The 56200-nt window shown below is 65.0% G+C and carries 59 protein-coding genes, 1 pseudogene and 1 riboswitch (2 of these 61 running past the window's edge); of the genes and pseudogenes, 36 read left to right on the top strand and 24 right to left on the bottom strand.

Annotated features, from left to right (window positions below):
- The 7 genes from ribE to K5554_RS12405 form a co-directional block, all read right to left on the bottom strand.
- Positions 1 to 644: the 5' portion of a riboflavin synthase gene (gene ribE, locus K5554_RS12435; protein ID WP_221038778.1), read on the bottom strand. It extends 7 nt beyond the left edge of the window; the window shows 644 of its 651 coding nt (coding positions 1-644); the start codon lies at positions 642 to 644; the stop codon falls past the left edge of the window.
- A complete protein-coding gene (ribD, locus tag K5554_RS12430) occupies positions 629 to 1768 on the bottom strand; it encodes a bifunctional diaminohydroxyphosphoribosylaminopyrimidine deaminase/5-amino-6-(5-phosphoribosylamino)uracil reductase RibD (protein ID WP_221038777.1) in 1140 nt (379 codons plus the stop codon). The genes ribE and ribD overlap by 16 nt, the downstream gene beginning before the upstream one ends.
- A gap of 77 nt (positions 1769 to 1845) precedes the next feature.
- A riboswitch (FMN riboswitch) is annotated at positions 1846 to 1993 on the bottom strand.
- A gap of 109 nt (positions 1994 to 2102) precedes the next feature.
- On the bottom strand, positions 2103 to 3119 hold the full coding sequence (locus K5554_RS12425; protein ID WP_221038776.1) for an ABC transporter ATP-binding protein: 1017 nt from the start codon (positions 3117 to 3119) through the stop codon (positions 2103 to 2105).
- A 13-nt stretch (positions 3120 to 3132) separates the two neighbouring features.
- Entirely contained in the window at positions 3133 to 4005 is an 873-nt protein-coding gene (locus K5554_RS12420; RefSeq protein WP_221038775.1) for an ABC transporter permease, read from the bottom strand.
- A gap of 3 nt (positions 4006 to 4008) precedes the next feature.
- A complete protein-coding gene (locus K5554_RS12415; protein ID WP_221038774.1) occupies positions 4009 to 4935 on the bottom strand; it encodes an ABC transporter permease in 927 nt (308 codons plus the stop codon).
- Positions 4936 to 5000: 65 nt separating this feature from the next.
- A complete protein-coding gene (locus K5554_RS12410; protein WP_221038773.1) occupies positions 5001 to 6557 on the bottom strand; it encodes an ABC transporter substrate-binding protein in 1557 nt (518 codons plus the stop codon).
- Between the two features lie 36 nt (positions 6558 to 6593).
- Positions 6594 to 7598 carry an ABC transporter ATP-binding protein gene (locus K5554_RS12405; protein WP_221038772.1) on the bottom strand — a complete coding sequence of 335 codons (1005 nt, stop codon included), beginning with the start codon at positions 7596 to 7598 and terminating at the stop codon, positions 6594 to 6596.
- 144 nt (positions 7599 to 7742) lie between these two features.
- Here K5554_RS12405 and K5554_RS12400 point away from each other — a divergent pair, with 144 nt between their 5' ends.
- Together K5554_RS12400 and K5554_RS12395 are read left to right on the top strand one after the other, a co-directional pair.
- On the top strand, positions 7743 to 7997 hold the full coding sequence (locus K5554_RS12400) for a ribbon-helix-helix protein, CopG family (protein ID WP_221038771.1): 255 nt from the start codon (positions 7743 to 7745) through the stop codon (positions 7995 to 7997).
- On the top strand, positions 7964 to 8365 hold the full coding sequence (locus tag K5554_RS12395; RefSeq protein WP_221038770.1) for a type II toxin-antitoxin system VapC family toxin: 402 nt from the start codon (positions 7964 to 7966) through the stop codon (positions 8363 to 8365). Before K5554_RS12400 ends, K5554_RS12395 begins: the two co-directional genes overlap by 34 nt.
- A gap of 162 nt (positions 8366 to 8527) precedes the next feature.
- On the opposite strand, the gene K5554_RS12390 is transcribed toward K5554_RS12395, so the two are convergent.
- The 5 genes from K5554_RS12390 to K5554_RS12370 form a co-directional block, all read right to left on the bottom strand.
- Positions 8528 to 9646, bottom strand: coding sequence for an aminotransferase class I/II-fold pyridoxal phosphate-dependent enzyme (locus tag K5554_RS12390; protein ID WP_221038769.1), 1119 nt, complete (start codon positions 9644 to 9646; stop codon positions 8528 to 8530).
- 259 nt (positions 9647 to 9905) lie between these two features.
- Entirely contained in the window at positions 9906 to 11072 is a 1167-nt protein-coding gene (locus tag K5554_RS12385; RefSeq protein ID WP_221038768.1) for an amidohydrolase, read from the bottom strand.
- A 3-nt stretch (positions 11073 to 11075) separates the two neighbouring features.
- A complete protein-coding gene (locus K5554_RS12380; protein ID WP_221038767.1) occupies positions 11076 to 12305 on the bottom strand; it encodes a Zn-dependent hydrolase in 1230 nt (409 codons plus the stop codon).
- 53 nt (positions 12306 to 12358) lie between these two features.
- Positions 12359 to 13549 carry a hypothetical protein gene (locus K5554_RS12375; protein ID WP_221038766.1) on the bottom strand — a complete coding sequence of 397 codons (1191 nt, stop codon included), beginning with the start codon at positions 13547 to 13549 and terminating at the stop codon, positions 12359 to 12361.
- Positions 13550 to 13839: 290 nt separating this feature from the next.
- Complete coding sequence (locus K5554_RS12370) at positions 13840 to 15249, bottom strand: MATE family efflux transporter (RefSeq protein WP_221038765.1); 1410 nt, start codon at positions 15247 to 15249, stop codon at positions 13840 to 13842.
- 189 nt (positions 15250 to 15438) lie between these two features.
- On the opposite strand from K5554_RS12370, the pseudogene K5554_RS14475 reads away from it, so the two are divergent.
- Both K5554_RS14475 and K5554_RS14470 read left to right on the top strand, forming a co-directional pair.
- Positions 15439 to 15918: pseudogene (locus K5554_RS14475) on the top strand (N-acetylmuramoyl-L-alanine amidase); the annotation flags it as partial.
- Positions 15916 to 16176: an S-layer homology domain-containing protein gene (locus tag K5554_RS14470; RefSeq protein WP_255565625.1), complete on the top strand. Its 261-nt coding sequence runs from the start codon at positions 15916 to 15918 to the stop codon at positions 16174 to 16176. The pseudogene K5554_RS14475 and the gene K5554_RS14470, both read left to right, overlap by 3 nt.
- Here K5554_RS14470 and K5554_RS12360 read toward each other — a convergent pair.
- From K5554_RS12360 to K5554_RS12320, 9 genes are all read right to left on the bottom strand, one after another.
- Positions 16114 to 16854: a ZIP family metal transporter gene (locus K5554_RS12360; protein ID WP_221038763.1), complete on the bottom strand. Its 741-nt coding sequence runs from the start codon at positions 16852 to 16854 to the stop codon at positions 16114 to 16116. The genes K5554_RS14470 and K5554_RS12360 overlap by 63 nt on opposite strands.
- 30 nt (positions 16855 to 16884) lie before the next feature.
- Positions 16885 to 18294 (bottom strand): aldehyde dehydrogenase family protein, encoded by a 1410-nt coding sequence (locus K5554_RS12355; RefSeq protein WP_221038762.1) that lies wholly within the window; start codon positions 18292 to 18294, stop codon positions 16885 to 16887.
- Positions 18295 to 18393: 99 nt separating this feature from the next.
- The gene (locus K5554_RS12350) at positions 18394 to 20217 is read right to left on the bottom strand and encodes a diol dehydratase reactivase subunit alpha (RefSeq protein WP_221038761.1); all 1824 of its coding nucleotides are present in this window, start codon (positions 20215 to 20217) and stop codon (positions 18394 to 18396) included.
- Positions 20218 to 20266: 49 nt separating this feature from the next.
- The gene (locus tag K5554_RS12345; RefSeq protein WP_221038760.1) at positions 20267 to 20800 is read right to left on the bottom strand and encodes a diol dehydratase small subunit; all 534 of its coding nucleotides are present in this window, start codon (positions 20798 to 20800) and stop codon (positions 20267 to 20269) included.
- A gap of 12 nt (positions 20801 to 20812) precedes the next feature.
- Entirely contained in the window at positions 20813 to 21475 is a 663-nt protein-coding gene (locus tag K5554_RS12340; RefSeq protein ID WP_221038759.1) for a propanediol/glycerol family dehydratase medium subunit, read from the bottom strand.
- A gap of 15 nt (positions 21476 to 21490) precedes the next feature.
- Complete coding sequence (locus tag K5554_RS12335) at positions 21491 to 23155, bottom strand: propanediol/glycerol family dehydratase large subunit (RefSeq protein WP_221038758.1); 1665 nt, start codon at positions 23153 to 23155, stop codon at positions 21491 to 21493.
- A gap of 40 nt (positions 23156 to 23195) precedes the next feature.
- A complete protein-coding gene (pduB, locus tag K5554_RS12330) occupies positions 23196 to 23993 on the bottom strand; it encodes a propanediol utilization microcompartment protein PduB (protein ID WP_221038757.1) in 798 nt (265 codons plus the stop codon).
- A 27-nt stretch (positions 23994 to 24020) separates the two neighbouring features.
- Complete coding sequence (gene eutM, locus K5554_RS12325; RefSeq protein WP_221038756.1) at positions 24021 to 24296, bottom strand: ethanolamine utilization microcompartment protein EutM; 276 nt, start codon at positions 24294 to 24296, stop codon at positions 24021 to 24023.
- 15 nt (positions 24297 to 24311) lie between these two features.
- Entirely contained in the window at positions 24312 to 25205 is an 894-nt protein-coding gene (locus K5554_RS12320) for a hypothetical protein (RefSeq protein WP_221038755.1), read from the bottom strand.
- A 223-nt stretch (positions 25206 to 25428) separates the two neighbouring features.
- Between K5554_RS12320 and nrdR the strand changes: the two genes are divergently transcribed.
- Both nrdR and K5554_RS12310 read left to right on the top strand, forming a co-directional pair.
- The gene (gene nrdR, locus K5554_RS12315) at positions 25429 to 25899 is read left to right on the top strand and encodes a transcriptional regulator NrdR (RefSeq protein WP_221038754.1); all 471 of its coding nucleotides are present in this window, start codon (positions 25429 to 25431) and stop codon (positions 25897 to 25899) included.
- Between the two features lie 82 nt (positions 25900 to 25981).
- Positions 25982 to 26725 carry a zinc dependent phospholipase C family protein gene (locus K5554_RS12310; protein ID WP_221038753.1) on the top strand — a complete coding sequence of 248 codons (744 nt, stop codon included), beginning with the start codon at positions 25982 to 25984 and terminating at the stop codon, positions 26723 to 26725.
- A gap of 119 nt (positions 26726 to 26844) precedes the next feature.
- Here K5554_RS12310 and K5554_RS12305 read toward each other — a convergent pair whose 3' ends face one another.
- The gene (locus K5554_RS12305; protein ID WP_221038752.1) at positions 26845 to 28005 is read right to left on the bottom strand and encodes an iron-containing alcohol dehydrogenase; all 1161 of its coding nucleotides are present in this window, start codon (positions 28003 to 28005) and stop codon (positions 26845 to 26847) included.
- Between the two features lie 163 nt (positions 28006 to 28168).
- Entirely contained in the window at positions 28169 to 28408 is a 240-nt protein-coding gene (locus K5554_RS12300) for a DUF1657 domain-containing protein (RefSeq protein WP_221038751.1), read from the bottom strand.
- Positions 28409 to 28541: 133 nt separating this feature from the next.
- Here K5554_RS12300 and K5554_RS12295 point away from each other — a divergent pair, with 133 nt between their 5' ends.
- A complete protein-coding gene (locus K5554_RS12295) occupies positions 28542 to 28727 on the top strand; it encodes a hypothetical protein (RefSeq protein WP_221038750.1) in 186 nt (61 codons plus the stop codon).
- 29 nt (positions 28728 to 28756) lie between these two features.
- Here K5554_RS12295 and K5554_RS12290 read toward each other — a convergent pair whose 3' ends face one another.
- Positions 28757 to 28981: a NifU family protein gene (locus tag K5554_RS12290; protein ID WP_221038749.1), complete on the bottom strand. Its 225-nt coding sequence runs from the start codon at positions 28979 to 28981 to the stop codon at positions 28757 to 28759.
- 132 nt (positions 28982 to 29113) lie between these two features.
- On the opposite strand from K5554_RS12290, the gene spoIIP reads away from it, so the two are divergent.
- The 29 genes from spoIIP to era form a co-directional block, all read left to right on the top strand.
- A complete protein-coding gene (spoIIP, locus tag K5554_RS12285) occupies positions 29114 to 30337 on the top strand; it encodes a stage II sporulation protein P (RefSeq protein ID WP_221038748.1) in 1224 nt (407 codons plus the stop codon).
- Between the two features lie 101 nt (positions 30338 to 30438).
- Positions 30439 to 30909, top strand: coding sequence for a chemotaxis protein CheX (locus tag K5554_RS12280; protein WP_221038747.1), 471 nt, complete (start codon positions 30439 to 30441; stop codon positions 30907 to 30909).
- 100 nt (positions 30910 to 31009) lie between these two features.
- Positions 31010 to 32815, top strand: coding sequence for a translation elongation factor 4 (gene lepA / locus K5554_RS12275; protein WP_221038746.1), 1806 nt, complete (start codon positions 31010 to 31012; stop codon positions 32813 to 32815).
- The gene (gene hemW / locus K5554_RS12270) at positions 32815 to 33963 is read left to right on the top strand and encodes a radical SAM family heme chaperone HemW (RefSeq protein ID WP_255565403.1); all 1149 of its coding nucleotides are present in this window, start codon (positions 32815 to 32817) and stop codon (positions 33961 to 33963) included. The genes lepA and hemW overlap by 1 nt, the downstream gene beginning before the upstream one ends.
- Before the next feature lie 221 nt (positions 33964 to 34184).
- Complete coding sequence (hrcA, locus tag K5554_RS12265) at positions 34185 to 35255, top strand: heat-inducible transcriptional repressor HrcA (RefSeq protein WP_221038744.1); 1071 nt, start codon at positions 34185 to 34187, stop codon at positions 35253 to 35255.
- Positions 35256 to 35314: 59 nt separating this feature from the next.
- The gene (locus tag K5554_RS12260; RefSeq protein ID WP_221038743.1) at positions 35315 to 36895 is read left to right on the top strand and encodes a TCP-1/cpn60 chaperonin family protein; all 1581 of its coding nucleotides are present in this window, start codon (positions 35315 to 35317) and stop codon (positions 36893 to 36895) included.
- A 17-nt stretch (positions 36896 to 36912) separates the two neighbouring features.
- Positions 36913 to 37566, top strand: a complete 654-nt coding sequence (locus tag K5554_RS12255; RefSeq protein ID WP_221038742.1) for a nucleotide exchange factor GrpE — start codon at positions 36913 to 36915, stop codon at positions 37564 to 37566.
- On the top strand, positions 37559 to 39406 hold the full coding sequence (dnaK, locus tag K5554_RS12250) for a molecular chaperone DnaK (RefSeq protein WP_221038741.1): 1848 nt from the start codon (positions 37559 to 37561) through the stop codon (positions 39404 to 39406). The genes K5554_RS12255 and dnaK overlap by 8 nt, the downstream gene beginning before the upstream one ends.
- 29 nt (positions 39407 to 39435) lie before the next feature.
- The gene (gene dnaJ / locus K5554_RS12245; protein ID WP_221038740.1) at positions 39436 to 40587 is read left to right on the top strand and encodes a molecular chaperone DnaJ; all 1152 of its coding nucleotides are present in this window, start codon (positions 39436 to 39438) and stop codon (positions 40585 to 40587) included.
- Positions 40588 to 40606: 19 nt separating this feature from the next.
- The gene (gene prmA, locus K5554_RS12240) at positions 40607 to 41548 is read left to right on the top strand and encodes a 50S ribosomal protein L11 methyltransferase (RefSeq protein ID WP_221038739.1); all 942 of its coding nucleotides are present in this window, start codon (positions 40607 to 40609) and stop codon (positions 41546 to 41548) included.
- A 1-nt stretch (position 41549) separates the two neighbouring features.
- Positions 41550 to 42296: a 16S rRNA (uracil(1498)-N(3))-methyltransferase gene (locus K5554_RS12235; RefSeq protein WP_221038738.1), complete on the top strand. Its 747-nt coding sequence runs from the start codon at positions 41550 to 41552 to the stop codon at positions 42294 to 42296.
- Positions 42297 to 42327: 31 nt separating this feature from the next.
- Complete coding sequence (mtaB, locus tag K5554_RS12230) at positions 42328 to 43614, top strand: tRNA (N(6)-L-threonylcarbamoyladenosine(37)-C(2))-methylthiotransferase MtaB (RefSeq protein ID WP_221038737.1); 1287 nt, start codon at positions 42328 to 42330, stop codon at positions 43612 to 43614.
- Between the two features lie 118 nt (positions 43615 to 43732).
- Positions 43733 to 44077, top strand: coding sequence for a histidine triad nucleotide-binding protein (locus K5554_RS12225; protein ID WP_221038736.1), 345 nt, complete (start codon positions 43733 to 43735; stop codon positions 44075 to 44077).
- An 82-nt stretch (positions 44078 to 44159) separates the two neighbouring features.
- Positions 44160 to 44336 (top strand): 30S ribosomal protein S21, encoded by a 177-nt coding sequence (rpsU, locus tag K5554_RS12220; protein ID WP_221038735.1) that lies wholly within the window; start codon positions 44160 to 44162, stop codon positions 44334 to 44336.
- A 26-nt stretch (positions 44337 to 44362) separates the two neighbouring features.
- Positions 44363 to 44818, top strand: a complete 456-nt coding sequence (locus K5554_RS12215; RefSeq protein ID WP_221038734.1) for a GatB/YqeY domain-containing protein — start codon at positions 44363 to 44365, stop codon at positions 44816 to 44818.
- Between the two features lie 71 nt (positions 44819 to 44889).
- Complete coding sequence (locus K5554_RS12210; RefSeq protein WP_221038733.1) at positions 44890 to 45375, top strand: NfeD family protein; 486 nt, start codon at positions 44890 to 44892, stop codon at positions 45373 to 45375.
- Between the two features lie 24 nt (positions 45376 to 45399).
- Positions 45400 to 46389: a flotillin-like protein FloA gene (floA, locus tag K5554_RS12205; RefSeq protein WP_370636990.1), complete on the top strand. Its 990-nt coding sequence runs from the start codon at positions 45400 to 45402 to the stop codon at positions 46387 to 46389.
- Positions 46390 to 46394: 5 nt separating this feature from the next.
- Complete coding sequence (locus K5554_RS12200) at positions 46395 to 46781, top strand: hypothetical protein (RefSeq protein WP_221038731.1); 387 nt, start codon at positions 46395 to 46397, stop codon at positions 46779 to 46781.
- A gap of 118 nt (positions 46782 to 46899) precedes the next feature.
- A complete protein-coding gene (yqfC, locus tag K5554_RS12195) occupies positions 46900 to 47172 on the top strand; it encodes a sporulation protein YqfC (protein ID WP_221038730.1) in 273 nt (90 codons plus the stop codon).
- A gap of 15 nt (positions 47173 to 47187) precedes the next feature.
- Positions 47188 to 48423: a sporulation protein YqfD gene (gene yqfD / locus K5554_RS12190; protein WP_221038729.1), complete on the top strand. Its 1236-nt coding sequence runs from the start codon at positions 47188 to 47190 to the stop codon at positions 48421 to 48423.
- Entirely contained in the window at positions 48380 to 49369 is a 990-nt protein-coding gene (locus tag K5554_RS12185) for a PhoH family protein (RefSeq protein WP_221038728.1), read from the top strand. Before yqfD ends, K5554_RS12185 begins: the two co-directional genes overlap by 44 nt.
- 2 nt (positions 49370 to 49371) lie before the next feature.
- A complete protein-coding gene (locus tag K5554_RS12180; RefSeq protein ID WP_221038727.1) occupies positions 49372 to 51513 on the top strand; it encodes an HD family phosphohydrolase in 2142 nt (713 codons plus the stop codon).
- On the top strand, positions 51491 to 51958 hold the full coding sequence (gene ybeY / locus K5554_RS12175; protein ID WP_221038726.1) for an rRNA maturation RNase YbeY: 468 nt from the start codon (positions 51491 to 51493) through the stop codon (positions 51956 to 51958). Before K5554_RS12180 ends, ybeY begins: the two co-directional genes overlap by 23 nt.
- Positions 51959 to 51964: 6 nt before the next feature.
- A complete protein-coding gene (locus tag K5554_RS12170) occupies positions 51965 to 52330 on the top strand; it encodes a diacylglycerol kinase (protein WP_221038725.1) in 366 nt (121 codons plus the stop codon).
- Between the two features lie 69 nt (positions 52331 to 52399).
- Complete coding sequence (locus K5554_RS12165; protein ID WP_221038724.1) at positions 52400 to 53029, top strand: DUF502 domain-containing protein; 630 nt, start codon at positions 52400 to 52402, stop codon at positions 53027 to 53029.
- Positions 53013 to 54089, top strand: a complete 1077-nt coding sequence (locus K5554_RS12160; protein WP_221038723.1) for a DUF881 domain-containing protein — start codon at positions 53013 to 53015, stop codon at positions 54087 to 54089. Before K5554_RS12165 ends, K5554_RS12160 begins: the two co-directional genes overlap by 17 nt.
- A gap of 121 nt (positions 54090 to 54210) precedes the next feature.
- Positions 54211 to 55254, top strand: coding sequence for a DUF3048 domain-containing protein (locus tag K5554_RS12155; RefSeq protein ID WP_221038722.1), 1044 nt, complete (start codon positions 54211 to 54213; stop codon positions 55252 to 55254).
- A gap of 11 nt (positions 55255 to 55265) precedes the next feature.
- Positions 55266 to 55673 carry a cytidine deaminase gene (gene cdd / locus K5554_RS12150; RefSeq protein ID WP_221038721.1) on the top strand — a complete coding sequence of 136 codons (408 nt, stop codon included), beginning with the start codon at positions 55266 to 55268 and terminating at the stop codon, positions 55671 to 55673.
- Positions 55670 to 56200, top strand: the 5' portion of a protein-coding gene (era, locus tag K5554_RS12145; protein WP_221038720.1) for a GTPase Era. It continues 369 nt past the right edge of the window; only the first 531 of its 900 coding nucleotides appear in the window; its start codon is at positions 55670 to 55672; its stop codon lies off the right edge, out of view. The genes cdd and era overlap by 4 nt, the downstream gene beginning before the upstream one ends.

The raw sequence follows: 56200 nt of genomic DNA, 5'->3' as shown, positions 1-56200 counted from the left end.
AGAAAGCCATGTTGACCGAGAAAATCCAGGGTGATTCCTCCGGGGCTGCCGGGAGCAGGCCGCTTCAGGTACCGGAGCACATATTTCCCGATCAGGTCGGCCTCCAAGTTGACCTTGTCGCCGGGCCGGCGATGCTGCAGCACGGTATTTTCCAGAGTATGGGGAATGATCGAGACCCAAAATCCCTTTGGCTCGAGGTCACCAACGGTCAGGCTGATCCCGTCTACAGCCACCGACCCTTTCTCAACCAGGAGTGAGGTCACCTCTTCGGGAGCGTGGATGGTAAAGATGATGGCATTACCCTCTGTGCGCCGGGCCGACACCTGCCCTACGCCGTCGATATGGCCGGTCAGCAGATGACCGCCCAAACGGTCGCCCATTGCCAGTGCCCGCTCCATGTTGACGTAGTCTCCCCTTGTTAGGGAGCGAAGATTTGTCTTTCTTAATGTCTCAGGCATCACATCAAAGATCAACCGGTCGCCTTCGCATTGCACGACGGTCAAACATACACCGTTGATGGCCACGCTGTCCCCCAACTTAACTTGCTGGGCGATTCCCGGTTCCTCGATCACAAGCTGGTTTCGCCGGCCGAGCAACCGAAGCTCCTTAACCTTACCCATGGTTTCAACTAATCCAGTGAACATGTTCCTTCTCCTTCACCTGATTTGGGGTAGGCTTCAATAAGCAGATCTTCGCCGATGAAGCGGGTCCCATGAATTCTGGCCAACCAGGCCGTGTTCATCAGACTGCGGCCCCGGCCTCCCACCGGGGTGGGGGCAGAAGCGCCCCCTACCAGCTTCGGGGCTATCAGGCAATAGATCTTGTCAATCAACCCCGCCTGCAAGGCGGCGTGGTTGACTGTGCTGCCGCCTTCCAGGAGAATATGAGTTAATTTACGCTCTGCCAGTCTCGTCAAGAGAACCTGCAGGTCAATGCGGCCGTCCTTCGCCGGTACCGGCAGCAGTTCAACACCCGGGATTTGTTGCAGAGGGGAAGACCGATCCACAGCGGACTCCAGGCAGGCAATCCAGGTAGGCGCCTTCGAACCGCTGTGGAGGAGCTTTGCTGTCGGCGGAGTGCGCAAGTGACTGTCGAGAATGATCCGAATCGGGTCCTTCTTATCTGGTTTGGTAAGACGGGTGGTTAAAAATGGATCGTCGGCGAGCACCGTCCCGATACCGACCATGATTGCGTCTACTTGGTCGCGAAGTTCGTGAACCCACCGGCGGGCTCGAGCTCCTGATACCCAGCGGCTGTCACCACTGGCGCAGGCGATCTTGCCGTCCAGCGTCATGGCCCACTTGGCTGTTACAAAAGGTCTCCGCTTAGTAATGTAAGTAATAAATGCTTCGTTCAGATAACGTGCTTCCTGCTCACGGACACCGACAATAACTTCGATGTTTGCTTCTCGCAGGCGTGCGAAGCCTTGGCCCGATACCAGGGGGTTAGGGTCTGTCATGGCGGCTATGACCCGTTTGATTCCAGCAGCAACAATGCGTTCTGTGCAGGGAGGGGTGAGTCCGTGGTGACAGCAGGGCTCTAAGGTAACGTAAAGATCAGCCCCACGGGCTCGGTCCCCTGCCTGCTCCAGGGCGAAAACTTCGGCGTGGGCTTGTCCCGCTTGGGGATGAAATCCTTCACCGACTACCTTGCCGCCCTGAACAACCACGGCACCCACCAGGGGATTGGGGGATGTGCGTCCCCGGGCAGTAGCGGCCAGTTCAAGCGCTCTGTCCATGTATTGCAGCTCAATTCCTTCCTGCTTCACGGTCAAACCTCCCAAAATACAAAACCCCTGAGGAAGAACCCTCAGGGGTAACAAAAGCAAACGGACGACGAATTTCTTGCACCCTTCTTCCATCCAGACTTTACTGTCGGCTCCGGATCTTCCCCGGATCTGCCTTGCGGCTCGCGGGCTTAGGCCGAGAACGGCCATCACCGCCGGTGCGGAATTGAGGATAATATCTCCTCTCACCAGCCCCTGAAGGACCTCTATGAAATTCTTACCCATTGTAGCACATTCTCGTTGAAATGACAAGGCGGAATTTGGCGCTGCCTGCGTTATTGCAGCCGCTGCCAGTGGTCCATCTTCCGCCGGGCGGCTAAAAGGCACGAGTATTTACTCCACATCGCGTTACGCTCCCCTCGAACTCAGCCCAGCAGGCGGCGAAGTGGCCGGGGGTTTTTTCCACCAAAGGGGGAGTCTCTTCGCGGCAAACAGGGAGGGCACAGCGGCACCGCGGCCGGAAGCGGCAGCCGGGCGGCGGGTCCACCGGCGAGGGCACCTCGCCCGGGAGGATGTGCCGGGGGCGGCGCAGCGCCGGGTCTTCCACCGGCACGGCCTCAAATAGGGCTTCCGTATAAGGGTGGTAACGGCGGACGAAAAGCTCTTCCGCCTCCGCCGTTTCTACGACCTGCCCCAGGTACATCACGGCGATCTGGTCGGCCAGAAAGCGCACCACGCGGATGTCATGGGAGATGAAGAGGTAGGTGAGGCTGCGCTCTTCCTGCACCTCAAGGAGGAGGTTGAGCACCTGTGCCCGCACCGAGACGTCCAGGGCGGAGATGGGCTCATCGGCCACGATGAACTCAGGGCTCAGCGCCAGCGCCCGAGCGACCCCCACGCACTGTTTCTGGCCGCCGGCCAGGGTGTGGGGGTACTCGTGCGCCAGCTCCGGCTTAAGCCCCACGGTCTTTAAGAGATCCGCCACCCGCTCCCTCAGTTCCGCTCCACGCGCCAGCCGGTGCACCACCAGCGGTTCCCCCACGATCGCTCCCACCGTTTTGCGCGGGTCAAAGGAGCTCATGGCGTCCTGAAAGATGAGCTGCGCCGAGCGGCGGAACCATACCAGCTCTCGGCGATTCAAGGAGCAGACGTTCTTTCCTTCAAACCACACTTCACCCCGGGTGGGTTCGATGAGCCTTAAAAGCAGCCGGCCGATGGTCGTCTTGCCACAGCCGCTTTCGCCCACCAGGCCCAAGGTTTTCCCCCGGGCGATGGCCAGGTTGACACCGTCCACGGCGTGGACGAAAGAGCGCCGCCGGCCCCTGCCCTCGGTGCGGAGAGGGAAGAGTTTCACCAGATTCTTGGCACGCACAAGTTCCTCTGCTGCGCTCATGGTTCCACCCCCACTAGCGGCGCCCCAGGAGCGGGTCGAACTCTTCCCGGACCCAGTTGCCCACCAGGTTCAGGCACAGGATGGTGAGGGCGATGATGAGCCCTGGAAATACCACCAGCCACCAGGCACTGGTGATGTACTCCCGCCCCTCGCCGATCATCAGGCCCCAGGAGGCCAGGGGCGGTTGAATCCCGTAACCCAGAAAGCTCATGTTCGCTTCCGCCCCGATCATGTGCGCCAGCTCCAGGACGTAGGTGGTGATGAGGGGTGAGATGATGTTCGGCAGGATGTGCCCGAACGTGATGCGCGGCATGCTGCAGCCGATGGCCCGGGCGGCTTCCACCATGGTGCTCTCGCGCAGGGCGAGCACCTGGCTGCGCGCCATCCGGGCGTGCACCATCCAGCCGTTGATGAGGAGCGCGATGGTGAGATTCCGCTGGCCCGGCCCCAGGACCATGACGAAGGTGAGGGCCACCAGGAGCCCGGGGAAGGAAGACTGGATGTCCACCAGCCGCATCAGCAACAGGTCGACCTTCCCGCCGAAGTAGCCGGAGACAAGGCCCAGCACGGTGCCGAGGCAGCCGGCTAAAGCCACCACGGTGAAGGCTACGCTGAGGGACACGCGGCCCCCGTAAGTGAGACGTGACAGGACGTCGCGCCCCTGGGCGTCGGTGCCCAAAAGGTGCGGGAAACCTCCGTCCCGGGGGGGTGCCAAGGAAGGCGGCAACAGCCGTTCCGCCAGCGAACCCTTGGTGGGGTTGTAGGGTGCGATCCAGGGGGCGGCGAAGCTGGCCAGAACGATGATCAAGAGCACAAGCAGGGCCACCAGGGCCACGCGGTTACCGGCGAAGCGCTGCCCCCAGGCGTGCCAGGGCTTTGCTGCCATGCTTTAGCCCCCTTCGCAGCGGATGCGCGGGTCGAACAGGCCGTAGGAGAGGTCGACCCCCAGGTTGATGAGGCAGATAATCGCCGCCACCAGGAACACTTCCACCTGCAGCAGGGGGAAGTCCTGGCGGGCGATGGTCTGCACGATGAGCGTGCCGAATCCGGGCCAGCCGAACACCACCTCAATGGGCGCGGCTTCGCCGGCCAGGAGGCGCCCCAGGTCCATACCGCCCAGGGTGACGATTTGGGTGGCGGCGTTCCTGAGGGCGTGCTTAAAAATGACGTCCCAATCGCTGGCTCCTTTCATGCGGGCGGTGATGGCGTAAGCGGTATTGAGCTGTTCCGCCATGGCGAAGCGCACGATTTGGGTCAGGTGACCGGCGGGCACCACGGCTAAGGTAAGTGCGGGGAGAACCAAGTGGCGCCAAGTGCCGTAACCGGAAGTGAAAAACCAGCCCCAGCGGACCGCGAAGAGGAGAATCAGCATCAGTCCCACCCAAAAGGGCGGCAGGCAGATGCCGACGAGGGAGGTGGTGGTGAGCAGGCGATCCAGCACCGTGCCCGGGCGGTAGGCCGCCAGGATCCCCAGCGGCAGGGCGATGAGCACCGCCAGGGCCAGCCCCGTGAGGACGAGAAGGAAGGTGGCCGGCAGCTTCGCGGCGACCAGGGGCAGGGCCGGTACCTGCTGCCACCAGGAAACCCCGAAATCAAGGCGCAGCATGCCCTGGAGAAAGTCCGCCAATTGAACGCTCAGCGGACGGTCCAACCCCAGTTGGTGGGCCAGCTCCGCCCGCTGCGCGTCGGTGGCCTGGAGCGGCAGCATGGTGTCCACCGGGTTACCGATGACATGGGTGATCACGAAGACGAGGATGGAAACCCCCAGGATGACGATGAGGGTGTAGAGCAGGCGCTGGGCGATGTAGCGCTTCATGCCTTTGCCTCCTCACGTGCGGCGGGAGGGCTGCGGCCCTCCCACCCTAGCGCCGGCGGTGCCGATCACTGCGCCTGGGCTCCCGCCAACCTCATTTCGTACACGGTGATCCGTGAATCCTCGCGCGGGGTCCACTCCAGGTGCTTGGCCAGGCCGTAGATGTCCTTCAGGTTGAGCAGAGGCGCCCCGAAGTTGTAATCGTACACCGCCTGAATCAGTTCTTCATACAGGGCCTGGCGTTTCGCCGGGTCCATTTCCGTGCGCGCGGCAACGATCTTCTGGTCGATGGCCGGCACGGACATGGCGCTCTGCGGGGCACCCGTCTGGATGCAGGCGCTGAAGAAGCGGTCAAAGTCGAAGAGCTCGTTGCCGTTACAACTGAATATTATGGCCGGCGCCTTCTCAACGTTGAAGAGCGTGTCCAGCCACTCCTGCCAGCTGAGGAACTTGATCTTGATATTGAACCCGACCTCGCTCAGCATGGCGGCCACGGCCTCCGTAAGCTCACCGTCCTTGAGCCAACGGCCGCGCTCGGAGACGAGCTCAATGGGTTCGCCCTTGTAACCGGCCTGCTTAAGGAGAGCCTTGGCTTTTTCCAGGTCGTGGGGGATGGGAGGCAGCCGCTTGTTAAACCCGAAGTAGCCCTCTTTACCCATCTGGTAAGCGGGGAGAGCGTAACCCAGGAAGAGGTCGCGCGCCAAGGCTTCGCGGTCGATGGCCAGGTTGGCCGCCTGCCGCAGGAGTGGGTTGGTCATCGGTCCGCGCAGGGTATTGAAGCGCAGGAAGCTGATTTCAATGCCGGGTGAGGTGACCACCTTGGGTGCTTGGTTTACGTACTCGGGGAGCAGGTTTACCGCCAGGTCGATCTCGCCGGCCTTGAGGGCGGCGAGGCGGGTGGAGCCTTCCTGGATAAAGCGGTACTTAACCTCTGTGATGGCCGGCTGGGGTCCCCAGAACCCGTCAAACCGTTCCAGGGTGATGTCGCTGCCGCGGTTCCAGGCGACGAACTTGTAGGGGCCGGTGCCCACGGGAGCTACCGCCGCTTTGTCCGGGTTGGCCGTGACGTAGTTTTTGCTCACAATGTCAAGGCGTGTCAAGCGCTTGGGCAGGATGGGGTCCGGGCCGCTCGTAATGATGCGCAGCGTGAGTGGGTCCACCGCCTGGGCGTCTTTGATGGTGGCGAAGTTCCCGGCGATTTGGGACTTGTAGGCCGGGTCAATGATGCGCTTGATGGAGAAGGCGGCGTCTTCCGCACTGAAGGCATCGCCGCTGTGGAACTTCACATTGGGGCGCAGTTTTAATTCCCACGTGGTTGAATCTACGGCCTTCCATTCCACGGCCAAACCGGGGACAGGGGCCAGGGTTTTCCCGTCGAGTTCCAACAGGCGATTGAAGACGTTATCGGTCACGGCCCGGCAGTTGCCATCGTCGGGAAACTGCGGGTCGAGCGAAGTGGGTTCGCCCTGTAAGGCGATCACGATGCCGTCCTTGGCCGGTGGCGGTGGGGACGGAGTGCTCCCCGGCGTGGGTGCCGGCGCCGTTGGGCCGGCGGGTTTACAGCCGGCGACCAGGGCCAGTAAGACTACGAGCGCCAGGACGAAGCAGACTCTCCTGCGCAGCATCAAACTGTCTCCTCCTCTCAACAGAATACTGTGCGCCTAGGCGAGCAGCGGGTAATGACAACGGAACCAGCGTCCTGGTGCACCCGGGACGGGCGCGTACCCGGGCGTTTCGTGCCCACACACCTCCTTGGCATACACACAACGAGGGTGGAAGCGACACCCGGCGGGTAGGTTAAGGGGAGTGGGCGGCTGGCCGGGGATTACGCTCAGGCGACGTCTACATCCCTTCAGCTGTAGGGTAGAGCCGACAATGCCCTGGGTGTAAGGGTGAACTGGCTGGTGAAAAAGCTCCTTGACACCGGCGGTTTCTATCACCTGCCCGGCATACACCACCACCACGCGGTCGGCCATCTCCGCCACTACACCCAGGTCGTGCGAGATGAGGATGACGGTCGTTCCCACCTCCTCCTTGAGCTGTTTGATGAGCTCCAGGATCTGCACCTGAATGGTTACGTCCAGCGAGGCCGTCGGCTCGTCGGCGATGAGGATCTGGGGGCGGCAGGCCAGCGCCATGGCGATCATCACCCGCTGCTTCATCCCCCCCGAGAGCTCATGCGGGTAGCTGCGGAAGCGGCTTTCCGGCGCGGGAATCTGCACCAGGCGCAGCATCTCCAGGGCAAGGTCGCGCGCCGCCCGGCCCTGTTTCTTCTGGCCGAGTTCGACGGCCTCTATGATCTGCTGGCCCATGGTGAGCGTCGGGTTGAGAGAAGACATGGGTTCCTGGAGGATGAGGGCGATGCCGCTGCCGCGCACCCGGCGCAGCTCCCCGCCCTTGAGTTGCAGCAGGTCCTTCCCTTGAAAGTAAACATGCCCGGAGACGATCCGTCCCGGTGGGCTCGGAACCAAACGCAGGAAGGAGAGGGCCGCCACCGTTTTGCCGCTGCCGCTTTCCCCGACAATGGCCAGGGTTTCACCTTTCTTCACGTGCAGGTCGAAACCATCGACCGCCCGCACCACCCCCTTGCGGGTAAAAAAATAGGTGGCCAGGTCCCGCACCTGTAAGATGGGTTCTCCCGGCTGAAGCTCTGCCGCTACGGCCATGCCATCGCCTCCCGTAACCGCTTCAGTCCTTACTATATGACTATGCCTTAAGTTCGGTGCCTGACGATGAGAATTGGCCAACCCTGGAACCTCTGGACACACCGGCATAAGAATGCTAAAATACAAGCATGGAGGTGAGTCCGCGTGCGCACCACCATCGAGCTCGATAATGAGAGCAGGGCGAAGCTCATGGCCCTGGCGGCCAAGCGCGGTCTACGCGGCTACTCAGAGCTGGTGCAGGAAGCGGTGACCGAGTACCTGGCGAAAGAAGAACAAAGGGAACAAGCCGTGCAGGAGGTCATGGAGCTGAGCGGCTCTCTTTCCGCGGACGAGGCCAAGCAGGTGGAAGAAAGGATAGAAGCGACGTGGAAACGCTGGTCGTTGCCGACACGTCCGTAATCGTCGATTTTCTGCAAGGCCGTGCCCCAGCCCGTCATTTCATCGAAGAGACGCTCGCTTACGGGCGGCTGGGCCTCACGAGCATCACCGTCTTTGAGCTTTGCGTAGGCCTTAACTTCACCGACAAACGGCAACAGGCTTTAACACAGCTCTTCCGGTTGTCGACTATCCTCCCCCTCGACTACAAAGCAGCGCGCCTGGCCGCTGAGCTGGAGAACGACCTGCGCGCTCGGGGCGAGGTGATCGGCCTGGCGGATACGCTTATCGCCGCCATCTGCCTTGCACAGAAAAGGCCCTTGGTATCCAGCAACACCAGGCATTTTCAACGCGTCCCGGGCCTAAAACTGCTGACGCCTGAGACGGCCTAGGAGCGAAAAAAAGAGGCCTCCACCGAGCAAGGCCCCTCGATTCTACGAAAACCCCGGGTCAGGGCGACCCGGGGTTTGGTGCTACTTAATGAGGTTAAGCCGACGTGGCACAGCAGTTGCCGAACCGGCCGCGGGCGGCATCCGGGCGTAAAGGCAAACAAGCTAGCGCAGCGTCGCGCAGTAGGCGCTGAGGTGCTCGAGGCCGGCGGCGAAGGCGTCGGGGTCGCCGCCGAAGCCGATGCGGAAGTGGCCGGGGCAGCCGAAGGCCTCGCCCGGCACCAGGAGGACGCCCTCTCGGTCGAACGCTCCCTGGCAGAAGGCGGTCCCGGAAAGGCCGGGCTTCTTCAGCCAGGGGAAGGCGAGGACCCCGGCGGCCGGCGCGACGTACCCGATCAGGTCCTGCCAGCGCTCGAACCAGGCGGACAGGCGTTCCCAGTTGGCGCGGGCGATGGCGGTGTTGCGGGCGATGACTGCTTCTTTGTGGGTGAGGGCCAGGCGGGCGAGAAGGTCGGACACGGGTGAGTTGGAGATGGTGGTGTAGTCCTTCCAGCTCCAGGCCTTTTCTACAAACTCCTCCGGTCCCACGAACCAGCCCAGGCGCAGGCCGGAGAGGCCGAAGGCCTTGGACATGCTGCCGACGCTGACGGCGCGGCTGCTCAGGGTGCGGGCGTAGGGGGCCGCCGCGCCCGGCCCGGCGGCCAGGTCGTGGTAGACCTCGTCGCAGAGCACCCAGAAGCCCTGCTCCTCGGCCCAGCGGAGGATGGTCCTGAGGTCCGGTTCGTCAAGAACGGCGCCGGTAGGGTTGTGCGGGGTGTTGAGCACCACCAGTTTGGTCTTTTCGTCGATCAGGCCCTGCAGGCGCTCCAGGTTGGGACGATAACTTTCCTCAGCCTTCAGCTCCCAGCGCTTCACCTGGGCTCCTCGGGCCTCGGCCACCGAGTACAGCACCTGGTAGGCCGGGTACTCCACCACCACCGTGTCCCCGGGTTCCACCAGGATGTTGGCGAGCAGAAAGTCCGCCTCCATGGCGCCGGTGGTGACGAGGACGTTCGCGGCCGTCGCACCGGGGTAAAAGCCGGCGATGACTTCCCGCAGGGCGTCTGAGCCCAGGGTGGGGTTGTAGGAGAGGCGGGTGTCGAGCAGAAAGTCCGGACTCGCGCCTGTCACCGCGAGGAGCTCGCGCACGGTGAAGGGTTTGGCGTCGGTTTCGGCCAGGTTGTAACGGGCGGTGAGCTCGTGGGTGTTGAGCCAGTGCTCCACCTGAAACGGGGCGAGGTGCATGGTCTCATCCTCCTTCGCATTGGGCGGCCCCGGGGGCTTCCCCTGCCGCGCAGAGTGGGCTTTATGTTCGCGCTTGCGCGCAGCAAGTGACTTTCCTTTTGAATTCGTGGCCGACGGCCAAAAACCCTCCGTGCCTGCAGACGCACCAGCCCGCCCCTGCGGGTTGCCTGGGCGGTCTACCGCACCTTAACATTCATCGGCCCTTCCCAGGGGCATAAGAACGCCCGGGCGGGGGGCCCGGGCGTTCTGCGGCGGCGGCTTACTTCGCAGCCAGGAAGTCCAGCGCGAACTGGGCGTAGACCGCAGCGCCCACCTGCAGGGCGTCCTCGTCGATGGTGTAGTGCGAGTGGTGCTGCGGCCAGCAGGTGCCTTTGGCCGGGTTGCAGACGCCGAGGAAGGCGAAGGCGCCGGGCGCCTTTTCCTGATAGAAGGGGAAGTCCTCACTGCCCGTGAGCAGCGGCATCGGCGCAAGCCCCTCTTCACCGTAGAGTTTCTTCACCGCGCCCTGGGCGATCGCGGCCAATTCGCCGTCATTGATGGTGGGCGGGCAGCCGAAGTGGTACTCCACCTGGGCCGTGGCGCGGAAGGTGGCCGCGGTGTTTTCCGCCACGCGGCGGACGATTTCCGGCAGCTTGCGGCGGATTTCCGGGTTGAAGCAGCGGTTGGCCCCCTCCATGAGCGCCCGGCTGGCGATGATGTTGAAGCGATCGCCGGCCACCACCTTACCCACATGAACCACCACCGGCTCCAGCGGACTGAACTCACGGCTGACGATGGTCTGCAGGTTCATCACAATGGCCGCCGCCACCACCACGGCATCCACGCCCTGATGGGGGGCGGAACCGTGACCGCCCTTACCCTCGACGGTGATGGTGAACATATCGGCCGAGGCCATGCGCGGCCCGGCATCCACGCACACCTTGCCCGCCGGCAGGTCGCCCCAGACGTGCATGCCGAAGATGCCGTCCACGCCCTCCATAGCGCCCTCTTCCACCATCAGCTTGGCACCGTGGGCGATCTCCTCGGCCGGCTGGAAGATGAACTTTACTGTGCCGGGAATCTCGTCCTTGAGTTGGGCGAGGATCTTGGCCGCGCCCAGGAGGCAGGTGATGTGGGCGTCGTGGCCGCAGGCGTGCATGAAGCCCTTATTCTCCGAGGCAAAGGGGAGCCCCGTCTCCTCCTGGATGGAGAGCGCGTCGATGTCGGCGCGCAGCGCCACGGTACGGCCGGGTTTGCCACCCTTCAGGGTGCCCACTACCCCTGTCTTGGCCTTGCGCTCGACGCTGATACCGAGCTTCTCCAGCTCCGCAGCGATACGCTTCCCGGTGTTCACCTCTTCAAAACTGGGTTCCGGGTGCTGGTGAAAGTACCGCCTGAGCTCCACGAGCTCCGGCTGGACCCGGGCAGCGAGTTCCTTGACCTGCATAGACTATCCCTCCGCAATTTGCAGAATTGTCCCCAGGAGCACGTCAACGCCCTTCTTGAGGGCGGCGTAGTCTGTCCATTCTTCAGGGCAGTGGCTGCGCCCGCCGCGGCTGGGAACAAAGACTAAACCAACATCAGTAAGGCCGGCCATTACCATGGCGTCGTGCCCGGCGCCGCTCTGCATCACCCGGGTGGAGGTGCCGCGCCGAGCGGCCTCCTTGAGCAAAAGCTCGCGGATGGCCGTCGAGAGAACCACCGGCGGTATGCTGAGCTTTTCCGTCAGGGTAAACTTGACATCACCCCGGCAGGCTTCCTCCAGAGCAGCCTTGAGTCCGGCCACCAGGTCGGCCAGCACCCGGCTGTCTTTGGCCCTAAAGTCGACGGTGAAGGAGACCCGCCCGGGTACGATGTTGGCGGCTCCGGGGGTAACTTCCAAGCGGCCCACGGTGCCCACCGCGCCGCCCCCGGCCCGGCGGGCCAGCCCCTCCACCGCCTGAACCACGCGGCCGGCCGCCAAGAGCGCGTCGGCGCGCATATCCATGGGGGTGGTGCCGGCGTGGTCCGGGCGGCCGGTGATCTCTATCTCGTACTCTGCGATACCGACAATGGTTTCGACGACGCCCACGTCGATTCCTGCCGCTTCGAGCACAGGCCCCTGCTCAATGTGGAGCTCGAAGAAGGCCTTCAGCTCCTCGGGCCGGCGCCGGGCGGCGGCGATGTCCGCGGGCGGGAAGCCGAAGGCGGCCATGGCCTCGGCGGTGCTTACGCCCTGCGCGTCTTTGTTGCGCGCCAGCTCTTCCCGGCCCACCTTTCCGGCCATGGCGCGGCTGGCGAAGAGCCCGCCGCCGAAACGCCCGCCTTCTTCCTCGATCATGGCGATGAATTCGATGGGGTAGCGGGTCTTGACGTTATGTTCCTTGAGCACACGGGCGATCTCCAGCGCCGCCACCACCCCGGCCGTACCGTCGAAGCGCCCGCCGTGTTTCACCGAGTCGAAGTGGGAGCCCACCATCACCACGGGTCCAGGCGCCGCGCCCTCCCGGCGTCCGATCACGGTGCCGGCTGCATCCTCGCGCACCGTTAGGCCGGCGCGGGCCATTTCGGCCTTGATGTACTCGCGTGCCGCCCGGTCCTCCGGGGTAAAAGAGAAGCGGGTGACGCCGGCGCCGGGCGTGGCGGTGAACTCCGCCAGGGCCGTTATGTCCTGCTCCAAGCGTTCAACTTTGGTTTCCATAGGCCTGTCCTCCCTGTGTCATGCTAAAGGGGCGGCTTTGCCGCCCCTTGTCCTTACAGCCACTTGGCCATGAAGCCGGCCAGCACAACGGAGGCGATGGTTACGGTGGTGAAGCCGCCTACCAGCATCTGCGGCAACATCTCATTCATGAGGAATTCTTTCTCTTCCGGCGTCTCAGCCAGGGCCTTGGCCGCCTCTTCTGTCAGTATATAGTTGGGGGGGAACCCATAGAGGGCGGTGAGGGTGACTGCCAGGGCCATCTCCTTGGTAAAGCCGAGCCGGGTGCCTAGGAACATGCTGAAGAGGGCCATGCCGGCGACACCCAGGATGATGATCCCGACCAGGGGAACGACGATTTGCCCGAGCATGGCGGGGGTCGCCTGGGAGAAACCGGTAAAGACGTAGGCCATCAGCGAAAGCATCAGCCAACCGAACGAGCCGGAGAGATTAAGGGGCCGCCGTTCGATGAACCCGGTCTCGGCGGCCGCCACGCCGGCGAGCAGGCAGACCACGAAGGGCGAGACGGCGTTCTTGGTAAGCCCCGCAGCCCAGACGGCCACCCAGGCTACGACAGCCAGCTTGGCCAAGAGGACAAAGGTGGTCTGGTACTCCGGCGGCGTGGCCGGGAAAATACGCCAGCGGGCATCATTCTTGCTCGTGGCCGCCGTCTGGGCATTGGCCCGGGCCTGCTCCTTACCGCCGTGGTGGTGGTAGAGGTCGAGCAGGCGCTGCCCTTCCTTGCGCAGGCAGACGGCTGTCAGCGGGTAGCCGGCGAAACCCTGCATCACGTACATTACCAGGGCCAGCACGCTGATGGCCATGAGGCCCTTGGCCTTAGCCGCTTCCGACATCATGAGCGCCGCCACGATACCACCGGCGAGCGGCGGGGTGGCGGCGATGGCCGCCTGGCGGCCGAAGAGGGCGGCGCCGGCGGTGAGGGTGAGGGCGCACATCCCGACCAGGCCGAAGAGCGCGATGGCCACAGTTTTCCACTGGGCCAAAAGTTCCCGCACGCTCATCATGGTACCCATGTGGGTAAGAAGCATATACATGGACATGAGAGCGAGCGGCATGCCGAGGCCGGGGATGTCAATGATGTTCTTGGGGAAGAATGTCCAGTAGCCGGCCAGAAAGAGCACCGCGGCGACAAAAACGGAAGGTATGAAGGCCTTGCTCTTGGTTGAGACGATATCGCCGATGGCGAAAATGGCCGCCACCAGGACAAAGGCGGTAATGGGGCTCATTTCTCCACTCCCTTTGCACGAGAATTAACGCGTAACCGTATTGCGCAAATTCCCAGTCCCACCCCCAAAGACCAAACTCCCCTCCGGCACCCGCGCCGGAGGGTATCATAGGGCATCATTAAGAATGAGTATAACAGATGACCCTGGAAAGTCAACCTCGCGGGGTCAGGTATCAACTTTTCACTGTTTTTATCAACTCTGCGACAACCGGCCTGGTTACTGGCTTTTGCAGCCGGAAGGAAGTGAGCAGGAGGAGGGAGCGGGGAACTGGTTGGGGATGCTGCCGGGTGTCAGGCTTTGTCCGGCTCGGGGACGTGTTGTCCCAGTTTCGTGACAGCTTTGCCCTTCCAGCCGCCGTATGACCAGTAGGCGCGGCTGAGAATCATGCTGAGAACGGAGCTCGTGGCCATGGCGATCCAAATGCCGCGTTCGGCCAGCGCAGGTTGCCGCGAGAGGAACCAGGCCAGCGGTACGCGCACCAGCCAGAGGGTGAAAAGAGTGATGAACATCGGTACTACCGTATCGCCGGCCCCGCGCAGCGCGCCGTTGGTGACCCACATCCAGCCGAAGGGCACGTAGGAGAGGGCCAGGATGCGCAGGCACTGCGTGCCGGTGGCCAGCACGGCCCGGTCCGTGGTGAAGATGCCGAGTAACTCTTGCGGGAAGAAAAAGATGAACACGCTCAAGACGCCGGTAATGACGGTGGCCAGCACGGTGCCCCACCATACCACCTGGCGCACCCGCTCCTCTTGGCCGGCGCCGATGTTTTGTCCGGTGAGCGCCGAGGTGGCCAAGCCGAGCGACATGGACGGCATGAAAGTAAAGGCATCGATTTTAGAGGCGGCGCCCCAGGCGGCCACCACCATGGGGCCGAAGGTGTTGATGACTCCCATGATTACCGTGTTGCCTAAGGCGACAATGGTCTGCTGCAGTCCGGCTGGGAGACCGACCCGGATGGTCAGGCGGGTGAGAGCCGGGTCGAACTTGAGCTCCTTCAGGTTCAGGGCGACGAGGTGGCTGGTACGGTTAAGAAAGCGAATCGCCAACCAGAAAGAAATGGCCTGGGAGATGATTGTGGCTAGGGCTGCACCTTGGATTCCCATCCGGGGGAAGGGCCGGACGCCGAAGATCATGAGGGGATCAAGGATAATGTTTATCCCGGTGGAATAGAAGAGAAAACGAAGCGGCGTACGCGAATCCCCGAGGCCGCGTAGAATGGCGCTGATGGCGTTGTAACCGAACATGAAGACGAGGCCGATGAAGATGACGTTCAAATAGCTCGAAGCCTGGTCCATGAGGTCGGGCGGGGTTTGAATGAGACGGAGAATAGGACGGTGCAGAAGGACACCGATGATGCTCATAATGACAGCCAACACGAAGAGCAGGAGGAAGGAGTTGTGAACAGTCCTCCGCACCTGGACGGTGTCCTTGGCCCCGAAGTACTGGGCAACGAGTACCGTGGTGCCCATGGTGATCCCCATAACAAAAGAAATCAGGATAAAAAGCACCGGGAAACTGACAGAGACAGCCCCCAAGGCCTGCGGCCCAAGGAAGCGGCCCACCCAAAACGTGTCCACTGTGTTATAAAGGGTTTGCAGGAGGTTACCGACAAGAAGCGGCCAGGAAAAAAGCAGCAGGTGCCGCGGGATGCTCCCCCGGGTAAAATCGCTGGCCAGTCCGTGTGTTTGAGCTTGACTCATTGTATCACCTCTTAATCAGAGGTAATTATAAAGGTAAAAGGTTAGGATGTCAAAGCATTTTCGAGCGGGTCTCTTTACGGAAAACCGCAATAAACTGGTAGCAGGGTCTGAACCGAGATTTAACACCGGGGAGGTGGTTGTTGTGCCGCGGATTTTTCTTGATCCCGGCCACTAGACGGCGGGCGGGACCCAGGTGCGGAAGGCAATGGTTTGGTTGAAAAGACGCTCAATCTGGCCCTGGCGTTGAAACTTGGCGCGGAGCTGCGCCGGGCCGGGCAGGAGGTGCTTTTGTCGCGGGAGGCCGATGTCGAGGTTCCGCTGAAGCAGCGCCTTGACCTGGCGCGGCGGGCGGGAACGGCGGCTTTCGTCTCGCTGCATCACAACTCGGCCTCTTCTCCGCTTGCCGCCGGCGTCGAGACCTACCATCAGGCCCGGCGCGCCGAAAGCCGCCGCCTGGCCGGACTGCTGCAGGGCGCCTTGGTGGAGGCCACCGGCCTGGCCGACCGGGGGATCAAGGTCCGGCTGCGCGAGGACGGCCAGGATTACTATTACGTTCTCAGGGAAGCCCCCATGGCGGCGGTGATCTGCGAGGTGGGTTTTCTCACCAGCCCGGCCGATGCCAAGCGCCTGGCCCTGCCGGCCTTCCAGGACGAGGCGGCCCGGGCGTTGGCCGGCGCCCTGGTCCGCTTCATCGCCCCTGCCGCGCCGGGACCTTTTCCCGATGTTCCCGCCGACCACTGGGCCGCAGCGGCGGTGGGCTGGGCGGCGCGCACCGGCATCCTGAAAGGGTATCCCGACGGCCGCTTTCACGGCCCGGAACCGGCGACGCGCTTCGAGCTGGCCGCCGCCCTTTACCGTCTCTACTCAAGCCAGAACCTGCCGGATGACCAGCATCAAGGCAAAACCGGCGAGAAAGCCGAGGGTTGAGAGCCGTTCAAAGCCATGGCCATGGCTGTCCGGTATGAGGGTGTCCGAAACCACGTAGAACATGGCCCCGGCGGCAAAGGCCAGAAAGAAGCCGAGAATGCCGCGCAGCGCCTCCACGAGGAGCATTCCCGCCAGCGCCGCCACCGGCTCCGCCATGCCGGTGGCCAGGGCCAGGCCCACCGCCCTGGGACCCGAAGCCCCCTGCTCCCGCAGCGGTAGGGCGGCCAGCAGGCCCTCCGGTGCGTTCTGGATGCCGATGGCCAGCGTCAGAATAAGTCCCACCTGGTCTTCACCCGAGGCCAGACCCACGCCCATGGTCAGCCCTTCCGGTAGGTTGTGCAAGATAATCGCCGCCAGGACCAGCAGCGGCTGCTGTGGGCCCGGGGCGGCGTTTTTTTGCGGCGCGCGCGAGTGACGGTGGGGAAGCAGTACGTCCAAAAGGGCCAACAGGCCGGCTCCCGCCCCCAGCCCGAAGAGCACCTGCCCCAGGCCGCCCTTAGCCACCGCCGGAGGGATGAGGGAGAGGGTGGCCGCGCCGATCATCATCCCGCCGGCGAAGCCCAGCAGGCCGTCCTGAACCCACAGCGGGACACGCCGCAGCCAAAGGAGCGGGAGGGCGCCCAGCCCCGCCGCTGCGCCCGCCGCCAGAGCCGCGAGAAAGCTGTGCCGGAGGATCATGGTGCTTCACTTCTTATCTTTCCTGGCTGTTCAGCGGATAGAAAGGGCGTCCACCAGTACGCAGCGACGCCTGCGGGTGAAGGTGCGCGCCGAGGTGAGGCCTTCGCCTGTGGGCCCGGCGATCGTGAAAGTGGTGAACCCTTCGCCGCCCACCCCGATGCCGGCGTACGACGGCCCGTTCTTGACGAAAATGGTGGTCTTGATGGCCTTTGCCAGGTAGGTGAGGTGATCGATGTTCTTGGAATGCATCACCGCCGTGTGGCGGTTGGCGTGTTCCACCTCGACGGCGAAATCCATGGCTTCTTGGATTTTGTCGATGCGTACAATGGGCAGGAGCGGCATCATCAGCTCCTCCTGGACAAAGGGGTGGTCCCGTTCCACCTCCATGATCAGGCAGGGCACGTCCCGGGCGGGCGGTTCAATCCCCGCATCGCGCAGGAACACCTTGGCGTCGCGCCCTACATACTTGCGGTTCAGCTTTCCGTCAGGGGTAAAGGCCAGCTTCACCAGGCGGTCGATCACCTTCGGGTCCTTAATGCGGTACGCGCCGGCTTTTTCCATGTTGAAGATGAGGTAGTCGGCCACGTTGCTGAGCACCACCACTTCTTTTTCCGCGATGCAGGGCAGGTTATTGTCGAAAGCGGCCCCGGCCACAATGTGCTCGGCCGCCGCCTCGATATCCGCCGTGTCGTCCACCACCGCCGGCGGGTTGCCGGCACCGGCCCCGATGGCTTTCTTGCCGGAGGAGAGCACGGCCTTCACCACGCCCGGCCCGCCTGTAGCCACCAGGAGGTTCACGTCCGGGTGGCGCATCAGGGCGCCGGAGTTCTCCAAGCTGGGTTCAGCCAGCGCGCAAATGGCGTAGCGCGGGCCACCGGCCTCCTGCACGGCCTGGTTCATCAGGGCCGCCGCCTTGAGCGAAGTGCGCTTCGCCCCGGGGTGGGGGCTGAAGACCACCGTGTTGCCGGCGGCGATCATGCCGATGCTGTTGCAGATGACTGTTTCCGTGGGATTGGTTGACGGGGTGACGGCGCCGATGACGCCGAAGGGGGACATTTCAAGGAGCGTCAGGCCGTCGTCCCCGGACCAGGCCTCGGTGGCCAGGTCTTCCACCCCCGGCGTTTTTTCCACCACCAGGCGGTTCTTAATGATCTTGTGCTCCACCCGGCCCATGCCGGTTTCCTCCACCGCCAGGCGCGCCAGTTCCTCAATGTGCGCGCCGGCCGCCCGGCGCATGGCCGCCACCATGGCCGCCCGCTCGGCCATACTGGCTTTGAGCATCTCCTTTTCCGCCTCGCGGGCGGCGCACACGGCATCCTCCACACGGGCAAAGATGCCGTTTTCGCCGTCGCCGGCCGGCGACGCTCCCTGTTCCTGCGCCCGAAGGCGCGTCACCACCTGGCGCACAATCTCTTCCACCGGAAGAGAACGGTCCAGCATTGAGCTTCCTCCTTTCTGGCTGACGGAAGCGACAATTGGGAGACATGGTGCCTGCTGTCGAAAGATATGAGGACCATAGGGAGTTTCCCGCTGGGCGCGTTACGACCGCTTTCCCTGGGCGTAGGAGAGCACCAGGCCCGTGGCCACGGCGTTGCGCGGCCCCTCGCTGCCGCGGATGTTCCCCTGCCCGGCGACAATGCCGTACTCCGCCAGCCGGTCGGTGATAAAGCGCGACACCTCGTAATCCAGCGACGAGCCGCCCACCAGCACCACAAAGTCGATGTCGCGGATGTTGCCGGTGGGCGAAACCTGCCCCAGGGCCCGCACCGCGTTTTCCACAAAGACCTTGCGCTTGGCCTCGCGGCGCACCGCCCGTACCTTGTCCAGGCTGAGGTCCCCCGGCAAGGGCAGCATCTCACCTTCTTTAAGTACCACCACCCGGGCGTAGAGGTGCGGGTCGAGCGGTTCGGCAAAGAACTCCACGCTCTGGTCTTCGTGCCGGATGTGAAAGAGGCTCTCCACCTTGGCCAGGGGGTACTTCTTGATGTCCTCGGCCAGGTCCAGGTCCTCCAGACCCAGCTCGGAGCCGATGAGCAGGGTGACCATGTTGCCGGCCCCGGCCAGGTGGGTCGAGACGGTGCGGCCCTCCCGGCTGATCAGGGCGGCATCGGTGGAGCCGGCGCCCAGGTCCAGGATGGCCAGGGGCTTGGCTGTTCCCGGGGTGGTGAGGGCACCCAGCACGGCCATGTTGGCCTCCACGCCGCCCACCTCCACCTTAATGCCCGTCTGTTCACCCAGGAGCGCGGCGATGCGCTCCATCTGCAGGCGGTCGGCCTTCACCATGGCCGCCAGCCCCACGGCATTTTCCAGAGAAAACTCGCCCGCCAGGCCGCCGCGCACCGTCTGGGGCACAAAGGTGTCCACCGCCAGGAGGTCCTGGATACGGATCGCGCCGGCCTCCTGGCCGGTAAGGTTGGCCATCACCTGGCGTACCCGCTCCAGCATGCCGCCGGCGTTGGTCCCGGCCTCGCCGCGCACGTCCAAAAGCGGCGCGGCCTCGCGCACGGCGGCCATGATCTTTTCGGCGCCGGCGTCCACGTCCACGGCGGCGCGCCGCTTTTCGCCCACCAAAATGAGCTTGCCGGCCGGGATGCGGCGCTCCTTCACGTCTCCGGCGGGGGTGCGGATGACCACCGCCGAGCGGTTGCCGATGAGCGCCCGCGCCACCGGGATTACGGCCTTGGTCTCTTCCGGCGACAGGCCAAAGACCGTGGCGATGCCGTACGGGTTGGAGAGTGTTTGGATGACGCCGCCCGGTGCCGCTACCTCGATGGCGGCCGGCATGCCGAGCGGCACCTTGTCGATGAGCCGCACCTCGTCCACCACAGGCAGGGGGCGGGGGAGACGGTGGGCGATGAGCACGCCGTCGTCCCCCTGGGCGATGGCCCCCGTTACCTCTACGCCGCGCTCCAGGGCGGCGGTGAGGGCCTGCGCGGCGGCGGCGAAGTCCCAACTGGCCGGGATAATGGGGAGAACTTTCTGCCCGGGCGGGGTCTTTTCCAGCTCCTCGATGCGGCAGGTGGTGCCGACGCCCAGCCCCAGGCCGCCGGGGGTGGAGGGGTTATGCCCGATCATGGTGGACTCGGTGATGATAGTTTCGGTGATGGTCTCCATGGCCACGTCACCGATCACCGGCGCAGCCTCATTGATGCGCGCGAGGTCCAGGTCGGCAAGTTCCAGGTCCGCTTTCGCCAGCGCCTGGCGCAGGGAGGCCATGATGCCGCTCAGGTTTTCCTTGGTTCCCTTGATGCCGGTGGTTTTCGTGATGCCGCTGGCGAGAAAGTCGGCCCGGCCGTTTCCTACGCGCGCCAGCGCCGTTTCGGTGGTGGCGTTGCCCACGTCCACCCCGGCTACCAGTTGCACGCTACCACCCCGCTTCCAGATTTGCCCGGCGCTCCCCGGCGCGGGGCGCTCAGGCGCTGCGCAGCCGGCCGCGCCGCTCGTAGACGTCGGCCGCCTCCCGCACCAGGTCGGCGTTCATCTTGGCGCCGTACTTTTGATCCAGCTCGTCGGCAATGGCCAAGAGCTCGGCCTTGGTGGAGCGGTAGGGACGCAAGGCGCTGTAGATCTCCAGGATGCGTTCGTCCGGGACCTTGGTGAGCTCAGCCGCACGCCTGAGGTTGCGGGCGAACTGGGGCCGACCCGCTTTTTCGGCGATTTCTGCCTGGAGGTAGAGTGTTTCCGCGGTAATGCGCACGTCCTGCGGAGTGATTTCGCCGCGCTTGACTTTCTCCAGGGTAATGTCCCCCAGCGTCTTGCCGGTGGGGGTCTTAACGAGCTCCGGCCGGCGGGCGGCCAGGGGGTAGTCGGCCTTGGGGTCAAGGCCGCGGGCAGGGGCGGGGGCGCCGGCTGCCGGGGCGGGGCACGCTGCCGGTCCCGCCGCGCCGCCCGAGCCCAGGGACCGCAGAACCTCGCGCACGACCTGCTCGATGGTGCGTTCGTCCATGCCAATTCCTCCTTAGCTAAAGCTCACGGCCAGCTCCACCGGCTTGGCGCCGGGAGTGACGTACTGCGTCTCCTTGATGTGCAGCACCGCTGCCTTGGCCTGGTACTTGGGCCGGGCCATCTGGTCGTTCTTCGTGGGCACCGGGTCCGGCGAGAGCCCCTTGGCGTAGCGGGCGGCATTGCGCCCGATCGCGCGGTACGTGCCCGCGTCAAGCAGCGGTGCCTGCGGGAAAAGCTCCAGGTTGCTCAGGGGTTCCAGGTCCTTCTGGTGGATTACCGTGGTGCCGCGCGATTGGATCCCGATGCCCACGCCCGAGCCCGAGAGCTTGGCGGCCGTGTGGGCGATAAAGGCCACGTCCGAGGTGTGCCGCACGCGGATCACCCGGGCGGAAAGCCCCTCTTCCTCAATTCCCGCGATGAGCTCGCGCAGCACCACAGCGTGGGGGATGTCTACGATGGTCTTGGTCAGGGTGGCGCCGAAGGCCGGCGCCAGCCCGATGACCACCTCGTCGGCCTTGGTGCCTTTGGCCGCCTCGCCCTTTTCCGTGAGGACCAGGCCGCTCACCGCCGTCGCCGGTCCCGGCCCGGCACCCGGGGCTACTGCCGCCGTGCCCCGCCCCAGCCCGGCCAACACTTCTTCTACAACCTGCCGTACCATCTGTTCACTGAGCTGCACATACCTCACCCCTTCCTAGAAGTCTGCCGGCCGAAGGGCCGTCGGGATGTCGGCGATTTCCGCCCAGCGCTCCGGCGAGATGCGGTAGCCGGTGCCGGGGCCCTGGTAATCGTTGGGGTCGTTGACGGCGCTCTTCACCGTGAAGGCGGCATCGATGATGGAGGAGGTGTGTAAGTAATCGCCGGAGACGCGCTGGCGCAGCATGCCGAGCACATTTTGTGCCACGTCCTCAAACCCGCCGGTCGCCAGGGCCTTGACGATGTCGAGACCGGTGACGCCCCGCTTCATCATCTCTTCGGCCGCCTTCAGGTCCTCCACCACGTTGCGCTTGGGCATGTCGGCGCTGCCGTGGGCGTAGGTGGCGGCCTCCACCTCTTCATCGCTGATGGGCGGCAGGTCGAGGCCCCGAAAGACGGCCTGCAGCGCGCGTGCCGCCTTGTTGCGCACCTTGATGACGTCCTCCTCGCGCACCGGCCTTAGGCCGCCGTCCACCATGAGGTCGCGCTGCAGTACCAGGTAGTCGTCGTAGTCCTCGGCGTCGAAGTTGGAGCCGGCGAACATGTTGTCGTAGTTGGGCACGGCGCTGTACCCCGAGAAGATGAAGTCGGTGCCGGGCAGGAACTGCATCATGGTACGGGCCGTCCGGCGGATGTCGGAGTGGCTGAAGGTCTGGTCGTTGCCGGAAGCCACCTCGAGATCGAGCATGGTGGTGATGAGGTTCTCCGCCAGCACCGCGCGGATGCCGCCGGGCACGGCGCCCGGGATGCCGATGCAGCTGATGGAGCCGTTCTGCAGCCCCTGCACGCCGGCGCCTTTAGTCACGTAGATGCAGCGCGCCTCCAGGTAAAGCATGGACTTGCCCTCGGCGTAGCCCATCTGCACCTCGGAACCGGTGCCGGAGGTGAAACGCATCTTAAGCCCCCGGGAGGCGTAGGCCGAGGCCAGGAAGGCCTTGGACCAGGGGGTGTCGTCGCCGTCGATGAACACGTTCTCGGTGCCGTACACGGAGATGGTCTCAGCATACGAGGTGAAGCCGCGCATGCCGAGCCTCAGCTCCGTGGCTTCCTCCAGCGCGCACTGAGTGAGCACGCCGCCGCGCCCGGTCTGGGAGCCCACCAGGAGCGCCAGGGCGTTAAAGGGCGCGTAGCGCACCACGCCCACGGTGGTCTCCATTTCGTCAAAACCGCGGATGGCGGCCTCGGCCGCGTCGGCGGCGATCTGCACCGGGTTGTCGGTTAGGCTGGTGACGTGGCACTGGATGTCCGGCGTCTTGCGGCAGCGCATTTTCTGAAGCGCCATCATCATCTCCACCACGTTCATGAACCCGACCACTTCGCAGATCTTCGCCGGGGTCATGGCCGTGGTGAGCTTGACGATCTCCGCGCGCGGCACGTTGACGTCCACGATCCTCTTGGCCAGCTCGCGCGAGTCGCCCTGCACCACCTGCGGCGCCAGCTCCAGGTTGAGGGCGTGGTCGGCGATGAACTGGTCCAGCATGTCAAACTGGGCCCGGGGCTTGCCGTCCAGCTCCACTACGCGGCCGCCTTCGATCTTGATGCTGGGCTTGGGGTCGTTGGGGCCGCTCATGGCCACCAGGCCCACTTCCGGCCATTCCTGGACGAAACCGTCCTGGTTGACCGGTTTCTGCGCCAGGATTTCAAAGCGCTTGGACCGCTTCATTCCCTTTCCTCCTTTAGCGTGCTAAGCGGGCCGGCCCGGCCTAAATATAGGGCTTGCCGGTCACGGAAGTGGGTGCCGCGCCCAGGGTGGAGAGGAGCTTCAAGCCCACCGTGCGGGCGGCGATGAGGGCCTGCCGCACCGCGCCCGAGTCCCCGCTCATAAAGAGGATCACCTCGTTGGTGAAACTGGTTCCCTTGGCCGGGCTGGCCACCCCCAGCACTTCCACCGTGGCGGCCTTTACGGCCGTATCGGCCATCACCACGCCGATGACGGCCGGTGCGCCCACAGTGAGCCCAAAGGCCTTGCCCATGGGGGCCTTGAAGGCCTTGTTGGCGGCGATGGAGGCGCGGGCGGTGTACTGAAACTCCAGGTGCCCGGCGTCGTTGACGTAGACATCGCCGAAGGTCCGGTCGAGCTCGCGCAGGGCTACCTCCACAGCCCGGCGGGCGTCACTCACTTCCTCGGCCCCAAAGATGATCAGACTGCCGTGGCCGGCGCCGCCCTTGGTGTCGCGCGGCAGCTCAATGGCCACGATGTCGGTGTTGGTGGCCTTGACGGCTTCGTCGGCCGCCAGGATCTGGGGGCCGGCCCCGGTGCGGCCGCCGAAGATGCCGATGGAGCGGTACTTCGGGTCAAGCCCCATTTTCTCGTGGATGGACTGGTCGACGTTGGCGATGACCAGTCCGATGGTGTCACCCAAGCCGGTGCCTACAAACTCCGTGAGCCCGCGGCCGCCGCCACCTGCGGCCGCGGCCGTGCTCGCCGCCGCTGCGGAACCGTCGCCGCCGGCCCGCCGCAGCACTTCCTGGACGATCTTATCAACCAGCTGCTCTTCCATGCTTTACACCTCCAGACGTCTTCGGGGTTAAACCTGGGGGAGGATTTTCTCCGTGTCCGCGTGCGGGCGCGGGATGACGTGGACGGAGACCAGCTCGCCCACCTTTTGCGCCGCCGCCGCGCCGGCGTCGGTGGCGGCCTTCACGGCTCCCACATCACCGCGCACCATCACCGTAACCAGCCCGGCACCAATCTTTTCATACCCCATCAGGGACACATTGGCTGCTTTGACCATAGCATCCGCCGCCTCGATGGCGGCCACCAGCCCCTTGGTTTCCACCAGCCCCAACGCTTCCAGAGCCATGCTCATCCTCCTTTGCTAAGACAAAAGCAGTACAGCTAAAGTGTTACAGGCGGCTATGGCCACGGCGGGCGGGTCAATGTGGCTCTTACCCCAGTTGTAAAAAAGGCGGGCCGCCAGTTCCCCGATGAGGGCGCCCAGCACGCCCCAAAGAGCACCGATGAGGAGATTGCCCGTCATGCTGGCCGCCACCGCCGCCGGCAGTGCAATGTGATGTCCCACCGGCGCACCGCCCGGGGTGATGAGGAAAATCAGCCAGGCGGCGGCGATGCCGAAGCCGATGACCGGGCTGCCCGTGAACAGGGTGGCCGAGGCCGAAGCTGCGCCGAGGCCGAAACCCAGCACCACAAGCTGGGTCAAATCCTTCTGGTACGGCAGCCACACCGCCCTCTCCGTCACCACAAAGCGTCCCCCGAGGTTGCCGGGCGTGGCTTCCTTGGCCAGTTCCGGGGAAAGAGTGCCGAAGGGGCCTTCGGCGAGGAAGGCCCAGCGGGCCAGGATACCCGAGAGGGCCACCGTGAAGGCCACGGTGTCGGTTTTGAGGCCGATGGCGGCGAACCAAGTTTGGAGCAGGTACCCTAGTACGCCGAATACCCCACCCACCGCCAGCACGCCCGGGTCATTGAGCTTGGCAAGCGGCGTGATGATGTCTTTCCCAGTGGCAAGGAGCCCTTTGCGCGCTGCGTAAGCCGCGGCGGCCACGCCTCCAGCGAAAGCGATGTGCGGGCCGACGAAGGGACCAAAGGCCACCTGGTTGAGGACGGCTCGGGCCGCGGTCAGGTCCTTGAAAAAGCCCGCCGCTACCCCGGCCAGGACCACCAGACCGGTGATGATAAAGGCCGGCAGCCCGCCGATGGCCGCGCCGAATACTCCACCGCCGAAGGACGCGACAACTCCTGCGAGGGTATACATTAAATCCCCCCTCTCACAAATGTGAGGCTGACGTCCGTGCCTTCTCTCTTTTCGCGCCGGTCTCGCCGATCCCCCCTTGTTTGCGGAGTGGATGTGGCACGTCGCGTGTAGTTTATCCTCGGGGGCGGCAGCTTATTAGCCGCCGGCCCAGGTTTCGGCGCGGCTCGACAGGGACAAGGGTAGATAATATAATGAAGCTAACAAGAAAAGGGGGCGGGAAGGCATGCGCTGTCCCTTTTGCGGCGAGCCGGACACCAAGGTCTTAGACTCGCGCCCGGCCGAAGCCGGGTCCGTCATCCGCCGGCGGCGCGAGTGTGGCGGCTGCGGGCGGCGCTTCACCACCTATGAGCGCGTGGAAGAGCAGCCGCTTTTTGTCGTCAAACGCGACGGGCGCCGCGAGCGTTTCGACCGGCAGAAGATCCTCACCGGCCTGGTAAAGGCCTGCGAGAAGCGGCCGGTTCCCCTGGCCACCCTGGAGGCGCTGGCCGAGGGAGTGGAGCGAGATGTACGCAATACTCTCCTAGAGGAAGTGCCTTCCACCACCATCGGGGACCTGGTGATGGCAAGGCTGCGTAAGCTGGACGAGGTGGCCTACGTGCGCTTTGCTTCTGTATACCGGCGCTTTACCGATGTCGAGCGCTTTCGCGAAGAGCTGGAGTCGCTTCTCGGCCGGCAAAAAAAGGAAGGCGACTAGCGGCCCAATGCGGGAAAGCGCGGTCCTGTCCACGTGCCCCTCCCTGCGGCTGCTGCATATGCTGCTTTCAGGGGGGAGCGCGGTGGAGCAGCGTTACTATAAATTTGACCACAGTTCCTTCGCCCGCCAGGGCATCATCATCCTGGCTGCCGACAAGTTTCCCGAAGCCCGCTTGCTGCTGCCGCCGCCCCGGGGGCAGGGGCTGGGGGATGCGCTTGCCGCAGGGACGGCCGCGGCCGACGGAAAACTCGGCGTTTTCTTTCACTTTCACCACCCCTTCAAGCACCGGGGGTTTGCCGGCTGCCGGCCTAGTTCGGCGGAGGTGGCCGCCTTTCAGTTTAGCCGCGCCCGCCGCTTCTGGAAGCGCGGGAAGAAAAAAGCCGCCCTGTACCGTTTGGGGCTGGTGCTGCACTTGTTGCAGGATGCTTGTGTACCCCAGCACGCCGGGCTGATGGGGGCCTTTATGCCGCTCGGGCTCGATCCATACGGCCACGCGGCGTACGAGGCCTGGCTGCGCGAGGAGGAACGCTGGCAAAAGTTCAGCGTCACCTCCGGCGGCGAGTACACCTGGCAGGGGAGCCACGCGCACCCCAAGTACGGTACCCACTTTACCACCTCGGCCCGGGTTTACGACTGGATCGACGATGCGGCTGCCACCTCGTACCGCCTGTTGCCCCGGATTGATCGTAGCGTTAATCCCCACTACCGGGAAAACTGGCCTGAGGTGGCGCACCTGCTCATTCCTTACACCCTGCGCCGGACCGCCGGGCTGATCCATCGCTTTTTCGAGGCGGTGGCGGACGGCACGAAAAGCCAAAAAGCGTAGCTCCCGGCCGCATAAGACCAGTCGCCAGGCCGGCTTAGAAGAAAGCGCCGGCTCTTTTTGCCAACGGGAAAAAAGATCAAGGGCCCGCTCAGCAGGCCCTTGATTTCGACACGTTACTTTTAAAAGTTGATACCTGACCCCAGGTAGAGGCGGGCCACTTCTTCGCGCGTGGCTTGGCGCGGGTTGGTGAGGGCGCAGCGGTCGTGCAGGGCTTCCTCGGCGAGGGAGAGGAGGTCTTCTTCGCGCGCACCTACCTCGGAAAGGCGTTCCGGAAGCTTCAGGTCGTGCCGGAGCCGGACGATGGCTTCCACGGCCTGCCGGGCGGCGGCCTCGGCGGAGAGGCCGCGCACATCCCGTCCCAGGGCGGCCGCAATTTCGGCATACCGTTCCGGTACCAGCGAGAGGTTAAAGGCGCACACCTGGGGCAGAAGGAGCGAGCAGCACACGCCGTGGTGGATGTGGTAACGGGCGCCCAGCGGATGAGCCATGGCATGGACATAGCCTACCCCGGCGTTGTTGAAGGCCATGCCCGCCAAAAGCTGTGCCTCCATCATAGCGGTACGGGCGGCCATGTCGTTGCCTTGGGCGAAAGCCTGACGGAGGTTATGCCCGATCAGGCGGACGGCTTTAAGGGCGAGAGCGTCGGAAAGCGGGCTGGCGTTGGGCGAAACATAGGCCTCCACGGCGTGGGCCAGGGCGTCCATGCCTGTGGCGGCGGTCATTTTCGGGGGCATGGTGGCGGTGAGTTCCGGGTCATCCAGGGCTAGGCGGGCCATGAGATGACGGTTGACGATCACCATCTTTTCCTTGGCCACCGGGTCGGTGATGACCACAAACTGCGTGGCCTCGCTCCCGGTACCGGCCGTGGTGGGAATGGCGATAAAGGGCAGCCCGCCGGCACCGGGAGCGGCAGGTCTGCGCATGGCTTGGGGTACGTCGTCGGGAAAGGCGGCGCCTATGTAGGCCACTGTCTTGCCGCAGTCCAGCGCGCTGCCGCCGCCGATGCCCACCACGGCATCACACCCGTTCTCCTTAAGAAGCTTAATGCCACCCGCCACGTTACCGGTGGTCGGATCGGGGTTGACGCCCGAGTAGATCACGCTTTCTACCCCGGCCTGCCTCAGGTTGTCCTGGATGCGGCCGGCGAGCCCCATTTCCACCAGGAACCTGTCGGTCACGATAAGCACTTTGCGGCAACCGAGGCCGGCCACCTCCTGACCGACCGACCGCGCGACACCTGGCCTGAGGAGAACCACCGGCGGCAAAACGTATTCAGCCATTTCTGTCCCTCCATTGCTGTGTTAGCCATGAACCCGGCGGAACACTTCCTGCCGGGTTTTCGCCCTGCCGGCGCAGAATCCTTGTCAATCATTTGTCATGTAGCGATCGATTTTTGCCGCTTGGCGCCTTATGTAGGGCGCCGGACGGCGCCCGGGGTGCTCCTTAGAACTGTTTCTTGGCGTGCGCCTTGGCCGTAGGCGACATCTTGTAGGCGGGTTCCTGGGCTTCCACGTAGTTGGTCCGCGTCTTGAGGCCTTGGACGATCTGGTCCAGCTGCCGGGCGTAGGCGTCAAATTGCTGCTTGGCACTCTGGTCCTGCGTGTCCAGGGCGAAACTCTTCAGACTGCCCACGGCGCCTTCCAGGCTGGCCACGGTTTGGTGGAGTTTCTGGCCTACGGTCATACGAGCACCCTCCTTAAGAATTTTTGGGGACCAAGAGTATTTTGCCCGCAGGTGTGCCGAGATATAGCCGCAGCTTCTGCCTCCCGGGCATAAACCTGCCAGGTCGGCGCAGACTAAAAGCGAGGTGCATGACATGAATGACAAGAGGAAGGCCGAGGCGAAGGTGGTAAAAAATAACGATGACGATGACGAGGCCAGGACCGAAGGCATTTTTGAAGAAGAACTGCAGGATGAGGGAGGCCGTTCGGCGCGCGGCGCGCCTGCTCGTTCCGGCCCGCCGGGAAAAAGAACCCGGCTCAAAACCAAAAAACCCGGCTGAGGGTGAAGAGCCCTCAGCCGGGTTTTTTGCTAAACGGACTGAACTTCCTTGACCTCTGGAACCTCTTCCTTGAGGGTTTGCTCGATACCCTGCTTCAGGGTCATAAGGGCGAACGGGCAGCCGCCGCAGGTTCCCGTAAGGCGCACTTTGACAACCCCGGTGGCTTCGTCAGCGGCCACCAGTTCCACGTCGCCGCCGTCGGCCTGGAGGGCCGGGCGGATCTTGGCCAGGGCCTGCTCAACCTTCTCTTTCAATCCCTAGTCACCTCTTTTCGGCTTTTTGACGTGCCTCGTCTCATTATACCACGCGCGGTAAGGGGGATACAACGCACCGCACTCTTTTTCGGGCGGGCGCCGCGCCGGTCTAAAGAGCGGGGCGGGGGCATAGTGTTTTTCTATAGGAAAGCGGCGGCGGAGACCGGCATGGACGGCAGCACTAAAGAGGTGAAGGCGTTGCGCTGGCACCTGGTGAGGTTGCGTCTCAGCCCCCGGCGGCTTCGGCCCGGCCCCTGGCTCAGGAGCCTGGCTTTACTCACCGCGGGGTTTTGCCTGGTGGCGCTATTTATCTCTTGGGTTCCAAACATAAGGCCGCCCCAGGCGGTGCCGGCTTTTGCACCGGCGGCGTCCGGGGAAAGCGGCCTGCCGGCCTGGGTGTCGGCGGTGCTGGAAAGGTACCCGCTTGACTATACCGCCGTTCTGCACCAGGGTCTACCCCTGGCCCCGCTCCGGGCGCAGGGAAGGGAGAAGGACCGGCTGGGGCTGAAGCTGCCGGCCTTTTCCCTGCAGGGCCTGGGCCTTCCGGGAGCGGGTGGGCCGCTGGCCTTTTTTAAGAGTGAGCTGGCTCTCTTTGGCCTCTTGGGTCGGGGGACCGCGCGGCCTACGCCCCTGCCGCCGGTGCCACCCGCCTCCCCGACGCCGCCGGCACCGCCGTCTCCGGGCGAGGTGCCGGCGGCGCAGCCACCCGTCAAGCCCGCCCAGGCACCCACTGGGCCGCCCGTGGTGGCCGTTTACCACACCCATACCTCCGAGGATTACGTACCCACCGCCGGGACCAGCCACACCTATAACCGTAAGGCCGGTATTGTGGCGGTGGGCGAAACCTTGGTGGAGGCGCTGGCCGAGCACGGCATCCGCGCCGTGCACGACACCACCCGCCACGACGGTGAAAAGTTCCGGGAGGCTTACCTGCACTCGGCGGATACCGCCGCCCGCTTGGTAAAGGCAAACTCCGGCCTTAAGATGCTCCTCGACGTACATCGCGATGCCCCTTCCACGGACCCCAGGGAGTCGCACAGCATGACCACCGCGGAGATCGCCGGCCGAAAGGTGGCGCGCCTTTACCTTATTGTCGGGACGGACCGTCTGGGACTGGCCCACCCCAACTGGCAGAAGAATCATGCCTTTGCTCTTAAGCTGCAGCAGAAGCTGGAGTCCCTTTACCCCGGGCTTTCCCGCGGCATCAAGATCGACACCGCCCGCTTCAACCAGCACCTGCACCCCCAGGCCCTCCTGGTGGAAATCGGCGGCGACCAGAATACCTTGGAGGAGGCCAAACTGGCTGCCCGTTACCTGGCGGACGCCATTGCGGTCCTGCTCCCGGAACTGCCTTAAGCGCGAAAAAAACGGGGGGCCGGGCCCTTGTACCCCTAGAAAAGCGGCCCCGGCAGCGAATATAATAAGACCGGACTACTGCTACCCAGGGGGAGAACCGGATGGAAGCGAAGTTTATCAATCCAATTCTCACGGCCTGTGATGAGGTAGTACACCAGCTCCTCAAGCTGGATGGCCAGCGCGGCCGGGTGCATATCCGTAAAGTCCCTTTTCTGCCGGAGGAGGTCCTGGTGCTCTTTGACGTGACGGGGGATTTTTGCTGTCAAGTGGTGCTTTCCTTGGAGGACCGCTGGGGCCTCGAGATCGCGTCGCAGCTTTTGGGCACGACGAGCGTCCTGTTCCTCACGGATCTGGCCAGGTCCGCCCTGGGGGAGCTGGGGAACATGATCATGGGCCGGGCGCTGACCATACTGGCGGAGGAAGGGATCCAGGCTTCTTTGACGGTGCCCACGGTGCTGACCGGCCGGGAGTTTAACCGGGCGGCCGACCGCCAGGATGACCGGCCCCTCCTGGTGATTCCCTTTGAGTTCGGGCGGGGCCGGATCGAGATCAACGTGGCTGCCTGCGCTTAGGCCGGGGCAGGAAGGGGCGGGTGGGCGGGGTCTGTTGCTGGGGCGGGGCGGAGATGGTATAATCTTCGGTAGCAAAGCGTTAAGGAAGGCGTGAACGCCCATGCCGCAGGAACGGACAGCGCACATCCGCAATTTTTCTATTATCGCTCACATCGACCACGGTAAGTCGACCTTGGCCGATCGCATCCTGGAGCTTACCGGCACCCTCAGCGCGCGCGAGATGACCGACCAGGTGCTGGACCAGATGGACCTGGAGCGCGAGCGGGGCATCACCATCAAACTCCAGCCGGTGCGCATCAGCTACCGCGCGCAGGACGGCCAGGAGTACGAGCTCAACCTCATCGATACGCCGGGCCACGTGGATTTTACCTATGAGGTCTCGCGCAGCCTGGCAGCCTGCGAAGGGGCTCTTTTGGTGGTGGATGCCACACAGGGGATTGAGGCGCAGACGCTGGCCAACACTTACCTCGCCCTGGAACACAATCTCACCATTATCCCCGTGATCAACAAGATTGACCTGCCCAGCGCCGACCCGGAGCGCGTACGGCGCGAGCTGGCGGACGTCCTCGGCCTGGACCCGGCGGAAGCGATCCTGTGCAGCGCCAAGACGGGCGAGGGCGTGCCCGAGGTGCTGGAAGCGGTGGTGGCGCGCATACCGCCGCCGGCCGGGGCGAGCGATGCACCCTTGGCCGCCCTCATCTTCGACTCCAAGTTCGACTCTTACCGCGGCGTGATCGCCTACGTCCGGGTGATGCAGGGGAGCATCCGGCGCGGGCAGAAGATCCGGCTGCTGGCCACCGGCAAGGAGTATGAGGTGGGCGAGGTGGGGGTGTTCCGCCCGGCCTTTACCCCGGTGGACATGCTGGGTCCCGGTGAGGTGGGGTACCTCAGCGCCGGCATCAAAATCATCCAGGACGCCCGCGTCGGCGACACCATCACCGCCGCCGCGCGCCCGGTGGCAAAACCGCTCCCTGGTTACCGGCGCCTGCGCCCCATGGTGTACTGCGGGATTTACCCCCAGGAAACCAGCGACTACGATGCGCTGCGCGAGGCTTTGGAGAAGCTGCAGCTTAACGATGCCGCCCTGGTGTTCGAGCCGGAAAAGTCGGTGGCGCTGGGCTTTGGTTTCCGCTGCGGCTTTCTGGGGCTGCTGCACATGGAAATTGTCGAGGAACGGCTGGAGCGCGAGTTCGGGGTCCAGCTTATCGCCACGGCTCCCAACGTGGTTTACGAAGTGACCAAGACGGACGGCGAGGTCCTGGCGGTAGAAAGCCCGGCCAAGCTGCCGCCGCCCACCGAGATTGCCTCCCTGGCCGAGCCTTACGTCCGCGCCACCATCATCGTTCCCGGCGACTTTGTCGGCGCGGTGATGGAACTGGCGCAGGAAAAGCGCGGCACCTACCACAACATGGAGTACCTGGACCAGACGCGGGTCCTTCTTACCTATGACCTGCCGCTTTCCGAAATCATCTTTGACTTCTTTGACCTCCTTAAGTCCCGCACGCGCGGCTATGCTTCCTTGGATTACGACTACCTGGGCCACCGCCCGAGTGACCTGGTGAAGCTGGATATCCTCATCAACGGGGAGCCGGTGGATGCGCTCTCGCTCATTGTCCACCGCGAGCGTGCCCAGGCGCAGGGCCGCCGGCTGGTGGAGAAGCTGCGCAGCCTCATACCCCGCCAGCTGTTCGAGGTGCCCATTCAGGCGGCCGTCGGCGGCCGCGTCATCGCCCGGGAGACGGTGCGGGCGTTGCGCAAGGACGTCTTGGCCAAGTGCTACGGGGGCGATGTGACGCGCAAGCGCAAGCTCCTCGAGAAGCAAAAGGAAGGGAAGCGGCGCATGAAGCAGGTGGGCAGCGTGGAGATACCGCAGGAGGCCTTCATGGCCGTCCTGAAGGTGAAATGATGCGCCCCGCCCTGCCCGCGCCGGCGCTTTACATCCATGTGCCCTTTTGCCGGCGCAAGTGCTGCTACTGCGATTTCGCCTCGCGGCCGCCGGCCCCGGCGGCGGTTGAGGCGTATCTGGCGGCCCTTAAACGCGAAGCGGAAACAGCCCTCGCCTCCTGGCCGAACAGCTGGGAGGTCCCTTCTATTTATATAGGCGGCGGTACACCCACGGTGCTGGCGCCGGCGGAGCTCGAAGCCGTGCTGGCGGTGGCGGCGCGTTTTCCCCGTACGCGGGGAGCGGAGTGGACGGTGGAGGCCAATCCGGGTACCGTGGATGCGGCGAAGCTGCGCCTGCTCAAGGCGGCGGGGGTAAACCGCCTGAGCCTGGGCGTGCAGAGCTTTGACGACGCCCTCCTCAAGTTCATCGGGCGCAGCCACACCGCCCGGGAGGCGTGCGCCGCCTGGGAGCTGGCCCGGGCGGCCGGTTTTGACAACCTGAGCCTGGACCTCATCTACGCCATCCCCGGCCAAACTATGGCCGGCTGGCGCGCGACGCTCAGGCAGGCCCTGGCCCTGGCGCCGGAGCACGTCTCGGCCTACAGCCTGACGATCGAGCCCGGAACGGAATTCGGCCGCCGCGCCGCGGCCGGGACCCTGGCGCCCGTGTCCGATGAACTGGACCTGGCCCTCTATCTGGAGGCCCAGGAGCGCCTGGGCGCCGCCGGTCTTGGCCAGTACGAGATCTCGAATTTTGCACGTCCCGGCCGGGAGAGCCGGCACAACCTGGTGTACTGGCGCAATGAGCCTTACCTGGGCCTAGGGCCGGCCGCCGCCTCCTACCTGGACGGCGTGCGACGTACCAACCTCTCCGCGGTGACGGCGTACCATGCGGCCGTTATGGCGGGCGTGCCGCCGGTGGCGGAGCGGGAGGAAGCCACTTTTGAGCTGGCGAGGGCGGAGACGGTGATCCTGGGGCTGAGGCTCGTTGAGGGCGTCTCCTGGGAACGCTTCCGGCAGCGCTTCGGGGTGGACCTGCGCGCCCTTTACGCCGGGCCCATCGCCCGGCTCACCGCCGCCGGGCTCCTTATCGCCGACGAGCGCGGCCTGCGCCTCACCCCCCGTGCCCTACCGGTGGCGAACCAGGTCTTCCTGGAGTTCCTGCCTTAGGGGCACAAACGCTCACACCGCCCGAGGGTGACCCTTGACACCAGGCCCCGTAGGGACCTTCCCCGCAGGCGCACACGGCCTCCTCTTTCCTGCTTCTTGACAAGGGCGGGCTTTGGTGTTATCGTGAGGGTGGATTGTTTTAGCACTCTCCTACTGAGAGTGCTAAGGGTGGGCCAGGGGTGGAGCAAAGAAGTGGTTGCGAGGTGAAGGAGGTGGGGACAATGCTGAGCGAACGCAAGCGCCGGGTGCTGGAGGCCGTGGTGCGCGAGTACATCGCCACCGCCGAGCCGGTGGGATCGCGCACCCTCTATCGCCGCCACAACCTGGGCGTGAGCAGCGCCACCATCCGCAACGAGATGGCCGACCTGGAAGAGATGGGCTATCTTGAGCAGCCGCACACCTCGGCCGGCCGTGTCCCCTCGGACCTGGGCTACCGCTTCTACGTGGACCATCTGATGCAGAAAAACCCCTTGACCCACGAGGAAGAGGAGCTGTTGCGGCAGGTTCCCGCCCTGGGGACGGGGGAGGCGGACGTGCTCTTGGGCCAGGCGTCCCGGCTTCTCTCCCAGGTTTCCAACTACATCAGCCTGGTGGTCGCTCCCCGGGTGGAGCCGGGAGTGCTCAAAACCCTGAAGCTGGTTCATCTAGAGGAGCACCTGGCCATGGCGGTGCTCTTTACCGACCGCGGCCGGGTGGAAAGCCGCGTTTTGGTGTTGCCGCCGGAGATACAGCCCGAGGACCTGGAGGGCCTGGCCCGCTACTTCACGCGGCGGCTGGCCGGCCGCCCGCTGGAGGAGATCACGGGCGAGCTTTTAAGTAACCTCTATGCCGAACTCCTGGAAGATTACCAGAAGCGGCGGAATCGGCTGGCGGAGCTGGCGCGGGCCATTTTGAACTGGCTCGCCGGAGGCGAACGCGGGGAACGCATTTATATGGGCGGGACCCAGAACATTTTGAGCCAGCCGGAGTTTCAGGACCTGGAGAAGGTGCGCCGCTTGTTTGCCCTCCTGGAAGAGGAGAAACTGCTCTACAAGCTCCTGGAAAGAGAGCCGGGGGTGACCGTGACCATCGGCCAGGAAAACCAGCTGGCGGCCATCCGGGAGTGCGCGGTGATCACCTCTACCTACAGCGTGGACGGCCGGCCGGTCGGGACGCTGGCCATCCTGGGGCCGACGCGCATGGATTATCCGCATGTAATCGCGCTCCTGGAGTACATGGCCCGGTGCCTGAGCGATGCCTTTTCCCGGGGCGAGGGCCGCGGGCCTGCTGCCGGGCGGGACTTGGACGGCTGAAGCGGGCACCGACGGAAGAAGGCCGCGAGACGCGGAAAAGAGAAAGGAGACCGGTACGCATGAAACAAACCACCGGCGGGGCGGAAGTGGATGAACGCCTGGCCGCCCTGCTTTCCAACGCCAATGCCATTCGCGCCATTGCCGCGGCCGTAGAAGGGACCATCGGCCCCAAGGGACTGGATACCATGCTGGTGGACCGTTTTGGAGAGGTGACCATCACCAACGACGGAGTGACCATCCTGGAGCAGATGGATGTAAACCACCCGGCGGCGCGCCTCTTGATCAACATTGCCCGGGCGCAGCAGGATGAGATCGGCGACGGCACCACCACGGCTACCATCCTGGCCAGCGCCCTCGTGAGCGAGGGCGTGAATCATGTGGTGCGTGGCGTGCCGGTGGCCCGGGTCATCGAGGGGCTGCGTTTCGGCGTGCGGCGCGCCCTGGAGCTCATCCAGAGCCATGCCCGCCCCGTGAGCGGGCTGGATGACGCCATCCTGGAGCGCATCGCCTACATCGCCGGGCGGGAGAACGGCGACATCGCCGAGCTGGTGGTGCAGGCGGCCCGCCTGATCGGCCCGGAGAAGCTCCTCGACCCGAACTTCAAACTGGCGGATACCGTGCTCGCTCAGGAGGGGGCCGACAACGAGGTCTTTCTGGGACTGGTCCTGGACCGGGAACGCCTCAGCAGTCAAATGCCGCGCGAGAAGCAAAACGTGCCGGTGCTGGTTTTGGACGACGCCCTCGATCCGGAGGAGATCGAGGAAGAGGCCCTGGGGACGGAAACGGGCTTCAGCAAGTACCTGGAGCTGCAGGAAGAGTTCCGCCGCAACCTGGGCAAACTGGTCGAGCTGGGCGTGGGCTTCGTGGTGGTAAGCCGCGGCGTGCATAATATTGCCGAGGAAATACTCACCGACGCCGGGGTTTTTGTGGTGGACCAGGTGGCCGGCGACGACCTGAAGCTGGTGGCGGAGCACACCGGGGCCCGCGTGGTGAAGCGTTCGGCCTTGAAGAAATCCCCGGCCGATCTCAAGGGGTACCTGGGCTTTGCCGGCCGGGTGTACGAAGATGAGAAACTCGGCCAGGTGCGCCTGCTGGGAGGTAAAGGGAAGCCCCTGGCTACCATTTTGGTGGGCGCGGCTACGGAAGAAGTGGTGGATGAGCGCCAGCGCATCGCCCGCGACGCTGCTTCAGCCCTGCAGGCGGCGGTGCGCGGCGGGGTGGTTCCGGGCGGCGGGGCGCTCGAGATTGCCGTGGCCCGCGAGCTGGGCAGGGCGCGGGAAGAGAAGCGCGGTATGAGCGCCTACGGCGTAGACTGTGTGGTGGAGGCCTTGAAACGCCCCCTGGGCCAGATTGTGGCCAATGCCGGCTTCAACCCGCTGGAAAAGATAGAAGAGGTGTGGGCGGCGCAGAATGAAAAGGGCGAGGACGACCTGGGCGTAAGCTGTGAGAGCGGCCGGCTGGTTCCCATGCTGGCCGAGGGCGTGGCCGACCCGGCCTTGGTTAAAATCCATGCCCTGAAAGCGGCCGGCGAGGTGGCCGAGGCCATTTTGCGCATCGACACCATCATCAAGCGCAAGGATCCGGTGAGCCCGCCCGGTCCGGTGCAGGAAGCGCCGGAGAGCGCGGCCCTGGATTTTTAGCCCCGGAGGTGGGAAGATTGGCGGAAGAGGAAAAAGAACGGGTAGAAGAAGAGGCGCCGGCTGCCCCTGCTGAAGCAGCGGGTGCCGAGCCGGGGGCGGAGGCGGCGCCGGAGCGCGAAGGTGAAGACCTGGCGGCACGGCTGGCCGCGACCGAGGAGAAGGCCGCCGACTATCTGGCGCAGCTCACGCGCCTCAAGGCCGATTTTGTGAACTACCGGCGCCGGGTGGAGCGCGATCGGGCCGAGCTTACGGCCTATGCCAATGCCCGGCTCCTCAAGGAGCTGCTCCCGGTGCTGGATAACCTGGAGCGGGCCCTCGCGGCGCCTGCGGCGTCGGCCGAAGCCCTGTGCCGGGGCGTCGAGCAGGTAGTAAAACAGTTCCAGGCGGTGCTGGCCAAAGAAGGTGTGACGCCGCTTGACCCCGGCCTGGGTGAGCCCTTCAACCCGGAGCAGCAGGAAGCGCTCCTTAGGGAAGAGGGCGAACCGGAGGTGGTGGTGGCGGAGCTGCAGCGCGGCTACCGCTACCATGATCGGGTGCTGCGGCCCACGCTGGTGAAAGTGGGCCCCCGGCCGCCCCAAGTGGAAAGCGCGGCGCAAGAGCGATGCAGCGATGAAGAAAAGGCTGAAGCTACGGATATGGGCAATGGGGAGGTAGACGAGGAGCATGTCTAAAGTTATCGGCATTGACCTGGGAACGACCAACTCCGTGGTCGCCGTGATGGAGGGCGGCGAGCCGGTCGTTATTCCAAACGCCGAAGGGAGCCGCTTGACCCCGTCGGTGGTGGCCTTCTCCAAGGCGGGCGAGCGGATGGTGGGCCAGGTGGCCAAGCGCCAGGCCATCACCAACCCCGAGCGCACGGTGGTCTCCATCAAACGGCACATGGGTTCAAACTACAAGGTGCACATCGACGAGAAAGAGTACACGCCCCAGGAGATCTCGGCCATGATCCTGCAGAAGCTCAAGGCCGACGCCGAGGCCTACCTGGGCGAGAAGGTGACACAGGCCGTTATCACCGTACCGGCCTACTTCAGCGACAGCCAGCGCCAGGCCACCAAGGACGCCGGCACCATCGCCGGGCTGGAGGTGCTCCGCATCATCAACGAGCCCACGGCGGCCTCCCTGGCCTATGGCCTGGACAAGGAAGAGAACCAGACCATCCTGGTTTTCGACCTGGGCGGCGGCACCTTCGATGTCTCCATCCTGGAGCTGGGCGACGGCGTCTTTGAGGTGAAGGCGACCAACGGCAACACGCACCTGGGCGGCGACGATTTCGACCAGCGCATAATCGATTACCTGGCCGAAGAATTTAAGAAAGAGCACGGCATTGACCTGCGCCGGGATAAAATGGCACTGCAGCGGCTGAAGGAGGCGGCGGAGAAGGCCAAAATCGAGCTTTCCAGCCTGCTTACCACCACCATCAACCTGCCCTTTATCACCGCCGATGCCTCCGGGCCCAAACACCTGGAGACGACGCTGACGCGCGCCAAGTTCGAGGAGCTTACCCGCGACCTGGTGGAAGCCACCATGGGCCCCACCCGGCAGGCCATGGCCGACGCCGGGCTGGAGCCCAAGGACATCGACAAGATCATCCTGGTGGGCGGTTCCACGCGCATCCCGGCGGTACAGGAGGCCATCCGGAGCTACCTGGGCAAAGAACCGCACAAAGGGATCAACCCGGACGAGTGCGTGGCGGTGGGGGCGGCCATCCAGGCCGGCGTGCTGGCGGGCGAGGTCAAGGACGTGCTGCTTCTGGACGTGACGCCGCTTTCCCTCGGCATTGAGACGCTGGGCGGTGTGTTCACCCGCATCATCGAGCGCAACACCACCATTCCTACCAGTAAAAGCCAGATCTTCTCCACGGCCGCCGACGGCCAGACCAGCGTGGAGATCCATGTACTGCAGGGCGAGCGCGAGATGGCGGCCTACAACAAGACACTGGGGCGCTTCGAGCTGACGGGCATCCCGCCGGCGCCGCGCGGCGTGCCGAAGATCGAGGTCACCTTCGACATCGACGCCAACGGCATCGTGCACGTCTCCGCCAAAGACCTGGGCACCGGCAAGCAGCAGGCCATCACCATCAAATCCTCCAGCGGCCTCAGCGATGAAGAGATCAAGCGCATGGCCAAAGAGGCCGAGGAGCACGCAGCGGAGGACAAGAAACTGCGCGAGGCGGCGGAGGCCAAGAACCAGGCCGACGCGCTGGCCTACAACGCCGAAAAGACGCTGAAGGACGCCGAGGGCAAGGTGGACGCCGCCCTGGTGAGCCGGGCCCGCGAGGCGGTGGGGAAGGTGAAGGAGACCCTGAAAGGGAACGACACCGCCGCTATCAAGAAAGCCAGCGAGGAGCTCTCCGAGGCCCTCTACGCGCTGAGCTCGGCTCTTTACGCCAAGGCGGGCGGCGGGCCGGGTGCCGGGCCCGGTGCCGGCGCCGGCCCGAACCCGGGCGCAGGCGGCAAGGCAGACGACAACGTGGTGGATGCCGAGTACAAGGTGGATGACGATAAGAAGTAAACCAGGCCGGCAGGCCGGGGGTGATGAGCTTGGCCGCAAAACGCGATTACTATGAGGTCCTGGGTGTGCCCCGCACGGCCAGCCAGGAAGAGATTAAGAAAGCCTACCGCCGTCTGGCCCGCCAGTATCACCCGGACGTCAACCCCGGGGACCCCACGGCCGAGGCCAAGTTCAAGGAGATAAACGAGGCTTACGAGGTACTGAGCGACGCGCAGAAAAAGGCGCAGTACGACCAGTTCGGCCACGCCGCCTTTGATCCTTCGGCCTTCGGCGGAGGCGGGGCCGGACCGGACTTCGGGGGCTTCGGCGATTTTGGTGGGTTTGGCAACTTTGGCGGGTTTGGCGACCTCTTTGACATGTTCTTCGGCGGAGCCGGGCGCGGGCGCCGGCAGGGACCGGAGCGGGGCGCCGACCTGCGCTATGACCTGGAGATCTCCCTGGAGGAGGCTGCCGCCGGGCTGGAGAAGGATATCGAGGTGCTGCGCGAAGAGGCCTGCGCTGCCTGCGGCGGCAGCGGCGCGGCGCCGGGCAGCCGCCCGGAAACGTGCCATGCCTGCCACGGGAGCGGTCAGGTGCGCCAGGAGCGCGCCACGCCCTTCGGCCGCATGGTTAACATTACGACGTGCCCGCGTTGCCACGGTGCGGGCCGCATCGTCACCAAACCGTGTACCGCCTGCGGCGGGAGCGGCCGGGCCCGGCGCGCGCGCCGCATAACGGTGCACATTCCGGCGGGCGTGGACACGGGGGCACGCCTGCGGCTGGCGGGTGAGGGGGAGGCCGGGCGCCTGGGTGGGCCGCCCGGGGACCTCTATGTGTTCGTCACCGTGCGCCCGCACAAACGATTTACGCGGCAGGGCGACGACCTTCTTACGGAGATCAAGCTCAACATCGTCCAGGCGGCTCTGGGGGCGGAAGTGGAGGTTCCCACCCTGGATGGTAAGGCCGGGTTGACGGTTCCCGAGGGCACCCAGACCGGTACCCGTTTCCGCCTGCGCGGCAAGGGCATGCCCCACCTCAGGGGCCACGGGCGCGGCGACCTGCACGTGGTGGTAAGCGTGGAAACGCCGACGCAGCTCAGCGAGCGGCAGCGCGAGCTGCTGAGGGAACTGGGCCGGACTTTCGGCGACAAGGCCGAAGACAAGGGTTTCTTCCGCAAGGTGCGCGATGCGCTGGGGAGATAAGGCAAAAGGAGGGTCCTCGATGGCCAAAGAGTGGGCGGAGATCAGCATCCAGACCAGCCAGGAGGGCGTCGAAGCCATCGCCAACGTCCTGCATGAACAAGGAGCGGGGGGCGTGGTCATCGAGGACCCGGGCCTCGTCGCGGCCTACCGGGCCAGCGGGCGCTGGGATGCCGCCGAACTGCCGGACCCGGTGCCGGTGGACGGCGGTGTAACGGTAAAGGCCTACCTGCCGGTGAACGCCGTGCTCAAGGAGCGCCTCGCCGCCGTGCAGGCGGCGGTGAACCGGGTGCTGGAGATTCTTAATATCCCAGGCGAAATCAGCCTGCAGCGCGTGGCGGAAGAAGAATGGGCCACCGCCTGGAAAAGCTATTACAAACCGGTGCGGGTGGGCCGGCGGCTGGTGATCAAGCCGGCCTGGGAAGAGTACCCGGCCGGGCCCGAGGACGTGGTGATTGAGCTCGACCCGGGCATGGCCTTTGGAACGGGCACACACCCCACCACCGCCATGGCCCTGACTCTCCTCGAGAAGTACCTGCAGCCGGGCGCCACCGTCTTCGACATCGGGACAGGCTCAGGCATCCTGGCCATCGCCGCGGCGCGCCTGGGGGCGGCGGAGGTTACCGCTGTGGACGCCGACCCGCTGGCGGTGGAAGCGGCCTGGGCGAACTGCGAGCGCAACCGGGTGACCGACAGGGTCTCTGTTTTAGGCGGCAGCCTTTTTGAGGAGCTTCCCGGTGCAGCCGACCTGGTCCTCGCGAACATCACGCCCAGTGTGCTCCTGGAGCTGGTGGTGGATCTGACCGCGCACCTGAACCCGGGCGGGTACTTTATCGGGAGCGGCGTGATCGAGCCCAGTTTTGAAGAAGTGAAAGAAGGCCTGGCGGCTCAGGGCTTTAAACTGGCGGAGATCCTGGGACAGGAAGAGTGGGTGGCCTTCGCTGCCTTGCGGGAGGAGACCTAGGGTGCGACGCTTCTTTGCTCCCCCGGAACACTTCACCGGGGAAATGGTACGCCTGGGGGGCGACGAAGCGCACCACCTGCGCCGCGTGCTGCGGCTGGGGCCGGGGGCCGAGGTGTACGTCTTCGACGGCCGGGGCCGGGAGTACCTGGTGAGGATAGAGGGCTGGGAAGGCGAGGCCGTGCTTGGACGCATCCTGGCCGAGGTGGCGCCGGTACCCGAAGCACCGCTGGAGCTTATTTTGGCGCAGGGGCTGGCCAAGGGCGACAAGCTGGAGCTTGTGATTCAGAAGGCCACGGAAATCGGCGTGCAGGCGGTGATCCCTTTACATACAGCGCGTTCGGTGGTAAGGCCGGGCGAGGGCGAGGAGCGCCGTGCCCTGCGCTGGGAGCGGGTGGCGCGCGCGGCGGCCAAGCAGTGCCGCCGCGCCTGCGTGCCCCGGGTGGAACGCATTACGTCGCTGGCGGCCCTGAACGCTCGCCTGCGTGACTTTGACGCGGCGTTGCTCCTCTGGGAAGAGGAGCGCACGCGCCGGCTCAAGGAGGTACTGGGCGAGCTGCGGGCCCGTGGGGCCTGTCGGCGACTTCTGCTCTTAACCGGGCCGGAGGGCGGTTTTTTGCCGGCCGAGGTGGAGCTGGCTCTCGCCGCCGGTGCCATCCCGGTGAGCCTGGGGCCGCGCATCCTGCGCACCGAAACGGCCGGGCTGGTGGCCGCGAGTATCGTGCTCTACGAACTGGGGGATCTGGGTTAAGGGGGCGGAAGAGCTGGGCGAGAAGAAGCGGGTGGCCTTCGCCACCCTGGGGTGCAAGGTAAACCAATCCGAGACCGAGGCCATGAAGGACCTCTTCCGCGAGCGCGGCTACGAGGTGGTGGATTTTAACGAAGCGGCCGACGTGTACGTGGTGAACACCTGCACCGTCACCCACCTGGCCGACCGCAAGAACCGCCAGCTGGTACGCCGGGCCGGGCGGCGCGCGCCGGGGGCGACCATCGCCGTGGTGGGCTGCTGGGCACAGGCGGCGCCGGCCGCGGTGGAGAAGCTGCCGGAGGTGGACGTCATCCTCGGCACGCGCGAGCGCTCCCGCGTGGTGGACTACGTGGAGGAGGCCGCCCGCGGGCGCCGGCGCGTGAACCGGGTGCAGGAGCTCGAGACAGCCGCGGACTTTGAGGAACTGCCGCTCGACTACTCCACCCGGACCCGGGCGTATCTAAAGATTGAAGACGGCTGTGATCGCTTTTGCACCTACTGCATCATCCCCTACGCCCGTGGGCCCGTGCGCAGCAGGGCCCCGGAGCGGGTACGGGCCGCGGCCGAGCGGCTGGTGGCCGAGGGCTACCGGGAGATCGTCCTCACCGGCATCCACCTGGGGCACTACGGCCGCGACCTGGGCCCGGAGGTGAACTTGATCAGCGCCTTAAAGCTTCTCAGCGGCGTCCCCGGGCTGGAGCGCGTCCGGCTGAGCTCCCTCGACCCGCACGAGGTCACACCGGAACTCCTCGACTACATGGCTGCCACCGCGCAGGTGTGCCCGCACCTGCACATCCCGCTCCAGAGCGGCTCCAACGCAGTCCTGAGGCGCATGGGGCGGCCCTACACCCGGGAAGATTACCTGAAGCTGATAGACCAGGTGCGGCGGGCGCTCCCCGGTGCAGGCCTTACCACAGACATCATCGTGGGCTTTCCCGGTGAGACGGAAGCCGACTTTGCCGCCACGGTGGACCTGGCCCGCCGGGCCGCCTTCAGCCGCCTGCACGTCTTCACCTACTCGCCGCGGCAGGGTACGCCGGCGGCGGCCATGCCTGATCAGGTGGACCCGCGCGTCAAGGGGGAGCGCAGCCACCGCCTCATCGCCCTGGGGAAGGAGTTGGCGCTTGAGTTCCACAGCCGGTACCTGGGGAAGACGCTTCAGGTGCTGGCGGAGGAAGAGCGCGAGGGGGGAGACCTGGCGGGTTACAGCGGCAACTACATCCGCGTTCGCTTCCCCGGCCCCGACGCGCTGATGAACCGCATCCTTACCGTCCGCATCACGGCCGTCACCGCCGACTACGCCCGCGGCGCGCTGTCATAGAGCGGACTAAACGCTTGTCGTGCCGGGGATTCCCGGAGGGCCGGTTTCTTTCCCTGCGGCGGCAGGATTTTCCTGGAAGACGGCGAAGAATACTAAGGGCGAAGGGGGTGACAAAAGCATGGCGGACTGCATATTCTGCAAGATAGCGGTGAAGGAGATTCCCGCGGACCTCATCTACGAAGACGAGAACCTGGTTGCCTTCAACGACATCAACCCCCAGGCTCCCGTGCACTTCCTGGTGGTGCCCAAGAAGCACATCGTCAACCTGCTGGAGCTGGGACCGGCCGACGCCGGCCTGCTGGCCCAGGTGCACCGGGTTATCGTCTCCCTCGCCCGGAAGCGGGGCATCGCCGACGCCGGTTTCCGCGTGGTGATAAACACCAAGGAAAACGGCGGCCAGACGGTGCCGCACCTGCACTTCCATGTCCTGGGCGGCCGCTTCATGGATTGGCCTCCAGGCTAAAGCTTGACACTTTTTTCGCGGCTGGTATATAATCTACCTGATACCCCGGGCTCATGACCGTGGTGGAGGGAGGGAGAGGCGGGTGCCTGAGATCAGAATCGGGAAGAACGAGTCCCTCGACAGTGCACTGCGCAGGTTTAAGCGGCAGTGCCAGCGGTCAGGGGTTTTGTCCGAGATCCGCAAGCGCGAACACTATGAGAAACCCAGCGTCAAGCGGAAGAAAAAGTCGGAAGCGGCGCGCAAGCGTAGGTTCCGCTAAAAGGTTGCAGCGGGAGGCCGGGACGGGTGACACTGGAAGAACGGCTGCTGGCGGACATGAAAGAGGCCATGAAAGCCCGTGAGGCGGGCAAGACCAGGCTGGCGGTAATCCGCATGGCACGCGCAGCGCTCAAGAACGCGGAGATCGCCAAGGGGCACAAGCTGAGCGACCCGGAGATTATCGCGGTTCTGGCCCACGAAGTCAAAGAACGCCAGGACAGCATACCCGAATTTGCCCGCGGCGGGCGGGAGGACCTGGTGGCCAAGCTGGAAGAGGAGATCCGCATCCTGAAGGCCTATTTACCGGCCCAGCTCAGCGAGGACGAGATCCGGGGCCTGGCGCGCGAGACCATCGCCCAGGTGCACGCTTTAGGTCCGCGCGACCTCGGGAAGGTGATGGGCGCCTTGATGCCTAAGACCAAGGGCCGGGCGGACGGGCGCCTGGTTAACCGGATTGTGCGCGAGCTTCTGGAACAACAGTAACGCGAAAAGCCCAGTCCCTTCCGGCTGGGTTTTTCTTATGGAAAAAGGGACTACGGGAGGGGGGAGGGGAGATGATGCCGGCATTGATCACGCTCCTCTTTTTGACCGGAATCGTGCTCCTGGCTGTGGAGGTGCTCTTAATTCCGGGGTTTGGCATAGCCGGTGTGGGGGGGCTGGCGGCCCTGGCCGCCAGCCTGGTCTGGGCGGCTTCCTACGGCACCTGGGTCTTTGCGCTCTTGCTGGGCGCGTCGGCCGCGGCCGGGTTGCTCTTTTACCTTTTGCTCCGGCGCCTCGGCCCGCGGGAGCTGCGGGGCCTTATTCTCTTTGACCGCCTGGGCGGCAAAGAAGGCTACCTGGCGGGCGGGGACCTGTCGTACCTGGCGGGCGCCACGGGCCGGGCCCTCACCCCGCTGCGGCCCGCGGGTACGGCGGAGCTGGCCGGCGGGCGGGTGGCGGTGGTGAGCCAGGGAGATTTCATACCGGCGGGCGCCGCCGTGCGCGTGGTGCAGGTGCAAGGGCAGCGGGTCGTGGTGGAAGAAGTTAGAAAAATACGGTAAAAGGGAGGCTGTGGCGTGGAGGTTTTGCTGATTGGTTTTCCTTTGCTGGTCATCACCTTCCTGCTGATCGTTCTCTTTTCTTTTATCCCGGTAGGCCTCTGGATTTCGGCCTTGGCGGCGGGGGTACGCGTGGGGATCATCAGCCTGGTGGGAATGCGGCTCAGGCGGGTGCCGCCGAGCCGGATTGTCCACCCGCTGATCAAGGCCACGAAGGCCGGCATCGATCTTTCGAGCAACCAGCTCGAGGCGCACTACCTGGCCGGCGGCAACGTGGACCGGGTGGTGGACGCGCTCATCGCCGCGCACCGGGCGGGCATCCCCCTGTCCTTTGAGCGGGCGGCGGCCATCGACCTGGCCGGCCGCAATGTGCTGGAAGCTGTGCAGATGAGCGTCAACCCGAAGGTCATTGAGACGCCCGTGGTGGCGGCGGTGGCCAAGGACGGCATCGAGCTTAAAGCCAAGGCCCGCGTTACCGTGCGGGCCAACATCGAGCGCCTGGTGGGCGGCGCGGGGGAGGCCACGGTGATCGCCCGGGTGGGCGAGGGCATCGTCACCACCATCGGCAGCGCCGCATCGCACAAAGAGGTGCTGGAGAACCCCGACAGCATCTCGCAGACGGTGCTGGAGAAGGGCCTTGATGCCGGGACGGCCTTTGAGATCCTCTCCATCGACGTGGCCGACGTGGACGTGGGCCGTAACATCGGCGCGCAGCTGCAGACCGACCAGGCGGAGGCCGACAAGCGCATCGCCCAGGCCAAGGCGGAGGAGCGGCGGGCCATGGCCATTGCCCGCGAGCAGGAGATGCGAGCCATGGTGCAGGAGATGCGGGCGCGCGTGGTCGAGGCGGAGGCGGAGATCCCGAAGGCTATGGCCCAGGCCCTGCGGGAGGGTAAGCTGGGCGTCATGGACTACTACAACTTAAAAAACATCGGCGCCGATACCGACATGCGTGAGGCCATCTCCCGCTTGGCGCCGCAAGGGCCCAAAAGCACCGACCCGGTTAAAGGAGAATGAGCGCCGTGCTGAAGGCGATTTTCCTCTACCTGGGCTTCCTGGTCTTGGCGGGCCTGTGGCGCAGCCAGACCCGGCGCCGGTCGGCACCGCCGCGGCCGGCGGCGCGCCGGGAAACCCCGGCTGCTCCCTGCGCCTCGGCTTCCCGGCAGGCCCCGGCGGCCCGGAGGGCGGCGCGCCCGGAGGCCCGGAAGGCTGCGCCTTCAGCCCAGCCGCCGGTGCGCCCCGGTGCGGCCGTACCGCCTGCGCGCGCGGCCGCACCGCCCGCGGCTCCGCCGGCCGTGCCGGCCGGCGGAGCGGCCGAGTGGCTGGTGCCGGAAAACCTGGTCGCGGGCATCATCCTGGCCGAGGTACTGGACGCCCCGCGGACGCGCCGGCCCTGGCCCCGGCGTTGACACCCCATCCCCCCTGCCTACGGCCGGGGGGATTATGGTTTTACGCCTCCCGGCTGAGGCATAGACATGTAGAGGAAAGCAGCGGGGGCGGTAAACCGTAAGATGGGGGCGTGACGGGGTGAAGCGGGGCGTGCGCCTGGGACGGCGGCTGGCCGATTTACTTGAGATCCCGGAGGATATTGTCCTGGATTTGCCGCGGGTCACCCTGGTGGGCAACCTGCAGCTTGTCATGGAAAACCACCGCGGCATAGTTGAATACGGTCCCGAGCGGGTGCGCCTCGCCCTGGCCCAGGGGGAACTGGTGGTCTCAGGAAGCGACCTGGCCCTGGTGAGCCTTTCCGAGGAAGAGATCATCGTGGAAGGGCAAATCAGCCGGATTGAATTCGCGTAAGGGCGGGTGAGGGACGTGTTTGTCCTGCGCATCTGGTTCTTTTTGCAGGGACAGGTGCTGGTGCGGGTGGAGGGAGAGGACGATGAGCGCCTGCTCAACCTGGCGGTAAGCCGGGGGATCTACCTTTGGGACGTGCACTGGCGCGAGGGCCGGCTTTATTTCCGGGTGGGCAGCCGGGGCTTTTTGCGGCTGCGCCCGCTGGTGCGGGCCTGCGGGCTGAGACTGCACATCCTCTGCAAGGGGGGCCTGCCCTTTGTACTGCGGCGGCTGCGCCGGCGCCAGGCGCTCCTCATCGGCGGGGCCTTTTTTCTTTTGGCGCTTTATGCCTGGGCCGGCTGCCTCTGGGCGGTGGAGATCAAGGGCAGCCGCAACCCTGCTCAGGCTGAGCGGCTGGCTGAGCTCCTGGTGGAGAAGGGGGTGAACCGCGGCGTCCTCAAGGAGCGGATCGACCTGGCGGGTATCGAGCACGAGGTGCTGGCCCGCTTTCCCGACCTGGCCTGGGCGCGCGCTTATTTCACCGGCACCAAGTTCAGGCTGGAAGTGGTGCCCAAGCTCCTGCCGCCGCCGGCCGAAGGCCCCGGCCACCTGGTGGCCAAAAGGAGTGGGGTGGTGCTGGATGTCTTCGTCCTTACTGGAACCGCCCGCACGGAAAAAGGCGCCACTGTACGGGCCGGCGACGTACTCATCAGCGGCGAGCAGGGTGGCCGGCCTGTCGCGGCCCGGGGGCGGGTCCGGGCGCGCGTGTGGTATGAGGCCTACCGCGAGGGCCGCCCGGAGGAGGTGCGCCTTGTGCGCACCGGGCACACGGCCCAGGCGCGCCTGGTGCGCGCCTTGAACCGGGAGTACCTTCTGGCCGGGCCGGCGGCGGCGCCCTTTGAACGCTATGAGGTGGAAACGCGTGTTAAAAGCGCGTTCAGTTGGAGGAATCTCCGGGTACCTGTCGAAATTATAGAAAGGACGTACCACGAGCTCAAGGAGGAAAGGCGGCTGCTCACGGCGGAGGAAAGTGCCCGGCGGCTGGGGGCGCAGGCGCTCGCAGACCTGAAGCGCAACCTTGCAGAGGGCGCGGAGGTCGTCAAGGTGGAAGAAAAGGTTCTCTCGGCGCCGGAGGATAATCTTACCCGCGTGCGGGTGAGAATAGAAACAGTGGAAGACATTGCTGAACGGGTACCCTATTACCCCCTGCCACGCGAAGGAGGGCCAAGTATTGGGGGAAAGGAAGGAAAAACGGATAACGGTCGCCAGCAATGAAGAGGCGCTCCGGCTTTTCGGGCACTGCGACGAGAACCTGCGCTACCTGGAGGGCGAGTTTCCCGTTAAGCTGGTGCCGCGGGGAACGGAGGTCATCATCATCGGCGAGGCCGCCTCCGTGGAGCAGGCGGCCCGCGCCCTCGAACAGCTGGCGGAACTGGCCCGGGAAGGCAACGCCATCAGCCGCGAGGACGTGCATCTGGCGGTGGGGCTGGCGAAGCACCGCCAAGGCAGCTTGGACCCGACCCAGGAGGAGACTCTCCTGGTGACGCATAGGGGCAAAGCGGTCAAGCCCAAGACCCTGGGCCAAAAACGTTATGTGGAGGCCATCCGCCGCCACGATGTGGTCTTCGGCATCGGCCCGGCCGGCACCGGTAAAACCTACCTGGCCATGGCCATGGCGGTGCGGGCCCTTAAAAACCGGGAGATAAACCGGATTGTGCTCACGCGCCCGGCGGTGGAAGCCGGCGAAAAACTCGGGTTTCTTCCCGGCGACCTGCAGGAAAAGGTGGACCCGTACCTGCGGCCGCTGTACGACGCCCTGTACGACTTCCTGGGGGTGGAAACCTACCAGAAGTACGCGGAGCGGGGGATCATTGAGATTGCCCCGCTGGCTTACATGCGCGGGCGCACGCTGGATGATGCCTTTATCCTCCTCGACGAAGCGCAGAACACCACCCCGGAGCAGATGAAGATGTTTCTCACGCGCCTGGGTTTCGGCTCCAAGGCCATCATCACCGGCGACATCACCCAGGTGGATCTGCCGCGCGGGCGCTTTTCCGGCCTGGAGGAGGTGCGCTTTGTGCTCCGCGACGTCGCGGGGATTGCGTTTGTCTACTTCAGCCACCAGGATGTGGTGCGCCACGAGCTGGTGCAGCGCATCATCACCGCTTACGAGGAGTACGAAAAGAGCCAAGAAGGCAGGGCAGCGGGCGAGGAGGGGTAAGGATGCGGACACCGCTTCAGCAGCGCCTGGGTAAAGGACGGCCGGCGGCGCTTTGGGGCCACGCCCTGGTGCGCCGCTTAGGCCTGGGCTTTTTCACCTTCGCCCTGCTGACAACGCTGGTGAGCTTGCAGTGGCTGCCTCAACGTCTCAAGGTGGAAGAGGGCAAACCGGCTCCGGACACCATCTCCGCGCCGAAAACCATCACCTACTTCGACGAAGCGAAGACGGCCGAGCTGCGCGACAATGCCGCCCGGCTGGTGGAACCGGTGTATGACCCGGACATCAGCGTCCTCAAGGACTCCCTCGACCGGCTGCAGGAGGCCCTGGATGCCGTGCGCGCCGTGCGCGCCCAGGAAGGCAGCGCGCCCGACAAGGCCAAGCTCTTAACCCAGCGGCTGAACCTGCCCCTTACCGCCAGCGCCGGCCAGGCACTGGTCGCCTTAAGCGACGGCGAAATGGCGGCCCTGGAGCGGCAGGCACCTGCCTTGGTGCGGGAAGTTATGCAGCAAGGGGTGCGGGAAACCGACCTACCGGAGATACGCGAGCGGTTGGGCCAGAAAGTGGAGGCGGGCCAGGGTACGGCAGAGCTCAAAGAGGCGCTGCGCTCCCTGACCAGCGCCGTCTTAAAGCCCAACCTGGTGCTCAACGCCGAGGAAACGGAAAAACGCCGCCAGGACGCCCGTGCGGCCATCCGCCCGGTGGAGAGGGAAATTCTCCAGGACACCGTTATCGTGCGCAAGGGGGACCCGGTGACCGCGGAAGACATCCAGAAGCTGCAGGCGCTCGGGTTGCTCCAGCCGAAAACGCGTTGGACGGCGGTGCTGGGCGTAGCGCTCTTGGTGCTTCTTCTCATGGGCCTGGCGCTGGCCTACCTGAGGATTCTGGCCCCGCGGGTGGCAGGTAACGAAAAGCTGCTCACCCTGCTGGCCCTCATTGCTGTGGGGACGGTGGCGATCGGCCGGCTCTTTTTCCTGGTACCCCACCCGCTGGCGGCCTACCTGTTTCCGGTGGCCACCGGCCCGCTCCTGGTGGCGATCTTGCTCGATAACCGGCTTGCGGTGCTGGCGGCCGCCGAGCTTGCCCTGTTAACCGGCATCATGGCCGGCCCAGGGCTGGACCTGGCCGCGCAGGGCGTGGCCGGGAGCCTGGGCGGCATCCTGGCGGTGCAGAAGGTCAGCCAGCGCAGCGACCTCACCCGGGCCGGGTTTTTTGTCAGCGCGGCGAACCTTAGCGCCGTCTGGGGTTTGGGGCTCCTGGGGGGGCAGGGAATCGGGGAGCTGACGGTGGCGGGGAGCATCGGCGTACTCAACGGGCTCCTTTCCGCCATTCTGGCGATCGGCTCGTTGCCGTACCTGGAAAACGCCTTCGGGATCACCACGCCGGTGAAGCTTCTCGAGCTCGGCAACCCCAGCCATCCCTTGCTCAGGCGCCTGCTGCTCGAGGCGCCGGGGACGTATCACCACAGCATCGTCGTCGGCAACCTGGCCGAGGCCGCGGCCGATGCCGTGGGCGCCGACGGCCTGCTGGTGCGAGTGGCCAGTTACTACCATGACATTGGCAAGATAAAGCGCCCGGAGTTTTTTATTGAAAACCAACTCCTTTCTCCCAACCCGCACGACAAGATGAGCCCCGGCCTGTCGACGCTGGTCATTACCTCGCACATCAAGGAGGGCCTGGAGCTGGCGCGGGAGTACAGGCTGCCGCCCGCCATCACGGCCATCCTGCAGCAGCACCACGGCACCACGCTGGTGTCCTACTTTTACCACCAGGCTGCAGCCGAAAGCCAGGGCGGCGTGGCCGAGGATGATTTTCGCTATGATGGTCCGGTGCCACAGTCTAAGGAGGCGGCGCTGGTGATGCTGGCCGACTCGGTGGAGGCCGCGGTGCGCTCGCTCACCAGCCCCACGCAGGGTAAGATCGACGGGCTGATCAGGAAGATCATCAAGGACCGTCTGGCCGACGGGCAGTTGGATCAGAGCGACCTTACCCTGCGGGACCTGGACCGGGTGGCAGCGGCCTTCAGCTGGGTTATCGCCGGCATTTACCACCCCCGGGTGGAGTACCCGGACGGCAGAGAAACCCTGAAAACCCAAGCCAACGCTGAGGAAGGGAAGAAAGACAGTGCCGCTCGTAATCAGCAATGAGCAGGAAGAGGTAGCGGTGGACCGGCACTTGGAGGAACTCCTGACGAAGGTGGGCGAAGCGGCCCTCGACGCTGCGGGCGCCGGAGGCGCCGAAGTGAGCCTGACGCTGGTGGATGAAAAGCGGATTCAGGAGCTCAACCGCACCTACCGGGGCATCGACCGGCCGACGGATGTCCTTTCCTTTGCCCTGCGCGAAGGCGAGGATGCCTTTACCCCGCCGGTTACGGCCGACATCCCCGAGCTCCTCGGTGACGTGATCATCTCCGCGCCGCGCGCCCGGGCCCAGGCCTCCGAGTACGGCCACAGCCTTGAGCGTGAGCTGGGCTACCTCCTCACCCACGGTATTCTCCACCTCTTGGGTTACGACCATGCGACCGAAGAAGCGGCAGCCGCCATGCGGGCCAGGGAAGAGGCCGTGCTCGCTACGGTGGGGCTGAGGCGGTAGAGAAAAGTGGCACGGCGTGCGTTTCGGGAAAGCCTGCGCTACGCCTGGGCCGGGCTCGCCTGGACCTGGCGCACCCAGGGCAACCTGCGGCGCCACACCCTGGCCGCCGCGGCTGCGCTGGCCGTTGCCGCGTGGCTCAAGGTTCCGCCCGGCCAGCAGGCTCTGGTCGTCTTAACCATTGCCCTGGTCGTGGTGAGCGAACTGATCAACACCGCCGTCGAGGCCACCGTGGACCTCTGCAGGCGCTCTTACCACCCGTTGGCCGGCAGGGCCAAGGATGTGGCGGCCGCCGCTGTGCTGGTGGCGGCTCTGGCGGCGGTGGTCGTCGGCCTGATCGTTTTCGGCCCACCCCTTATGCGACTTCTTTTCTAAAGCCGGAGGGGGTGAGGCTTGTTTCTTTTTCTAGCCTATGGCATACTAGGAAAGAAGGGGGTTGGTGGTATGCCCCGCCGCCTGCATACATACTTTTTTACCGGTCTAATCATCGTTCTGCCGTTTTTGCTGACCCTTTACTTCTTGTGGGTGGTCTTCGGTTTTGTGGACGGCCTCATCGGGCCGCTCCTCGAGCTTATTCTCGGCCGGAGGGTGCCCGGGGTAGGTTTCGTGGTCACCGTCGGGCTTATTCTCGGTACCGGGGCGCTGGCCACCAACTACCTGGGGCGCCGTTTCCTCGGCTGGGGTGAGCGTCTTTTCACGCGCGTGCCGCTGGTGCGCAGCGTCTACCAGACGCTCAAGCAGGTGATCCGGGCCCTGCTCAGCGAACAAAAGAAGGCCTTTCGCCAGGTGGTGCTTGTGGAGTACCCGCGCAAAGGGGTGTACTCCCTGGCCTTCATCACGGGCGGTAAACAGGACGGCAGCGACATGCTGGCCGTTTTTGTCCCGACTACGCCGAACCCCACTTCCGGTTTTCTGCTCTTTTTACCGGAAGAGGAGGTTACCTACTTAGACATGAGCGTAGAGGACGGGCTGAAGTTGGTGGTCTCGGGAGGTGTCATAACACCTCCGGGCTGGGAGGGGAAGGTGAAGAAGGGTGAACAGGGCAGAGGGGATGCCGGTGCCCGTGCCGGTTAGCGCCAAGGCGGGGCCGGGTACGGCCCGCACCCCATGGGTGCTGAAGCTGATGCTCTTTTTGGTGGTGCTGCTTTTCGCCGTCAACACCCTGGTGCTGGCCGTGCTCACCGGTTATGTCCAGCTGCCCCGGCGGGTTCTGCCGCTCGAGGCGGCGCGGCGCGGGGGCGAGCTGGTGGTGGATTACAGCCAGCGTTTGGCCCGGGACCTGGGTGTGGACCAAAACCAAGCCGTGCGGGCCATTCTGGCCAAGTTTAAGTTTGAACTGGAGCAGGCGGCGAGCCCCGAGGCGGTGGCCCAGGCGGTGCTGCGCTACGGGCGGGAAACCCAGGACACCATCCTGCGCGAACAGGAAAACCTGCGCCGGGAAGAGCTCCTGGCCATCATCCGGCAGGAGGAGCGCCTGGCGGGCATGCTGGGCGAAGCCAGTATCACCGTGACGCGCAGCGAGGAGCGGGGCATCGAAATCGACGACCCGGCCGGGCTTCTTTCGGAAGCGACGCGCCGGAGGATCAAGGAGAGCAAGGCCCTTGATCGGTTGAGCCAGGTGGTGGAGGTACGGGTGAAGGACGGCCGCGCCGACTTGGTAACGCCGGTCTCGGTACTGGAGCGCCTGAAGCACGCGGAAAGCGAGGTCGACAGCCTACGTGCCCGGCTCCAGGAGGTGAAGGCGCAGGCCGGTCTGGCGCCCCTCAGCGGCACGGGGATCATCGTGCGGCTGTACGACGCCCCCGGGAGCGCCGGGGTGGGCGAGATCGTACATGATTTCGACGTGCGTGACATCGTGAACGAACTCTTTGCCGCCGGGGCCACCGGCATTGCGGTCAACAATCAGCGCCTGGTGACCACCTCCTCGATCCGCTGCGCCGGACCGGTGATCCTGGTGAACCAAAAGCCCATCGCGGTAAACCCGGTTACCATCTTTGCCTTGGGGGATCCCGAGGTGCTCACCAGCAGCCTGGACTTGATCCAGGTGGAGTTTAAGGCCTCCGGGGTGCGCATGGAGGTGGAACAGGCCGAGGACATCACGCTGCCGGCGCACGGCGAGAACGCAGGCAATTAGAACCGCCCGGAAAGGGGCGCGACAGGTATCAGCTTTCTGCCGGCCCGCTTCATCGAGCCCTGGGGCAGGCGCAAAAATTGCGCCCCATAACGGTAGTTTGTGCAAGGGGGAGGAAGGAAGGGTGGCGTGGGGACGATCTTTGGGATTGCTCCTGGTGGGAGCACTGCTGGTCACCCTGGCGGCGGGCTGCCGGCGGGCGCCTGCGCCCGAGCCGCCGGCGGCGGGACCGGCGGACGAAGCGCCGGCCGTGCCGGCGCCGAAGCCGGTATACTGCCCGCTGGACGGCCTGCCGGTGGAGGATGCTGTGCTGGTGAACCGGCGGCCGGTGGCGGTGATGATCGACAACCTGACCGGCATCGGTTCCCAGTCGGGCCTCGATAAGGCCTGCTGGGTGTTTGAAATCCTGGCCGAGGGCGGCATCACCCGCCTGATGCCCGTGTACCTGCACCAGGACGCGCCCACGGTGGGCCCGGTGCGCAGCGCCCGTCACTACTTCCTCGACAAGGCGCTGGAGTTCGGCGCCGCCTACAGCCACTGCGGCTGGAGTCCTCAGGCGCAGCGGGACATCCAGCGCCTCAAGGTGATTTCATTGAACGAGTTTTACCTGCCACAAGTTTACTGGCGGGTGCGCAGCAAGAAGGAACCGCACAATGTGTATACTAGTACGGACCGCCTGTTTCAGGAGCTGGACCGGCGGGGCCTTCTGACCAATTACAGCCGTAGCTGGGAGCTCGAGTTTCATGACGATCCCAGCGCCCTTTCCGGTCCCTCAGCGAAGAAGATTACGCTCAAGTACCCCGGCGGTTACACGGTGGAGTACGTTTGGGACGCAGGGATTGTCGATGGCGGGTATCGCCGGTTTGTCGGCGGCCGGCCGCACAAGGACGCCGAGACGGGGCAGCAACTGGTGGCCAGGAATATCCTGGTCCAGTTTGTGGACGGGACGCGGGTACTGGATAAGGAAGGGCGGCTCGACATGAAGCTTACGGGCCAGGGAAGCGGCCGCGTCTTTCAGCTGGGCGTCACCTACGAGGCCAACTGGTCCAAGGGGTCACGCACGGACTTCACGCACTGGACGGAAAAGAACGGCCAAACGGTTAAGCTGGCCCGGGGTCAGACCTGGGTGGAGGTTATGCCCCGGGGCGCGGAAGTCAGCTGGGAGTAGGGGGAACGGTTATGACCACAGAGGAAGCCCTGGTGGCGGCTGCCCGCGCGGCGAAGGCGCGGGCCTATGTTCCTTATTCCCACTACCGGGTAGGCGCGGCGCTGCTTACTCAGTCCGGCCGGGTGTACACGGGGTGCAACATTGAAAACGCCGCTTACGGTTGCACCATGTGCGCGGAACGCGTGGCGCTTTTTAAGGCGGTCTCGGAGGGAGAGCGCGAGTTCCTTGCCCTGGCTGTGGCGGCCGAGGGCGAGAGGACGGCTTCGCCCTGCGGCGCCTGCCGCCAGGTGCTGTGCGAGTTTGCCCCCGAGCTTAAGGTTTACCTGGCCGGCCCCGGGGGTGAGGTGAGGAGCCTGACCCTGGCGGAGCTTCTGCCCTGCGCCTTTGGGCCGGCACACCTTAAGGAGGCGAAACCATGAACGCTGGCGGGTACCGGAGCGGTTTTGTGGCCCTGGTGGGGCGCCCCAATGTGGGCAAATCGACCTTGATGAACGCCTTGGTGGGCGACAAGGTGGCGATTGTGACCGCCCGGCCGCAAACCACCCGCAACCGCATCCACGGCATCTTCACCGATGAGCGGCGCCAGATTGTCTTCGTGGATACCCCGGGTATCCACAAGCCGCGGACGCGCCTGGGCATCTACATGGTGGAGGTGGCGCAGCGCGCGCTGGGCGAAGTGGACGCTGTGCTTTACGTGGTGGATGGCGGCGCGCCCCTGGGCGCTACCGACCGCCGGCTCGCCGCCAACCTTAAGGGGCTGAAGACCCCGGTGCTGCTGGCGGTGAACAAGGTGGACCTTTTGAGCCGCGAGCAAACGGTGCTGGCTCTCGACCGCTACGCCGCGCTGGGGGATTTCGCGGAGGTGGTGCCTGTTTCGGCCCTGGCCGGTACCAACCTGGACACTTTGCTTGAAGTTCTCACCCGGTACCTCCCGGCCGGGCCGCAG

Origin of the sequence: Gelria sp. Kuro-4 (assembly GCF_019668485.1) — a bacterium.
GTDB lineage: Bacteria > Bacillota > DTU030 > DUMP01 > DUMP01 > DUMP01.
Note: the sequence above shows the minus strand (reverse complement) of the source record. Positions and strands in the feature narration are given on the sequence as shown.

What these genes read in the sequence shown, in the direction of transcription:
- K5554_RS12225 (WP_221038736.1), top strand. Translation starts at nt 43,733, where the DNA reads ATGGCGGACTGCATATTCTGCAAGATAGCGGTGAAGGAGATTCCCGCG.
- K5554_RS12390 (WP_221038769.1), bottom strand. Translation starts at nt 9,646, where the DNA reads ATGCACCTCGCCCCGTTTCAGGTGGAGCACTGGCTCAACACCCACGAG.
- nrdR (WP_221038754.1), top strand. Translation starts at nt 25,429, where the DNA reads ATGCGCTGTCCCTTTTGCGGCGAGCCGGACACCAAGGTCTTAGACTCG.
- K5554_RS12370 (WP_221038765.1), bottom strand. Translation starts at nt 15,249, where the DNA reads ATGAGTCAAGCTCAAACACACGGACTGGCCAGCGATTTTACCCGGGGG.
- K5554_RS12280 (WP_221038747.1), top strand. Translation starts at nt 30,439, where the DNA reads ATGGAAGCGAAGTTTATCAATCCAATTCTCACGGCCTGTGATGAGGTA.
- K5554_RS12380 (WP_221038767.1), bottom strand. Translation starts at nt 12,305, where the DNA reads ATGGAAACCAAAGTTGAACGCTTGGAGCAGGACATAACGGCCCTGGCG.
- K5554_RS12165 (WP_221038724.1), top strand. Translation starts at nt 52,400, where the DNA reads ATGCCCCGCCGCCTGCATACATACTTTTTTACCGGTCTAATCATCGTT.
- K5554_RS12320 (WP_221038755.1), bottom strand. Translation starts at nt 25,205, where the DNA reads ATGTATACCCTCGCAGGAGTTGTCGCGTCCTTCGGCGGTGGAGTATTC.
- K5554_RS12425 (WP_221038776.1), bottom strand. Translation starts at nt 3,119, where the DNA reads ATGAGCGCAGCAGAGGAACTTGTGCGTGCCAAGAATCTGGTGAAACTC.
- K5554_RS12420 (WP_221038775.1), bottom strand. Translation starts at nt 4,005, where the DNA reads ATGGCAGCAAAGCCCTGGCACGCCTGGGGGCAGCGCTTCGCCGGTAAC.
- K5554_RS12360 (WP_221038763.1), bottom strand. Translation starts at nt 16,854, where the DNA reads ATGATCCTCCGGCACAGCTTTCTCGCGGCTCTGGCGGCGGGCGCAGCG.
- K5554_RS12345 (WP_221038760.1), bottom strand. Translation starts at nt 20,800, where the DNA reads ATGGACGAACGCACCATCGAGCAGGTCGTGCGCGAGGTTCTGCGGTCC.
- K5554_RS12260 (WP_221038743.1), top strand. Translation starts at nt 35,315, where the DNA reads ATGAAACAAACCACCGGCGGGGCGGAAGTGGATGAACGCCTGGCCGCC.
- K5554_RS12295 (WP_221038750.1), top strand. Translation starts at nt 28,542, where the DNA reads ATGAATGACAAGAGGAAGGCCGAGGCGAAGGTGGTAAAAAATAACGAT.
- K5554_RS12300 (WP_221038751.1), bottom strand. Translation starts at nt 28,408, where the DNA reads ATGACCGTAGGCCAGAAACTCCACCAAACCGTGGCCAGCCTGGAAGGC.
- lepA (WP_221038746.1), top strand. Translation starts at nt 31,010, where the DNA reads ATGCCGCAGGAACGGACAGCGCACATCCGCAATTTTTCTATTATCGCT.
- K5554_RS12355 (WP_221038762.1), bottom strand. Translation starts at nt 18,294, where the DNA reads ATGCTGGACCGTTCTCTTCCGGTGGAAGAGATTGTGCGCCAGGTGGTG.
- hemW (WP_255565403.1), top strand. Translation starts at nt 32,815, where the DNA reads ATGCGCCCCGCCCTGCCCGCGCCGGCGCTTTACATCCATGTGCCCTTT.
- K5554_RS12410 (WP_221038773.1), bottom strand. Translation starts at nt 6,557, where the DNA reads ATGCTGCGCAGGAGAGTCTGCTTCGTCCTGGCGCTCGTAGTCTTACTG.
- cdd (WP_221038721.1), top strand. Translation starts at nt 55,266, where the DNA reads ATGACCACAGAGGAAGCCCTGGTGGCGGCTGCCCGCGCGGCGAAGGCG.
- K5554_RS12385 (WP_221038768.1), bottom strand. Translation starts at nt 11,072, where the DNA reads ATGCAGGTCAAGGAACTCGCTGCCCGGGTCCAGCCGGAGCTCGTGGAG.
- K5554_RS12180 (WP_221038727.1), top strand. Translation starts at nt 49,372, where the DNA reads ATGCGGACACCGCTTCAGCAGCGCCTGGGTAAAGGACGGCCGGCGGCG.
- K5554_RS12405 (WP_221038772.1), bottom strand. Translation starts at nt 7,598, where the DNA reads ATGGCCGTAGCGGCAGAGCTTCAGCCGGGAGAACCCATCTTACAGGTG.
- K5554_RS12305 (WP_221038752.1), bottom strand. Translation starts at nt 28,005, where the DNA reads ATGGCTGAATACGTTTTGCCGCCGGTGGTTCTCCTCAGGCCAGGTGTC.
- K5554_RS12375 (WP_221038766.1), bottom strand. Translation starts at nt 13,549, where the DNA reads ATGAGCCCCATTACCGCCTTTGTCCTGGTGGCGGCCATTTTCGCCATC.
- K5554_RS12210 (WP_221038733.1), top strand. Translation starts at nt 44,890, where the DNA reads ATGATGCCGGCATTGATCACGCTCCTCTTTTTGACCGGAATCGTGCTC.
- hrcA (WP_221038744.1), top strand. Translation starts at nt 34,185, where the DNA reads ATGCTGAGCGAACGCAAGCGCCGGGTGCTGGAGGCCGTGGTGCGCGAG.
- K5554_RS12415 (WP_221038774.1), bottom strand. Translation starts at nt 4,935, where the DNA reads ATGAAGCGCTACATCGCCCAGCGCCTGCTCTACACCCTCATCGTCATC.
- pduB (WP_221038757.1), bottom strand. Translation starts at nt 23,993, where the DNA reads ATGGAAGAGCAGCTGGTTGATAAGATCGTCCAGGAAGTGCTGCGGCGG.
- dnaK (WP_221038741.1), top strand. Translation starts at nt 37,559, where the DNA reads ATGTCTAAAGTTATCGGCATTGACCTGGGAACGACCAACTCCGTGGTC.
- prmA (WP_221038739.1), top strand. Translation starts at nt 40,607, where the DNA reads ATGGCCAAAGAGTGGGCGGAGATCAGCATCCAGACCAGCCAGGAGGGC.
- eutM (WP_221038756.1), bottom strand. Translation starts at nt 24,296, where the DNA reads ATGGCTCTGGAAGCGTTGGGGCTGGTGGAAACCAAGGGGCTGGTGGCC.
- K5554_RS12335 (WP_221038758.1), bottom strand. Translation starts at nt 23,155, where the DNA reads ATGAAGCGGTCCAAGCGCTTTGAAATCCTGGCGCAGAAACCGGTCAAC.